51 protein-coding genes (1 of these 51 running past the window's edge) are annotated in these 57,671 nt (G+C 30.6%); 24 read left to right on the forward strand and 27 right to left on the reverse strand.

The genetic code is table 11. The features are described 5' to 3' along the window. Positions 1-167: 167 nt before the first annotated feature. The 8 genes from FHG05_RS16595 to FHG05_RS16630 all read right to left on the reverse strand — a co-directional run bounded on the left by FHG05_RS16595 (position 168) and on the right by FHG05_RS16630 (position 8,242). Positions 168-581, reverse strand: a complete 414-nt coding sequence (locus FHG05_RS16595; protein ID WP_140999231.1) for a VOC family protein — start codon at positions 579-581, stop codon at positions 168-170. A gap of 513 nt (positions 582-1,094) precedes the next feature. Further along, entirely contained in the window at positions 1,095-1,586 is a 492-nt protein-coding gene (locus FHG05_RS16600; protein WP_140999232.1) for an SRPBCC family protein, read from the reverse strand. Between the two features lie 252 nt (positions 1,587-1,838). Next, positions 1,839-3,173 carry a DUF58 domain-containing protein gene (locus tag FHG05_RS16605; protein ID WP_140999233.1) on the reverse strand — a complete coding sequence of 445 codons (1,335 nt, stop codon included), beginning with the start codon at positions 3,171-3,173 and terminating at the stop codon, positions 1,839-1,841. Positions 3,174-3,212: 39 nt separating this feature from the next. Then, positions 3,213-4,208 carry an AAA family ATPase gene (locus FHG05_RS16610; RefSeq protein WP_394344905.1) on the reverse strand — a complete coding sequence of 332 codons (996 nt, stop codon included), beginning with the start codon at positions 4,206-4,208 and terminating at the stop codon, positions 3,213-3,215. Between the two features lie 169 nt (positions 4,209-4,377). Next, the gene (locus tag FHG05_RS16615; RefSeq protein ID WP_140999234.1) at positions 4,378-5,556 is read right to left on the reverse strand and encodes a DUF4350 domain-containing protein; all 1,179 of its coding nucleotides are present in this window, start codon (positions 5,554-5,556) and stop codon (positions 4,378-4,380) included. Between the two features lie 2 nt (positions 5,557-5,558). Further along, entirely contained in the window at positions 5,559-6,344 is a 786-nt protein-coding gene (locus FHG05_RS16620) for a DUF4129 domain-containing protein (protein ID WP_140999235.1), read from the reverse strand. Continuing rightward, the gene (locus FHG05_RS16625; RefSeq protein ID WP_140999236.1) at positions 6,337-7,278 is read right to left on the reverse strand and encodes a hypothetical protein; all 942 of its coding nucleotides are present in this window, start codon (positions 7,276-7,278) and stop codon (positions 6,337-6,339) included. Before FHG05_RS16625 ends, FHG05_RS16620 begins: the two co-directional genes overlap by 8 nt. 1 nt (position 7,279) lies before the next feature. Next, on the reverse strand, positions 7,280-8,242 hold the full coding sequence (locus FHG05_RS16630) for a stage II sporulation protein M (protein ID WP_140999237.1): 963 nt from the start codon (positions 8,240-8,242) through the stop codon (positions 7,280-7,282). A 21-nt stretch (positions 8,243-8,263) separates the two neighbouring features. Between FHG05_RS16630 and FHG05_RS16635 the strand changes: the two genes are divergently transcribed. Continuing rightward, positions 8,264-9,004, forward strand: a complete 741-nt coding sequence (locus FHG05_RS16635) for an RDD family protein (protein ID WP_140999238.1) — start codon at positions 8,264-8,266, stop codon at positions 9,002-9,004. Here FHG05_RS16635 and FHG05_RS16640 read toward each other — a convergent pair whose 3' ends face one another. After that, complete coding sequence (locus FHG05_RS16640) at positions 9,005-10,798, reverse strand: T9SS type B sorting domain-containing protein (RefSeq protein ID WP_235889688.1); 1,794 nt, start codon at positions 10,796-10,798, stop codon at positions 9,005-9,007. Positions 10,799-10,913: 115 nt separating this feature from the next. On the opposite strand from FHG05_RS16640, the gene FHG05_RS16645 reads away from it, so the two are divergent. The 4 genes from FHG05_RS16645 to FHG05_RS16660 are packed head-to-tail and all read left to right on the forward strand — an operon-like array spanning position 10,914 to position 15,137. After that, on the forward strand, positions 10,914-11,861 hold the full coding sequence (locus FHG05_RS16645; protein WP_140999239.1) for a FemAB family protein: 948 nt from the start codon (positions 10,914-10,916) through the stop codon (positions 11,859-11,861). Further along, positions 11,858-12,961: a DegT/DnrJ/EryC1/StrS family aminotransferase gene (locus FHG05_RS16650; protein ID WP_140999240.1), complete on the forward strand. Its 1,104-nt coding sequence runs from the start codon at positions 11,858-11,860 to the stop codon at positions 12,959-12,961. Before FHG05_RS16645 ends, FHG05_RS16650 begins: the two co-directional genes overlap by 4 nt. Positions 12,962-12,963: 2 nt before the next feature. Continuing rightward, the gene (locus tag FHG05_RS16655; protein ID WP_140999241.1) at positions 12,964-14,412 is read left to right on the forward strand and encodes an oligosaccharide flippase family protein; all 1,449 of its coding nucleotides are present in this window, start codon (positions 12,964-12,966) and stop codon (positions 14,410-14,412) included. After that, positions 14,409-15,137 (forward strand): acyltransferase, encoded by a 729-nt coding sequence (locus FHG05_RS16660; RefSeq protein WP_140999242.1) that lies wholly within the window; start codon positions 14,409-14,411, stop codon positions 15,135-15,137. The genes FHG05_RS16655 and FHG05_RS16660 overlap by 4 nt, the downstream gene beginning before the upstream one ends. 42 nt (positions 15,138-15,179) lie before the next feature. On the opposite strand, the gene FHG05_RS16665 is transcribed toward FHG05_RS16660, so the two are convergent. Then, positions 15,180-16,055, reverse strand: a complete 876-nt coding sequence (locus FHG05_RS16665; protein WP_140999243.1) for a glycosyltransferase family 2 protein — start codon at positions 16,053-16,055, stop codon at positions 15,180-15,182. A 42-nt stretch (positions 16,056-16,097) separates the two neighbouring features. Here FHG05_RS16665 and FHG05_RS16670 point away from each other — a divergent pair, with 42 nt between their 5' ends. Continuing rightward, the gene (locus FHG05_RS16670) at positions 16,098-17,177 is read left to right on the forward strand and encodes a glycosyltransferase (RefSeq protein WP_140999244.1); all 1,080 of its coding nucleotides are present in this window, start codon (positions 16,098-16,100) and stop codon (positions 17,175-17,177) included. Then, positions 17,174-17,566: a sugar 3,4-ketoisomerase gene (locus FHG05_RS16675; RefSeq protein ID WP_140999295.1), complete on the forward strand. Its 393-nt coding sequence runs from the start codon at positions 17,174-17,176 to the stop codon at positions 17,564-17,566. Before FHG05_RS16670 ends, FHG05_RS16675 begins: the two co-directional genes overlap by 4 nt. Here FHG05_RS16675 and FHG05_RS16680 read toward each other — a convergent pair. The 3 genes from FHG05_RS16680 to FHG05_RS16690 are packed head-to-tail and all read right to left on the reverse strand — an operon-like array spanning position 17,563 to position 20,167. Then, positions 17,563-18,498, reverse strand: coding sequence for a glycosyltransferase family 2 protein (locus FHG05_RS16680; RefSeq protein WP_140999245.1), 936 nt, complete (start codon positions 18,496-18,498; stop codon positions 17,563-17,565). The genes FHG05_RS16675 and FHG05_RS16680 overlap by 4 nt on opposite strands. Before the next feature lies 1 nt (position 18,499). Next, on the reverse strand, positions 18,500-19,252 hold the full coding sequence (locus FHG05_RS16685) for a class I SAM-dependent methyltransferase (protein ID WP_157504290.1): 753 nt from the start codon (positions 19,250-19,252) through the stop codon (positions 18,500-18,502). A 24-nt stretch (positions 19,253-19,276) separates the two neighbouring features. Beyond that, complete coding sequence (locus FHG05_RS16690) at positions 19,277-20,167, reverse strand: glycosyltransferase family 2 protein (RefSeq protein WP_140999246.1); 891 nt, start codon at positions 20,165-20,167, stop codon at positions 19,277-19,279. A gap of 49 nt (positions 20,168-20,216) precedes the next feature. Here FHG05_RS16690 and FHG05_RS16695 point away from each other — a divergent pair, with 49 nt between their 5' ends. Beyond that, on the forward strand, positions 20,217-21,032 hold the full coding sequence (locus tag FHG05_RS16695) for a 2OG-Fe(II) oxygenase (RefSeq protein WP_140999247.1): 816 nt from the start codon (positions 20,217-20,219) through the stop codon (positions 21,030-21,032). Positions 21,033-21,034: 2 nt separating this feature from the next. On the opposite strand, the gene FHG05_RS16700 is transcribed toward FHG05_RS16695, so the two are convergent. After that, positions 21,035-21,718 (reverse strand): cell division ATP-binding protein FtsE, encoded by a 684-nt coding sequence (locus FHG05_RS16700; RefSeq protein ID WP_140999248.1) that lies wholly within the window; start codon positions 21,716-21,718, stop codon positions 21,035-21,037. Positions 21,719-21,908: 190 nt separating this feature from the next. On the opposite strand from FHG05_RS16700, the gene FHG05_RS16705 reads away from it, so the two are divergent. The 10 genes from FHG05_RS16705 to FHG05_RS16750 all read left to right on the forward strand — a co-directional run bounded on the left by FHG05_RS16705 (position 21,909) and on the right by FHG05_RS16750 (position 37,589). Further along, positions 21,909-24,920 (forward strand): tetratricopeptide repeat protein, encoded by a 3,012-nt coding sequence (locus FHG05_RS16705; protein ID WP_140999249.1) that lies wholly within the window; start codon positions 21,909-21,911, stop codon positions 24,918-24,920. Between the two features lie 60 nt (positions 24,921-24,980). Next, entirely contained in the window at positions 24,981-26,738 is a 1,758-nt protein-coding gene (locus tag FHG05_RS16710) for a TonB-dependent receptor (protein WP_140999250.1), read from the forward strand. 117 nt (positions 26,739-26,855) lie between these two features. Continuing rightward, positions 26,856-27,248, forward strand: a complete 393-nt coding sequence (locus tag FHG05_RS16715; RefSeq protein WP_140999251.1) for a hypothetical protein — start codon at positions 26,856-26,858, stop codon at positions 27,246-27,248. Between the two features lie 52 nt (positions 27,249-27,300). After that, the gene (locus tag FHG05_RS16720) at positions 27,301-27,750 is read left to right on the forward strand and encodes a GreA/GreB family elongation factor (RefSeq protein ID WP_140999252.1); all 450 of its coding nucleotides are present in this window, start codon (positions 27,301-27,303) and stop codon (positions 27,748-27,750) included. A 236-nt stretch (positions 27,751-27,986) separates the two neighbouring features. Beyond that, a complete protein-coding gene (asnB, locus tag FHG05_RS16725) occupies positions 27,987-29,669 on the forward strand; it encodes an asparagine synthase B (protein ID WP_140999253.1) in 1,683 nt (560 codons plus the stop codon). Positions 29,670-29,947: 278 nt separating this feature from the next. Then, a complete protein-coding gene (gene gyrB, locus FHG05_RS16730) occupies positions 29,948-31,888 on the forward strand; it encodes a DNA topoisomerase (ATP-hydrolyzing) subunit B (protein ID WP_140999254.1) in 1,941 nt (646 codons plus the stop codon). Continuing rightward, positions 31,888-32,886 (forward strand): DUF6588 family protein, encoded by a 999-nt coding sequence (locus FHG05_RS16735; RefSeq protein ID WP_140999255.1) that lies wholly within the window; start codon positions 31,888-31,890, stop codon positions 32,884-32,886. The genes gyrB and FHG05_RS16735 overlap by 1 nt, the downstream gene beginning before the upstream one ends. A gap of 25 nt (positions 32,887-32,911) precedes the next feature. Further along, entirely contained in the window at positions 32,912-33,844 is a 933-nt protein-coding gene (gene mdh, locus FHG05_RS16740; protein ID WP_140999256.1) for a malate dehydrogenase, read from the forward strand. Positions 33,845-34,023: 179 nt separating this feature from the next. Further along, the gene (secDF, locus tag FHG05_RS16745; protein WP_140999257.1) at positions 34,024-36,999 is read left to right on the forward strand and encodes a protein translocase subunit SecDF; all 2,976 of its coding nucleotides are present in this window, start codon (positions 34,024-34,026) and stop codon (positions 36,997-36,999) included. Between the two features lie 134 nt (positions 37,000-37,133). Beyond that, complete coding sequence (locus tag FHG05_RS16750) at positions 37,134-37,589, forward strand: gliding motility lipoprotein GldH family protein (protein WP_140999258.1); 456 nt, start codon at positions 37,134-37,136, stop codon at positions 37,587-37,589. Positions 37,590-37,591: 2 nt separating this feature from the next. On the opposite strand, the gene FHG05_RS16755 is transcribed toward FHG05_RS16750, so the two are convergent. The 4 genes from FHG05_RS16755 to FHG05_RS16770 all read right to left on the reverse strand — a co-directional run bounded on the left by FHG05_RS16755 (position 37,592) and on the right by FHG05_RS16770 (position 40,903). Beyond that, a complete protein-coding gene (locus tag FHG05_RS16755; protein ID WP_140999259.1) occupies positions 37,592-38,245 on the reverse strand; it encodes a response regulator transcription factor in 654 nt (217 codons plus the stop codon). After that, complete coding sequence (locus FHG05_RS16760; protein WP_140999260.1) at positions 38,214-39,020, reverse strand: sensor histidine kinase; 807 nt, start codon at positions 39,018-39,020, stop codon at positions 38,214-38,216. Before FHG05_RS16760 ends, FHG05_RS16755 begins: the two co-directional genes overlap by 32 nt. Positions 39,021-39,710: 690 nt before the next feature. Then, positions 39,711-40,235 carry a hypothetical protein gene (locus FHG05_RS16765; RefSeq protein ID WP_232338109.1) on the reverse strand — a complete coding sequence of 175 codons (525 nt, stop codon included), beginning with the start codon at positions 40,233-40,235 and terminating at the stop codon, positions 39,711-39,713. Positions 40,236-40,399: 164 nt separating this feature from the next. Then, positions 40,400-40,903, reverse strand: a complete 504-nt coding sequence (locus FHG05_RS16770) for a hypothetical protein (RefSeq protein ID WP_140999261.1) — start codon at positions 40,901-40,903, stop codon at positions 40,400-40,402. A gap of 112 nt (positions 40,904-41,015) precedes the next feature. On the opposite strand from FHG05_RS16770, the gene FHG05_RS16775 reads away from it, so the two are divergent. Both FHG05_RS16775 and ypfJ read left to right on the forward strand, forming a co-directional pair. Beyond that, complete coding sequence (locus FHG05_RS16775) at positions 41,016-41,813, forward strand: hypothetical protein (protein ID WP_140999262.1); 798 nt, start codon at positions 41,016-41,018, stop codon at positions 41,811-41,813. 34 nt (positions 41,814-41,847) lie between these two features. Then, positions 41,848-42,705 carry a KPN_02809 family neutral zinc metallopeptidase gene (ypfJ, locus tag FHG05_RS16780; protein ID WP_140999263.1) on the forward strand — a complete coding sequence of 286 codons (858 nt, stop codon included), beginning with the start codon at positions 41,848-41,850 and terminating at the stop codon, positions 42,703-42,705. Positions 42,706-42,739: 34 nt separating this feature from the next. On the opposite strand, the gene hutI is transcribed toward ypfJ, so the two are convergent. Further along, positions 42,740-43,975, reverse strand: a complete 1,236-nt coding sequence (gene hutI / locus FHG05_RS16785) for an imidazolonepropionase (protein ID WP_140999264.1) — start codon at positions 43,973-43,975, stop codon at positions 42,740-42,742. 71 nt (positions 43,976-44,046) lie between these two features. Between hutI and corA the strand changes: the two genes are divergently transcribed. Then, positions 44,047-45,120, forward strand: a complete 1,074-nt coding sequence (corA, locus tag FHG05_RS16790) for a magnesium/cobalt transporter CorA (RefSeq protein ID WP_140999265.1) — start codon at positions 44,047-44,049, stop codon at positions 45,118-45,120. On the opposite strand, the gene fumC is transcribed toward corA, so the two are convergent. Beyond that, complete coding sequence (gene fumC, locus FHG05_RS16795) at positions 45,121-46,503, reverse strand: class II fumarate hydratase (protein ID WP_140999266.1); 1,383 nt, start codon at positions 46,501-46,503, stop codon at positions 45,121-45,123. It lies immediately after the preceding gene. 128 nt (positions 46,504-46,631) lie between these two features. Between fumC and FHG05_RS18460 the strand changes: the two genes are divergently transcribed. Beyond that, positions 46,632-46,799 carry a hypothetical protein gene (locus tag FHG05_RS18460; protein ID WP_181369189.1) on the forward strand — a complete coding sequence of 56 codons (168 nt, stop codon included), beginning with the start codon at positions 46,632-46,634 and terminating at the stop codon, positions 46,797-46,799. 53 nt (positions 46,800-46,852) lie between these two features. On the opposite strand, the gene FHG05_RS16800 is transcribed toward FHG05_RS18460, so the two are convergent. Further along, positions 46,853-49,318, reverse strand: a complete 2,466-nt coding sequence (locus tag FHG05_RS16800) for an outer membrane beta-barrel family protein (RefSeq protein WP_140999267.1) — start codon at positions 49,316-49,318, stop codon at positions 46,853-46,855. A gap of 80 nt (positions 49,319-49,398) precedes the next feature. Further along, positions 49,399-49,740, reverse strand: coding sequence for an arsenate reductase (glutaredoxin) (arsC, locus tag FHG05_RS16805; RefSeq protein ID WP_140999268.1), 342 nt, complete (start codon positions 49,738-49,740; stop codon positions 49,399-49,401). A 76-nt stretch (positions 49,741-49,816) separates the two neighbouring features. Between arsC and FHG05_RS16810 the strand changes: the two genes are divergently transcribed. Both FHG05_RS16810 and FHG05_RS16815 read left to right on the forward strand, forming a co-directional pair. After that, complete coding sequence (locus tag FHG05_RS16810; protein ID WP_140999269.1) at positions 49,817-50,707, forward strand: CPBP family intramembrane glutamic endopeptidase; 891 nt, start codon at positions 49,817-49,819, stop codon at positions 50,705-50,707. A gap of 10 nt (positions 50,708-50,717) precedes the next feature. Continuing rightward, positions 50,718-51,788 (forward strand): AMP-binding protein, encoded by a 1,071-nt coding sequence (locus FHG05_RS16815; RefSeq protein ID WP_140999270.1) that lies wholly within the window; start codon positions 50,718-50,720, stop codon positions 51,786-51,788. A gap of 13 nt (positions 51,789-51,801) precedes the next feature. Here the strand turns inward: FHG05_RS16815 and FHG05_RS16820 are convergent, their stop codons facing one another. The 5 genes from FHG05_RS16820 to FHG05_RS16840 all read right to left on the reverse strand — a co-directional run. Further along, a complete protein-coding gene (locus FHG05_RS16820) occupies positions 51,802-53,430 on the reverse strand; it encodes a M1 family metallopeptidase (protein WP_140999271.1) in 1,629 nt (542 codons plus the stop codon). Positions 53,431-53,442: 12 nt separating this feature from the next. Further along, complete coding sequence (locus FHG05_RS16825) at positions 53,443-53,967, reverse strand: hypothetical protein (RefSeq protein ID WP_140999272.1); 525 nt, start codon at positions 53,965-53,967, stop codon at positions 53,443-53,445. Positions 53,968-53,970: 3 nt separating this feature from the next. Further along, positions 53,971-55,638 (reverse strand): RluA family pseudouridine synthase, encoded by a 1,668-nt coding sequence (locus tag FHG05_RS16830; RefSeq protein ID WP_140999273.1) that lies wholly within the window; start codon positions 55,636-55,638, stop codon positions 53,971-53,973. Between the two features lie 80 nt (positions 55,639-55,718). Next, entirely contained in the window at positions 55,719-56,624 is a 906-nt protein-coding gene (locus tag FHG05_RS16835) for a T9SS type A sorting domain-containing protein (protein WP_140999274.1), read from the reverse strand. Positions 56,625-56,694: 70 nt separating this feature from the next. Beyond that, positions 56,695-57,671: the 3' portion of an acyl-CoA carboxylase subunit beta gene (locus tag FHG05_RS16840; RefSeq protein WP_140999275.1), read on the reverse strand. It continues 667 nt past the right edge of the window; only the last 977 of its 1,644 coding nucleotides appear in the window; the start codon falls outside the window, past its right edge; it ends in the stop codon at positions 56,695-56,697.

Consider the following 57,671-nt stretch of genomic DNA (forward strand, 5'->3'; position numbering starts at 1 on the left):
AAGGCTTCTCGACTGCGCTCGAAGTGACAATGATTTACTTTAATGGATAGTGTTATATATTGGTTTTATTGATATTGTAAAAAAAGCTTCTCGACTGCGCTCGAAGTGACAAGTTTGCTTGTACTTGAATTGGATAAAGAGTAGTTAAAATTAGGGTTCATAAAGCTTTATTTTCCTGCAGTTTCTTTAAATTTTTCGATATCTAAATAGAGGATGCACCAACGGTGACCGTTTTCATCTTCAATATTTCTGCCTTGCATGAATGTTTCTGTAATAGCTGGGAAGATTTCTTTTCCACCTGCTTTTAACGCTTTTTCAATACTTAGATGCATCATTTCGATGGTATCAACTGGTAGGGTGAATGTAACTTGTGGAAGTGTTTTTGTATTGGAGAGTGTTTCGGTTGAATTGGAAAAAAACATTTCGTGGGTTTGTAACATGATATAGATGTGTGCTCCCCAAGTCATGCATTTTTGATTTTCAAATGTGAATAATGGGTTTGTTATACAGCCTAATTGTGTATAAAAGTGCACCGCTGCTGCTGTGTTTTTTACTGGTAAATTGATAAAGATTTGTTTCATTTTATTCCTTTTATAAAAAAATAAAGATACCGTTTCTTTGAATTATCCAACAATATGGAATGCGACAATAGGAGGAGGTGTTTGAGACAAAAGGTTTTGATGGCTTCTCGACTGCGCTCGAATTGACAATGTTGTGGTTGAAGTGTTATAATTAAAAAATATCTGTTAGATTTGATAGATCAGTTTGATTGCAATAAAGGGGTGTTTAGGTTATCGATACATTTTTATTCCATTGCATTCCATAAAAACACTCGAACTGAAGGATGGTGGATTTGTTATTGTTTTAGAATAGCTTCTCGACTGCGCTCGAAGTGACACTGGTGTGGTTGCAGTTATAGTGCTATATATTGATTTACTGATATTATTAATAAAAAAGCTTCTCGACTGCGCTCGAAGTGACAGGTCGTTTTTTTAAATAAGGCTTCTCGACTGCGCTCGAAGTGACCTAATTGAAAACCATCTGTCAAAACAAATTTTGCAGATGGTTTTGAATAGGATTGCTGCAATCTTTGCTTATTTCAAGGATTGGATTAATTGTTCTAAGTTGGCCAAACTTGCGTTGAAACCTTCTTTGAAGCCCATTTCAATCATTCGTTCCATACGTTCTAAAGATTCGTTGTAAATGGTGATTACCACTGTTGTTCTTCCCTGTTCTTCTGTAAAAGTGAAATCCCAATCGGAGCCTGTTGGAGCAGGATTTTCATCTTTATCGGCAAACGTATTGAAGAATTGAAAATTGGTTTTTGGAGTAATGGATTTGTATTGTTGAATGATCCAACCTTCTTGACCGTCTGGGCTAACCATAGCATAGAAGCGTTTGCCACCTTCGGTAAAATTCATGTATTTGGTTTTTGCTTGAAAAGGAGCTGGTGCTACCCATTGATCTAAGAGTTCGGCTTTGGTAAAAGCATCCCAAACCAAATTTAAATTTGCATCAAATTCTCTAGTGATGTAAACGGTTTGTGCTTTTTTATCTACGGTAAAATCAAATTTTAATGTACTCATTTTTTGTCTTTTAAGGATTAAAATTACTATTTTCTTATTTCAATTGATTTATTTATAAATACAAAACAAATACGAAACTATTTGGTTGCAAATATATGTGCAACTTTTTGGTTTCGCAAATATTTTTGAATATTTTTTTGGGTTAGGGTCTAATTTATAGAGAATTAAAGTTTTTCTAAATCGGATAAAATGGAGTAGTTAAAGCCTGTATAAATATAGTAATGTAAAGAGGTAGTTGCAAGAAATTATATTTTACAAAATCCCTCTTGCTTTAATTTCTAGGTATTTATTAATAGTATCTAAAGTTAGATTTTCCGGTTGGGTTAACACCGAATAAATACCATATTTTCTTAGTTCGTTTACGATAAGTCTTTTTTCGAAAGCAAACTTTTCAGCAATTACTTTGTCATAAATTTCTTGAACCGTTTCTGCTTTTTTCTCAATTAAATCATTGAGTTCGGTATTGTTAAAAAAGACAACTACAAGCAAATGATTTTTAGCAATTCCTTTTAAATAGGGTAATTGACGGTGTAAAGCGTCTAAGGTTTCAAAATTGGTATACAACATAATCAAACTGCGGTGGTTGATATGCTTTTTGATGTCGACGTAGAGTCTGCTATAATCGCTTTCGAAGAAATCGGTTTTAATGTTGTACAGACTTTCCATAATGTTTTGCATTTGGTTTTGTCTCTTTTCGGCAACTACACGATTTTCTACTTTTTTTGAAAAGGCAAACATACCCGCTTTGTCTTGCTTTTTGATAATTACATTGGATAAAACCAACGTTGCATTAATCGCATAATCTAATAAGCTTAGACCGTTAAAAGGCATTTTCATTACACGACCTTTATCGATGACCATGTATACATTTTGCGATTTTTCATCCTGAAATTGATTCACCATTAATTGGTTGCGTTTGGCAGTTGCTTTCCAGTTAATGGTACGAATATCATCCCCTTGGACATATTCTTTAATTTGCTCGAATTCCATGGTATGCCCAATACGTCTGATTTTTTTCAAACCATATTGAAACAAATGATTGGAAAAAGCCATTAAATCATACTTGCGTAATTGAATGTAAGAAGGGTAAGTAGGCACCATTTCATCTTTACTGAAGGTATATCTTTTAGCAACCAAGCCAAGTGGCGAGCTCGCATAGAAATTAACACTTCCAAAAAAGTATTCCCCACGTGCTGTAGGTCTTAAAAAATATTGGTATTCATCGTTCGATGCGGCTTTTATTTTTCGCTTAACTTCAAAATTACGTTGTTGAAACTGGGTTGGTATTTCATCAATAATTTTAGCTTGTATGGGAAATGTATATTTGTTCTTGATTTTAATTACGATGGGATTTTCATCACCATTGGATAATTTTTCAGGAGTACTTCTCGTCGCTTCAATTTTGTTACCAAAACCAAAGAGTAAGAGTATGTCAATAAGGAAGAATACCAATAAGACAAATAGTAGGTACCAACACGCATTGTACAGACTTGGAAACAAATAGGAAACAACAAATAGGGTAATGATACCCATAAGGCAATAAAAAAGGAAATTATTGAGATACAGTTGTTTTAGGAATTGTTTCATGGGAACTAGTACTGTGTTTTTCTAATTTGTGAGCCTTTATTATCTAGGAATTTCTACAGAATCGATAATTTGTTTGATGATTACCGTACTTGTAACCCCTTCCATTTCACGTTCTGGAGTAACTACTACACGGTGTTGTAACACAGGAATAGCAGCTTCTTTGATATCTTCTGGTGTTACAAAATCACGGTTTTTAAGAGCAGCAAAACCTTTTGCAGCATTTAAAATAGCTATCGAAGCTCTAGGAGAAGCCCCTAAATATAAGAATGGATTTTCTCTAGTGTTTAGGACAATTTTAGCGATATATTCGACTAAATGAGGCTCAATTAAAATTTGTTTCACTAAGCTTTGGAAGTGCAGTATATTACTCTTCTCAATCACTTTTACAATGGCTGCTAATTTATCGTTGTTTTGCAATTCGTTTTCTTTTTGAAGAATGGCAATTTCTTCTTGAAGGTTTGGATATCCAATATCTATTTTAAATAAGAAACGATCTAGTTGAGCTTCGGGTAAACGGTAAGTTCCTTCTTGTTCTATTGGGTTTTGTGTAGCAATAACTAAGAAAGGTAAGTCTAGTGAATAAGTAGTACCATCTGCAGTAATTTGACGTTCTTCCATAACTTCGAAAAGTGCAGCTTGTGTTTTTGCAGGAGCACGGTTGATTTCGTCAATAAGTACAAAGTTAGAAAATATAGGTCCTTTTTTAAATTCGAAAGTTGTTTTAGCTAAATCGAAAACAGAAGTACCAATAATATCCGATGGCATTAAATCGGGTGTAAACTGAATACGGCTAAAATCCAGACTTAAGGTTCTAGAAAGTAATTTGGCAGTTATGGTTTTGGCTACCCCAGGAACCCCTTCTAAAAGTACGTGACCATTTGAAAGTATGGCTACCAATAATTGGTCAATCATTTTAGATTGTCCCACAATAACTTTTGCAATTTCAGCTTTTACTTGATCTACGCTATGTTGTAAAGGAGTTAAATCCAAACGCGTTTTAAAATTGAGATCGTCAGTAGCTGCTTCATTAGCCATAGGATTCGTTTGTTCCATCGTATGTTCAGCAGCTTGCTCCATTTGAGATTCACTGTTGTGCTCGTTTACACTTTGGTTTTCTGGGTTTTCAAAATTATTTTCCATATGGTTTCTTTTACTTATTCTTCTTTTTTTGAACTTTAATGTAAGAATTAAAGCCATTGTTATTTTATAAATTTAGTTTTTCTAATGCTTTATTAAAAGCAATTAAATCATTTTCAGAACTGTCTAGCTGATTTCTATATTTTTTTATCAAATGAATTACAGCTTCAATTTCTGCTTTATTTTTTCCTGTTTTTTGATGCAAACGATTGACAAACGATTCATTTAAATCGAAAGTATCAATTAGGTATTCATTGCGTATTTTTTCTAAAAAGAATTTGATTTTTTTAGAGATGATGTCGTGATGATTTCCTTCTTGATAGTATAAATTTCCTATGGTTTTAGTAAAATCTACAGTCGTATTTTTTAACGGTTCTACGATAGGAATGACACGCTGTTTTCTTTTGGCATTGAAGAACATGAAAACCAGCAGACTGATAATGGCAATTTTCCAAGCATAATTTAAAGCAGGCTGATTAAAAATATACCCCATTTTATCTTTAATTTGATCTCGAGTTCCTTCTAAGTACCAAAATATTTTAGGATCTTCAATATGCGAAAGGACCTCTTCAGCATATTTATAATTGTCTTTTTTGAGCAAATAATAATTGGTAAATGCAACCGGTTGTGTGTGTAAATAAAAATAACCATTTACATGAGGAATTCGGATGAAGTTAACCAAACTGTCCTCATCTTTGGTTTTTTGATACCCTAAAATTGCTGTTCGAGTGGAATCAAAATGACTAAAATAAACATTATCTGTTCCTTTCAGATAACTATATTCTTTTCCTTTATCAGTTGATAAATACAAAGAGTCGGCATAGATATTGCTATAGGAATAATTGAAATCTAATGTATCTCTAAATTTAATAGGAAAGCTACTAGCACTTACAAAAGCAGTATTACCATGAGATACAAAGTAGAGTAGTTCTTGAGCCGATTCATCATCTAAATTAGACATTCCATCAATGTATAAAACAGTTCCTTGAGTGGTATAAGTTGTATCTTGATAAGAAAACTGATCATCTAAAAACTCATAAGGAGTTTCACCAAAACGTGTGATGCTTTGGAACTGAAACAACGTATCTATTTCTTTATTTAATACGAATAGTCCGAATGGAATTTTATCTTTAACACTAAAAGTTGGGTTCCAGTTTATGGGTTTCGGTTTGTTTGCGTCAATGGTAATTATTCCAATTAGAATAAGTACTAGAATGAAGACATATATTTTAATACTTTTCGGCATAATTACTTATTTGCAATTGCTTTTTCAAAAGCTTTTTCAGCTTTAGAAAAATCGGTTTCATTAATTTCAAATTCTCCGTACCAACTATACTCATAGATATAGGATAAATATTTGAAATTTTCTTTAAGTGTTGGAGATTGAATTTCGTATAAATAATCGGAATTGGTTTTTTCAATGTCCCACTCAATAATTTCTTTATCGGATAACGATTTTAGCAACCATAAATAATAATAACGAATGGTTAATCGATATTCCTTGTTAGCTTTTGACTGCTGAATGATTTCTTTAAAATCGATGGTATGAATGTTTTCTTCGACCATTTCAGAAACCATGATTTTCTTTTTATTTTTAGAGAAAACCCATTGTCCTTCTTTATTGATGATTAATCGAACAATTAAATAAATCACAAAACCGATAATGATAAAGGCTATGATTTTCATAAAAATCTCAAAGCCAGTGAGTGTATTATCTACGTCTCTAAAATCGAATAAGCGACTAAAAAAATCTTCAATGGCTTTCCAAAAACGATCCCAAGCCGTTTGATTTTTAGAATCGATTATAGTTTCATATTGATATTCTTTGGATTGATAACGTTCTTTAAACTTTGGGTCAAAATGTTTTGGAGTAGTTTCCCATGTATCTTCCAATATATCTTCTGTATAATATAAGGAGTCTATAGGTGTTGCTAAAACATTTTCTGTTGTCGAAAGGGTATCAGAATAGATTACCGATTGCGAATAACAGCAAAGGGAAAACAGCAGGAAGAGTATGTAACGTATTTTATTCACTGTCAGATCCAATTAAATCAATATCGCTTTTGATTGAAATATTTTCTTTTTCATCTGTAAGACTATAATAGATGATACCTTGATTTATAAAAATAAGATTTTGCAAGGTATAATTACAAATAGTCGCAATTACTAAAACAGCCGAAACAAGTATGCTCATCGTAGAAAAAGTTTCTTCCTGATTCACTTGTGGATTTACATTCGTAAAAATACCAAATATGCCTATTAAGTAAGGTACCATGGTAATTGCAGAATAAATGATATAATAGATAAGATACATAATCATTGTGGAACCTACTATAGGCCAAAATTTTGATTTCAGCAGTTCAAATCCGTTACCAACCGATTTTAAATAATCGTTTTCTGTAGAAATATAATCATAATAGCTTAATTTAATCCAGCTGAAAAGGACAGGAATTAGTATTATTAATAAAGGAATTCCAATTATAATAATACTTAATAAAATAAGAAGTGTTACTGTTATGGCTATTATCGGAAGAAAAACTAAAATAGAAGCTAGAAAAAACAATATTGTCTTCCCTAATTTTTCTTTCATAATTTGAAAAATATGTTGTGTAGTAATGTCACTTTTAGTACTAACTAATTTTAAATAGCTAATAGGAAAAGAATAGCTCACAAAACTGATAAAAAGGATTGCAAAAAAAGAAATTATTCCTAAAAAAATAAACAAAGGAATATTACTCATTAAATCATTTAAAAGTTGGTTTTCACCAAATTTTTGAGTATTAACAGATGAAAAAAGAGCGTCCATATAAACTTTCATAGCAAAATAGATGCATACTACTAAAATGAGTAACAACGGACCGTTGATAATAAAATAATTTTTAAAATAGTTTTTTCCTTCTATTTTTAAGAAAGCAAAAGTGTCGCTTATGAATTCGCTAAAACCTCTTTTTTTGTATAATTGAAACATATTATTTTTTAACTTTTTTATGTACGATAAAAGGATAAATTAAATAGTAAAAACTAATTAATCCTAAAGTGGTAAGAATAATTCCAACACTTAAAAAATGAGGCATATCTATGGAATAACGAGTGATAAAACCCTCTAAAAAACCAGCCATAATCGTAAATGGCATAGTACTTAAAAATATTTTAAAGGTATTTTTAAACCCAATTTTAAAAGAATTAAAACGAGAAAAGGTCTTTGGAAATAAGATGCTAGCACCTAATGCAAAACCAGCACCTGCTTCTATAATCATTGCAAAAATCTCCATAGAACCATGAATCCAGATTCCTCTAACGCTTTCCCAAAATACATTTTCATTATAAAACATAGTTTGAAAAGCGCCAAGCATAATACAATTTTGTATCAAAATATAAAAAGTTCCTATACCTATAAAAATTCCTGAAAAATAAGATAGAGCGCCTACTTTTAAATTGTTCCAAGTAATACCAATATAACTACCCCAATTACTACCACTTTTATAAACGGCTACAGGATTTCCATCTTTGATGTTCTCTAACGACATATTCACATAATCGTCTGTTAAAACAAGTCGCGCAAAAGTGTCATCTTGTAACGTTGAAATTACTCCAATAGAAGTTAAAATAGTAAAAAAGATAAAAGCATATAAAATATACCTTCTGTACTCATAAACGACAAGCGGAACTTCTGTTTTAAAAAAATATAAGAAACGATTACTATCTTCTCTTTTTGTTTTATAAATTTTTTGGTAGGTTTGCGAAGCTAAATAATTTAGATAAACCACAGTCTTACTTTTAGAATAGTAAGTTTGAGCATAAGCCAAATCATTCACCAAATGAATGTATAAATTGGCCAATTCATCTGGATTTTTTTTAGTTTTACCAAAAATAGCTTGTTCAAATTCAAGCCATTTTTCTTTATTTTGCTTAATAAATGCTACTTCTCTCATGAGGTGCTAAAATAAAAAAATATGTCACAATTAACTATAACTACGACACAAAATGTTTCAATAAATTTTACAGCAGCTTCTGTTGGGGAACGTATTTTGAGTCAAATACTTGATATTTTGGTTATTATAGCCTATTCTTTGGTAATATCTTACATTGTAAATAAATCAGGGTTAGAAAGTTATATTGTTTCAATGGATTATTGGTCGGGAATGGCTGTTTATATTATTTTATATTTACCCGTTTTCTTTTACTCTCTTATTCAGGAAAGTATTTGGGAGGGAAGAACTATTGGTAAACGTATCATGAAATTAAAAGTGATAAAAATTGACGGCTATCAAGCGGGTTTTGGAGATTACCTTATTCGTTGGTTGTTCCGTTTAGTAGAAGTTTTGCCTCCTTTATCTGTAGTGGGATTAATAGCCATTATTTTTAATGATAGAAATCAGAGAATAGGAGATATGGGAGCGGGTACATCGGTTATTTCGTTAAAGAATAATATTAATATTAATCATACTATTTTACAAGAAGTAAATGAAGATTATGTGCCTACCTATCCATTAGTAATAAAATTATCTGATAATGATATAAGAATTATTAAAGAAACATTTGAAATTGCCGTTCGAAATAGAGATTATGGCACTTTAATAAAGTTAAGAGAAAAAGTAATTGCTGTTACAGGAATTAAAAATCAATCAGGGAATGATCAAGATTTTATTAGAACGCTTTTAAAAGATTATAATTTCTATACCCAAAACATGTAACTATTTGCTTAGGTATAAGTAACCATTTAATGGTTCTGGATAACTTGGGTCATTTAGATATAAAATGTAATAATAAGTACCATCAGGAGCCATTTTTGTACCAATGCCTTCTTCTACATAACCATTCCAATCGGGTTTGTTACGATTTCCTGTCCAAAGCAATTTTCCCCATCGATTGTAAATTTCGAGTTTGAAATGAATGAATATATCTCGAAGCCCCTCAATAAAAAATGTGTCGTTAAACGAGTCATTGTTGGGAGAAACGGCATTGTAAATGATAGGAGGACAGTTTTCAACTTGAAGTAAAAAAGAAGTTACACTTATACAATTATTTTCGTTTTCAATCCGAATAAAAATTTCTTTTGGTGTGGTTAGTGCTTCATAAGTAGTAGTATTCAAAATTGGGTTAAGATTATGTATTGCATCATCGTACGTTTCATGAAAACTAATGAGATGAGAAGCATTGGTTTTGACCAAATCCTCATAACTAGAAAAATCAAAAATACCTCTTGTTAATCCTAAATTACACGTAATTACAGGTGGCAAAGTATTAAAATTAGGAGATTCAAATAAGGTAATAGTAGTATTGTAATCATTATTGGTTTCCACTAATTCTGTTACAACACCTGTTCCATTTCCTTGATCATCTGCAACCGCTGTCAAAGTAAAATTGGTAGCAACTGTATTCGGAATTGTAAGGGTTATACTTCCAGATTCATTTCCACCAATAGGAATTGGATTTTGAGTTTGTGAGGAACCTACTAAAATTCCATTTGCATAAAAAGCAATAGGGGTGTTGTCTGCTAAAATTTCAGTACTATTAAGATTGTATACCGTAAAACTCACAGGAATGTCACGATTATTACAGGTTAATTGGTAATCGTCAATAGTTATAGTAGCATCAGGTAACTGACTGTTTAATTTGGTAACAACGGTGTTAATCATTATAAAGTCTTGGAAGGAAGACAAAGTAATATTGGCACTAGTATTTCCTATTTGAATGTAGTCTTCAATCTCATAAATATCCAAATCCACATTGTATAAATCAGTCGATCCAGTTATAGAATTGGTTCCATTAAAAACATTATCAATAGGATTAGAAGCATTACTAATGATTGTTCCATTAATAGCAAATGTTTCAGTAGGTAAGGAAGCGTCACCTTCCCAAGCGATAAAACCGGCCGTTGCATTGTTATTGTCAATTACATATAAATTTGTTAAATCAATACTCAAATTATCAGGAACTCCTTGTAAGCCGTCGTACACATTAATTTGATTCAAAGGAAGACTGCTGTTTTCATAAACGATTAAGATAGCCCAACCGGCAAAATTGGTTTTTCTTTGAAAATGGTCCAATTCAAATGCAGAAATATCCAAATTCGATACGGTATAATCTCCATTTCCTGTGGTTTGAATAAAAGAAGTAATATCCTTAAAAGCACTAAAATAATTGAGCGTTAAATCAGGAAAAACATTTGTATGAGAAAAGGTACGATCTGGATTTATAGGAATTCCATTCAGATCCACATCAAAATCACCATCGCCACTTCCTGCCCAATACAAAAAAGCTTTAATTACGGTGTCTGTTGGATTTAAATTCAAAGAGGCTGTGGATGATGTGCCCGTAACCAAAACCGAGGAAGGATTGTTTTCTGCAACATTCATAGTGTTACCAATAAACGTAAAATCATACCTTCCGTTAATTTGCGTATAAAGAGTAATATCTTGCCCAAGCATAGCGATTGGGAAAAGGAGTACTAACAGATAAAAAGGAAGGTAATTTTTAGGACGCACTCGATTCTATTTATACATAAATTATCTTCTAAGGTACTAATTAATTTAATAAAATGTTTCCTTTTCAACTTACATGAATTAAAAAATTAGTAATTTTCGGCTTTAATCCTGACTTTTGAAAAAATATCAAGTAAAAAAATATACGACTGACTATTATTTCCAATGGAATGCATTTGTATCTCAGGCTAAAAATGCTACCTTTTTATTTCATAGAGATTTTATGGAATATCATAAGGATCGTTTTGAAGATTTTTCTTTACTCGTTTTTGATGAGAAAGAGAATCTAAAAGCAATACTTCCAGCAAATAAAGTACAGCATACTCTTTATTCTCACCAAGGATTAACTTATGGTGGTTTATTGTTGCCAATGCAAGCAAAATACGAAGAGGTAAAATGCTTTTTCGAAACTGTTTTGGAGTATTTAAAAGATCAGCAAATAAAAGAATTTATTTACAAACCCATACTCGATTTTTATACTGCATTACCTTCAGAAGAATATTTGTTTGTTCTTAAAGAAAAAGAAGCGGTTTTAAAAAAGAGGGAATTCAACTTATGTATTCCTTTAAAGAGAGATTTTGTTATTTCTAAAAGTAAGTATAAACATTATAAACGAAATGGGAAGTTGGCTTTTCAAATTAAAAAGGAATCTAATTTTTCTCAATTTTGGAATGAGGTTTTAATTCCTAGATTACAAACAAAATACAATGCCAAACCAGTGCACAGTTTGGAAGAAATCACAACATTAAGTCAAAAATTTCCTGAAAACATAGTGCAGTATACTATCTATTATGAAGATGAAATTGTAGCAGGAATGACACTCTTTAAATCAAAATATGTAATTAAATCCCAATATGGTGCTACTACTGATTTAGGAGAAAAAATAAGAGCGTTAGATTATTTGTATTTTCATTTAATTGAACGTTACAAAGAGGATTATGAATTCTTTGATATGGGCACTTGTACAGAAGACAATGAAAAAGGTTACAATTCGGGTTTATTAACTCAAAAAGAAGAACTAGGTTGCAGTTTGTATAATCAAGACACCTATTGTATTTCGTTATGATAAAATTTTTAGACTTACATGCGATAAATAAACCTTATGAAGCAGCTTTTCTTAACAAAACGAAAGCAATGCTAGATGGAGGTTGGTATGTATTAGGAGAAGAAGTAAAATCGTTTGAAGCTACTTTTGCTAAGTATTGCAACACCAAATATTGTATTGGAGTGGGTAACGGTTTAGATGCGTTAGTCCTTATTTTTAAAGCATATATTCAATTGGGTAAATTGCAAAAAGGAGATGAGGTTTTGGTTCCATCAAATACCTATATTGCAAGTATTTTAGCAATTTTACAAGCCGATTTAGTTCCTGTATTAGTTGAACCCAAAGTTGAAACTTATGCTATAAACCCTAGCTTAATTCCAGAAAAGATTACTTCTAAAACGAAAGCCATTTTAGCAGTTCATTTATACGGTCAGTTAGCTGAAATGGATGCCATTCAAGCTATTGCGGAACATAATCAGTTATTAGTTATTGAAGATGCTGCTCAAGCTCATGGTGCTGTTTCAGGAATATTAAGTAAGAAAGCTGGAAATTTAGGTCATGCTGCTGGTTTTAGTTTTTATCCTGGTAAAAATTTAGGAGCCTTAGGAGATGCAGGTGCTATAACTACAAATGATAAAGCTTTGGCTGAGGTACTTTTTTCGATGCGTAATTATGGTTCGAAAGTCAAATATGAGAATGAAATTCTGGGAACTAATTCAAGATTAGATGAATTACAAGCTGCTTTTTTGAATGTGAAATTACCTGATTTAGAGATAGAAAATGAAAAAAGAAGACAAATAGCCCAGCGTTATTTAAGAGAAATAAAAAATGAAAAAATACAACTTCCTTTTTGGGATGGAAGTAAGAATCATGTTTTTCATTTGTTTGTGATTCAAACCAAAAACAGAAAAGAATTGGTTACCTATTTAAAAGAAAAAGGGATAGAAACTATGATTCATTATCCGATTGCACCTCATAAGCAAGAAGCATTGCACCAATGGAATCAGTTGTCATTTCCTGTAACTGAAAAAATTCATGAGGAGGTATTGAGTATTCCTTTAAATGGTATTTTAGAAGAAGAAGAAATTCAAAAAATAATTAAAGTTTTAAATGAATATTAAAAGTGAGTGAAGAAAAGAGCACATATAAAAGAATTCTATTGGCAACTTCTGTTTTTGGAAGTATGCAATTTATAAATCTTTTCTTTTCATTTGTTAAACATAAACTGTTGTCAATTTTCATTGGAGCTGAAGGGTATGGTATTTTTGGAATGTTAAATTCTATTGTTGATTTAATTAAGTCCATTTCTGGTTTGTCTATAGATAATAGTGCCGTTAAAGCAATTGCAAGTCAGGAAAATAGCGATTTTAATGCACAAGTAGTTTTAAAATTATCGCTTTTAACAGGTCTTTTAGGATGTTTTGTGACTGTTTTATTTTCTCCAATCATAAGCAAATACTTATATTTTACGTATGACTACTGGTATCTTATTGTCTTTTTAGGGTTAGCCGTTTTTTTTAAGCAAATTGCAAGCGCTTTTATTGCTATTTTACAAGGCAGAAGTCTCTTTAAGAAATTAGCCAAATCCAATTTATTATCTAACGGTTTAGGGTTGCTTTTTACCATTCCTTTTTTTTATTTTTTCAAAAAAGATTTTATCATTCCAGCTATAATAATCACAGCTTTAGTCAATATGATAGTAGGTTGGTTTTTTGTGAAAAAAATCAAGGTTATGAATGCTCTTTTAACATTTAAAGAAGCCGTATCACAAGGAAAAGAAATTATTTATTTTGGTAGTTTATTAATGATTATGTCTTTTTTACCTTTGTTGGTCAATTATACATTACAAATCCTAATAAACAAACAAGATGGTATTGAAAATGTTGGGCTTTTTAATGTGGCAAATATTATTTTAAATACCTATGTAGGTTTTCTTTTTAACGCCATGTCTTTGGAATATTATCCACGATTAGTAAGTTTAGAAAAGAATAATAGCAAAGTTGCTATTACAGTGAAACAACAAGCCATTGTAACCACTCTATTAATAGTTCCTGTAGTTATTTTTTTTATTGGTTTTGGTGAATTTATTATCCAATTTTTGTTTTCAAAAGAGTTTCTAGAGGTAAATCAATTATTACAATGGGCAGTTATAGGCATGTTTTTTAAAGCGATTTCTTTTTCCATTGGATATTTATTTATTGCAAAAGCCGATTCTAAAGTTTTTATGAAAACTTCATTAGGTTTTAATGTTTTATATTTTTTAATGTTATACTTTGGTTATCAATTAGGAGCATTTAAAGGTATGGGAATAGCTATTGCAGTTTACTTTTTTCTTCATTTAACAGGTGTTTATCTTATTGCTAAAAAAAGATATCAAATGACTTTTTTTGAAAAAAAGGATATCGTTTTATTTGTGTCCCAATTTCTCACTTTACTTGTTGCGCTTTATATTATGCGCTTGTCACCTCAAATTCATTTATATTTGATTACTATTTTATTAATTTTAAGTAGTAGTTATACCTTTTATGAAATTAATAAATTAGTGGTTTTAAAAGATTTGTTTAAGAAATGAAAATTGTATCAAAAATAAAAAGAGTCTTACAAGTAAATTGGATCAAATCGGTTTATTTTAACTTTAAAAAATTTCCTTTTGCTATTGCTAAAAAGATGCCTGTTTTATTTTATGGTAGCGTAAAATTTCAAAATATATCAGGAAAAATATGTATTAATGCTCCCATACAAACCGGAATGATTGGTTTTGGAAAACCCTATGAAATGAATACTCTTTCAAGTGGCATTGCAGAAATAATGCTAGCAGGAACCCTTATATTTGAAGGACATGTTCAATTTGGGAAAGATTATTTTGTATATGTAACAAAAGAAGCAGTTTTACAAATGGGAGACATGTCATCCCTTGCTTCCAAAGGGAAAATCATTTGTACCCAAGAAATTGTTTTTGGAAATTATGCTAGATTAGGATCTGAATGTCAGGTTATTGATACCAATTTTCATGAAATGATGAATACAGTAACCCAACAAAAATTCCCTTTGAAAGCACCTATTAGAATCGGAAATTATAATTTTATAAGTAATAGAGTTACGTTTTTATCCAAATCGATTACTCCGGATTATTGTACTGTAGCGTCAAATAGTTTGTGTAATAAAGATTATACTTCTTTCGGAAATGCAATTTTAATTGGTGGTGTTCCAGCTCAATTAGTAAAAGAAAACATTACAAGAGATTGGGAAGGTGAAAAAGATAATTTGGATCGTTATTTAAAGAATAGTTTTATGTGATTTTTAGTTCATAAAAACTCAAATTCAGATGAATATTTTAATTTATAAGGACTTAAAAAATACTTTTATGTAAAAAAAGATATATTTAAAAATATAAGGATAATTTCTAGAATGTATATTTATCATAAATTGATATTTAATTCTACTAAGTAAAGCTTTATGCTCTTCTTTATTCTTATTTAAATAATATGCTTTTAGCAATATAACGTAGGAAGAATGATGTAATTTTTTTGTTTTTGGATTAATTCTTTTGTAAAAATAAGAACCTAATGAATTATTCAATTCTCTTTTTTTTACTAGAACTTTTGGAATATATTCAAAGTCATATTTTCTAGATATCTTAACCCATAAATCTAAATCTTCGTATGATAAATTTTCGTCATAGCCACCTTCTTTTTCTAAAATTTCTTTTTTAATCATTGATGAAACCGAACAAATTTTAGTGGATTTACTAATAACCATTTTGTAAATATCGCCACTTTCTGGATGATCAGAATCAGTATAATAATGACTTATAAATTGATTGTTTTCATCTATTAATTCTAAATTTCCATAAACAACAGCAAGATTTGCGAAACGAGTATTTTGAAAAGTTTTTATTTGTTCTTCAATGCAATTAGGTTGTAAAACATCATCAGCAGCTAAATCGATAATGTATGCTCCATTTACTTTTTTTAGGGTGTTGTTAAAGGTTTTTGTATTACCTAAATTTGTACTATTAGGGAAAAATGGAACCGTTGGATTTTTTTTAATCCAATTTTCAATTACCTCTTTAGAAGTATCAGTACTGCAATCATCTGCTATTACTAATTGAATATTAGGATAAGATTGTTGTAAAACTGAATTTAAAGCTTCTTCAATATAAGGAGCATGATTGTAAGAAATACATATTACACTTACTAAAGGTAAATTTTGCATATCAAATTTAAAAGAGTATTTTCGGCTAAATTAATAAAATAGATGGATTCTAATACAAGAGATAGAAAAAGAATAGCACTTATTGGTTATAAATTCTGTTATGGAGGTTTGGAGAAAGTAATGAGTGATCTTTCTATTTTATTTGATCGGAATGGTTATGAAGTTGTAACTATAGTTTTAGATAAAGAAGTTTGTTATCCAAATGGAGGACAATTAATTGCTTTAGGTAATGAAAATAAGATTTTAAAATATCTAAAATTAAATACTATTTTAAAGAAAAGTAAATTTGATTACATTATTGACTTTAGATATCGTTTAAACCCAATTATGGAACTAATATTCTTAATGGTTTTTTATTCTAAGACTAAAGTTATTTATACTATTCATAGCGCAAATATTAAGTCATATTTTACAAAATATAATTTTATAGCCAAACTACTTTTAAAAAAAGTGTACCGATTTGTAAGTGTTTCTCACGCTATTCAAGAAAAATTAAAAAAGAGCTATAAAACCATTCCTATTGAAGTAATTCCTAATACATTTGATAGAAATAAAATAAATTATTCTTTATTAGAAAAAAAAGATAATCTTCCAAAATTTAAGTACATAGTTGCTATGGGTAGATTAGCAAAAGAAAAACAATTTGATAAATTAATCGAAATGTATGCGAAATCATCTTTGCCTATAAGTAATATACATTTATTAATTTTAGGAAAGGGTGAACAAGAGTCTTTGTTAAAAGAAAAATGTAATTTTTTAGGACTGAATGATAAGATTCATTTGTATGGTTTTCAAGATAATCCGTATGTTTACTTAGAAAAAGCAATGTTCTTAGTTTTATGTAGTGCCTATGAAGGATTTGGAATGGTTCTTTTAGAGGCTTTAGCTGTCCAAACACCAGTGGTTTCTTTCGATTGCGAAACGGGACCTTCAGAAATTATTGTTCACGAAAAAAATGGATTACTAATTGAAAATCAAAATTTTTATGAGCTTAAAAATAAAGTGGAATGGTTAGCTCAAAATCCAGATATTATGGAGCTATATAGCAAAAATTGCTTAGAAAGTATTTCGAAGTTTGAAGATAAAATCATAGTAGAGAAATGGAATTCAATTTTAGAATGAATAAAATAAAAATTATTAAAATACCGAAGATAGAAGACCATAGAGGAAATTTATCTGTGATTGAGAAAGATGTTCTTCCTTTTGAAATACAAAGAGTATATTATTTATATGATGTGCCAGCAGGTGCAGAACGAGGAGGTCATTCTCATAAAAAAACAAAGGAATTTTTAATAGCATTATCAGGAAGTTTTGATGTGATAGTAACAGATGGAACTTTAAAAGAAACAGTTACCTTAAATAAGCCTTATGAAGGACTTTTAATTGAAAATGGCGTTTGGAGAGAATTGAATAATTTTTCGTCAGGATCAGTTTGTTTAGTAATAGCATCTGATGTTTTTGAAGAAGAGGATTACATTAGAGATTTTAATGAATTTATAAAATCAATTTAATCATAAATTGTAAAATCAACTCCTTTATTTCTTAGCCAATGTTTCAATTTTAATAATTTTTGCAATATAGGACTAGGGAGTAAAAATAAAGCTTTGGTTTTTAAAGGAATATTGTAGCTTTTAACGTCTTGTAAATAAAATTGAACCAATTTATTTTCATTGGCAATTTTATAATGAATAGCATAAAAAATTCGATGTAAATCGAGAAATTTTTTTAAATCTTTATTCTTTAGTTCTTCCTTTTTAAATTGATTGAAATTCATTAGCTTCATTTGTCTAATATCTTTTTTTGAAAGGCTATTAGGTACATAATAATTATAGATAGCTGTAGTTTTATCATGCAAAGCGACAGGATATTCAATCGCTATTTTTGTCCATAATTCTAAATCTTGACCGTTTGTTATTTCTTCTGAAAAGCAACCCATTTCCAAAAGTATTTTTTTAGGAATAATTTGATTTAGGGTAATATTAATTTTAAAAGGATAATTAGAACGAAAATAATTTGGAATAACCCCATAAAAATCGTCCGAAACACCTTTGAAGTGAGGTTTTGTGAAATTTTCTTTTGAGTTTTGAATTTTATATCTTGAACAATAAGAACCACAATTTGGAAAACGCAAATATAATTTAACTAATTCTTCTAAGTGATTTGGATACCAATAATCATCAGCGTCTAAAAAAGCAATCAGCTTTCCATTTGATTTTTCAATGCCTAAATTTCTCGCTGCAGCAGCCCCTTTATTAAGTTGATTAAAAAGAATAATTCGATTATCAGAAAAGCGGGTTACTATTTTTTCACTAGTATCTGTTGAACCATCATTTACGACAATAATCTCATAATCTGTAAAGCTTTGATGTAATACAGAATTCAATGTGTCTTTTATGATTGAATCTTTATTATATAAAGGGATTATAACAGAAATTAACGGCATATTATTCTTTTTTAGCAATAATTAGTTGTTCATTATCTGAAAACCCAAAATAGTCCTCTTTCTGAAATTGTAAAATTTCAATTTTGAACCCTACATTTTGTAATCGATCTTTTAATCCATTTATAGAATAGATTCTTACATGGTCTTCTTGTCCAAAATGCTTCAATCGTTCTGCTTCTGTAGTTATGCTGTAATCTTCATAAATTTCTCCTTCTTTAAAAGGTGTTTGTATGAGTAGGGTTCCATTTGGTTTTAAAACACGATACAATTCAGACATTGCTTTTTTATCATCTATAATATGTTCCAAAATATGATAACAAATGATTAAATCAAAAGAATTGTCTTCTTTATCAATTGAAGTAATGTCATATTTTGCATCAGCTATAAAATTACCCGATAAATCCGTAGCTGTATAATGAATGTTTTTTTGTTTTTTCCAATTTCGATAAAGAGATCTTGAGGGAGAAAAATCTAAAACGAAAGGGCTGTTTTTTAAATATTTTGTTGTAATAATGTTCCAAAGCCTACGATCTCTTGATAAACTTCCACAATTGGGACACAAATAATCCTTATTCTCGAGTAGTACCCATTCTTTAGACTGGAAGCCACAAATGACACATTCATGTTTACTACCTTGTTTGTTTATCGTATAACATTTTCTCAGAAAGGGTTCCATTTTAAAAAGCATCTTTTTGGTAATGAAAAGACTAACGGTCTTTTTTAAAAATGAATAGATACTACTTTTTTGATACATTTCTACAACTTTAAAATATGTGTATTATTTTCCTATCTTTAAAGTGCTAATGTAACCAATTCTATACAGGTTAAATAAAAAAAGAGAGGGATTCTTACTTAAAATTTGTTTTTTTAATAAACTTTTAGAAAGAATAAAAAAAAGCTGTACCAGATAAATTAATTTAGTTTTTTTTAAAAACACATATAGCTTTACTATAGAAATAAAATTGGAATCTAATTTTTTATTGTAATAAAGAAGTAAGGCACTTTTTAAACTTTCTTCAACTTTTTTTAAATAACAAGCATTATTGTCGATGTCTTCATGAAGTATTGGGTTGTCAATATGGTTTATTTTTACATTAAGTTTACTTAATTCATATGAAAACTGAGTGTCATCATGACCGTACAGTTTTATTTCTTTATCAAATTCTACCCGATCAAAAATAGACTTTTTAATGAGTGTATTATTGAAAAGCAAAGATTTGAAAGGAGTAAGTTTTCTTTTTGAAACTATTTTATCTTCAATATATTTGCCATATTTCCAGCGTAATTTTTGTTGTTTTGATGGACATTTTTCCGGATGTTGTCTTCCTCCATAAATAACATCAAATCCAATACAATTCTCAAGATAGTTTTGGATGTAATTCGACTGAATAATTTTGGAATCACCATCAATAAATAGAAGCCATTTAAATTTAGCCTTTTTAGCAAGAAGATTTCTATTTTGCCTGTGCGCTACATTATTTTCTAAAGAAATGAAAAAACAATTATCAAGTAAATTGATTTCTTCATTTATTTTATTTAAAGGTGATTTTGAAGCATCATCTTGACAAATGATTTCATATACTATTCCATTTAGCATACACTGCTTTTGTAATTCTTTGACTAAAGGTAAAGCATTATAATTATAAATAGGTATTAAAATGGATAACATAGTTATTTTTTACTAAAAATTGTTAAATTTGTTTTAATAACAACGGTATATGAAAAGAAATGATATTGCTGAAATAATATTTGCAAATATATTTAAAAATAAAGATTCCTTACAAAAACAGTATAGTAATTCCCAAAATGAAATTGGATATTTTTTTATAGATGCATTACTTCCTGATGAAATTGTAACACAATTAAATACTTGTTTTCCAAAGACCGAGGAGATGGTTTTAAAGAAGAGTTTGAGAGAGAATAAATATATTGGAGTTCAAATGAATAAGTATGCACCAATACTTGAAGAAGTGTTATTTGCATTTCAAGATGAAAAAGTTGTGAGTATAATTGAAGAAATCGTAGGTTTAAAAGAAATATATCCTGACGATAAATTATACGCTGGAGGAATTTCATTAATGAAAAAAAATCAATTTCTAAATCCACATTTAGATAATTCTCATGATAAAGAAAGGGAAAGATGGAGAGTGTTTAATTTACTTTATTATATTTCAGCTGATTGGGAATTTGAAAATGGTGGGAACTTAGAACTTTGGCCAAATGGATTAGAAGCAAAACCAATTACAATCGAAAGCAAATGCAATCGTTTGGTAGTTATGGCTACACATAATAATTCACTTCATTCCGTATCTCCAGTTGTAAAAGAGGTAGAAAGAAAATGTATTTCTAATTATTACTTCTCTGATAAACCATTGAAAGAAAATGACTTTTTTCATGTAACTTCTTTTAGAGGAAGACCAGAAAATAAGATAATAGATGTTTTACTTCAGGCAGATAGTTTCTTAAGAATGAATATTAGAAAAATTTTCAAAAAAGGAATCAAAGAAAATCCGCATTATTATAAAAAAGAATAAAATTAAACGGTTCTTTGTACTACTTCAAAAATTTGTCCACCTTCAAATTTTAGAGTTTTGGATGGAAATTTTAATAATAAGGCATAATCATGTGTCGCCATAATTATCGTTTTTCCAGCACCGTTAATTTTTCTCAAAACATCCATTACTTCGGCACTAGTTTGAGGGTCTAAGTTTCCAGTAGGTTCGTCTGCTAAAATTAATTCCGGATTGTTTAATAAAGCTCTCGCAATAGCAATTCTTTGCTGTTCTCCTCCAGATAACTGATGTGGCATTTTAGATTGGTAATTTTTCATGCCTACTTTATCCAAAACTTCGTCAATTTTAACATTCATCTCTTCTGCAATTGTCCAACCAGTTGCTCTTAAAACAAATAATAAATTTTCTTTTACATTACGATCAGGCAATAATTTAAAATCTTGGAAAACAACACCTAATTTCCTTCTTAAATAAGGAATATCTTGTTCTTTTAAATCTCTTAAATTGTAATCTACAATAGTTCCTTCACCCATAGTTAAAGGTAAATCTGCATAAAGCGTTTTTAGAAAACTACTTTTTCCCGATCCCGTTTTACCAATTAAATAAATAAATTCTCCATTTTTTACTTCTAAGTTAACATTCGTTAAAACAGGGTTTTTTTCTTGAAAAACTGAAATATCTTTTAAGGAAAGAATGCTTTGCGACATAGGTTTATAACAATTTAATGTTGTAAAAGTAAGAACTTACAACTCGCTTTCAAAATTTATCGTCAATTAAGTGAAAAATTAGGTTTTCTTTCACATTTTGTTTATAAAATAGTTACAATAATATGTTAATGTCTTTCGTTAATACTTTCAGATAATACTATCTTTGAAATCTATGAAAAAAAACATTGAAATGATAAAAATCTTAAAATTTTCTTTCTTTCTAATTTTTGCGACCTCTACAATTTGGGCGCAACAATCATCCATCTACACACACGATTTAAAAGAATTTGATAAAGCGGTGGCATTGTATAAAGACAAACAGTACCAATCGGCTCAAATAATGTTTGATAATGTTAAAAACAATGTTGCAAACGATGAAATAAAGGCAGATTGCGCTTACTATATTGCCAATTGTGCTATTCGATTAAATCAAATGGGCGCAGATGATTTAATTGAACAATTCGTTGAAGATTATCCTACAAGTACCAAACAAAATCAAGCCTATATTGAAGTAGCACACTATTATTTTGATCAAGGGAGTTATGCTAAATCGTTAGAATGGTTTGATAAAGCAAATGAAAATTCGATGTCTTATGAAGACTTAGAAAAATATAATTTTCAAAAGGGATATGTTTATTTTACGGTGAAAAATACTTCAGAAGCTACGAAATATTTTAATAAAGTAATCAACTCGAAAACCTATGGTAGCCAGGCCAAATACTATTTAGGTTACATGTCTTATGAAACAGACGATTATGAAAATGCAACACAGTATTTTGACCAAGTACAAGATAAAGAAAAGTACAAGGAAAAAATGGGCTATTTTCAAGCGGACATGAACTTTAAATTAGGGAAATTTCAAGAAGCCATTAACTTAGGTTTGGAACAATTGCCAAAATCAAATGCTATTGAAAAAAGTGAATTGTCTAAAATCATAGGAGAGAGTTATTTTAACTTAAAACAATATGATAAAGCGCTTCCTTATTTATTAGATTACAGAGGCAAAAAAGGAAAGTGGAATAATACCGATTATTATCAGTTGGGTTATGCATACTACCAACAAAAAGATTACGAAAATGCAATTGCTCAGTTTAATAAAATTATCAATGGAAATGATTTCGTGGCTCAAAATGCGTATTATCATTTAGCAGAAAGTTATTTAAAAACAGATAAAAAACAACAAGCATTAAATGCCTTTAAAACAGCTTCAGAAATGGATTTTGATCTTAAAATTCAAGAAGATGCTTTTTTAAATTATGCTAAATTAAGTTATGAAATTGGTAATCCGTATCAATCGGTTCCAGAAGTTTTGAATGCGTATTTAAACAAATATCCAGATACGTCTTACAAACAAGAAATCAATAACTTATTAATCAGTTCTTATATTACTTCAAAAAATTACAAAGAAGCTTTAAGTCTATTAGAAAAAAATAAAACGCCTGAAAATAGATTAGCTTACCAAAAAGTATTATTTTATAGAGGTTTGGAGTTGTATACAGATAGTAATTACCAACAAGCATTCGACTTGTTTAAAAAATCTATATCAGAAAATAAAGATGCTAAGTTTACCGCTCGTGCAACTTTTTGGAAAGCAGAAACCGAATACAATTTGGAACAATATAATGAAGCGATGTTAAGCTTTAAACAGTTTATTAATAACAATCAAGCCACTTCAACTCCTGAAATAACCAATGTAAATTACAATTTGGCATATGCTTATTTTAAATTAAAAGAATATGAGAATGCTATTACTTACTTTACGAATTTTATTGGTGAAGTAAAAAATGATAATGTAAGAAAATCAGATGCTTACTTAAGATTAGGAGATTGTAATTTTATTTCGACAAAATATTGGCCAGCCATGGAAGCCTACAATAAAGCGATTGAAATGAAAAGTGTGAATTCTGATTATGCGGCTTTTCAAAAAGGTATTAGCTATGGCTTTGTTGGGAAAAATGATAAAAAAATTGACGATTTAGAGAAATTTGTAAAAACCTATCCCAATTCACAATATGCAGATGATGCTTTGTATGAATTAGGAAACACTTATGTAAATATAGAAAATGAATCTAAAGCTATTGCGACTTATGACAAATTGATTGCGAACTATAAATCGAGTTCCTATGTCGCTAAATCTATTTTAAAACAAGGTTTAATTTATTACAACAACAACAAAAGTGAACCAGCTTTAGTAAAATTCAAAAAAGTAGCAGCTGAATTCCCAAATTCCCCTGAATCCTTACAAGCAGTTACTACAGCACGTTTAATCTATATCGATAATGGTAGAGTAGATGAATACTCACAATGGGTAAAAACGTTAGATTTTGTTGAAGTTTCAGATGCGGATTTAGATAACGCAACCTATGAATCTGCTGAAAAGCAATACTTAACGAACAATTCAAAACAAGCTATTTCAGGTTTTAGTAATTATGTGGCTAAATTCCCAAATGGATTACATGCTTTAAAAGCCAATTTCTATTTGGCACAATTATACTACGCGGATGGATTAGAAAACAATACTATAAAACATTATGAGTATGTAATCAATCAGCCGAGAAATGAATTTACGGAACAAGCTTTAGCACGTTTATGTCAGGTGCATTTAAAAGCGGCAAATTATGACAAGGCTATTCCTGTTTTAAAACGTTTAGAATCAGAAGCAGATTTTCCTCAGAATATTACCTATGCGCAATCGAATTTGATGAAGTCGTATTATGAGAAAGAGAACTATAATCAAGCAGTGGTTTATGCTGAAAAAGTATTAGCAAATGATAAGATTGATAATCGAATTAAAAGTGATGCGCAAATTATCGTTGCACGTGCTGCCATAAAAACAAACGATGAAGCAAAAGCAAAACAAGCCTATGCCGATTTATTAAAAATTGCCAAAGGTGAACTTGCAGCAGAAGCTTTATACTATGATGCTTACTTTAAAAATAAAGAAGGTAAGTTTGAAGCGTCTAATACAATCGTTCAAAAAATTGCAAAAGATTATTCGGGTTATAAATATTACGGAGCGAAAGGTTTAATAATTATGGCTAAGAATTTCTACGGTTTAAAAGATAGTTTTCAAGCAACCTATATTTTAGATAGTGTTATTAAAAACTTTACTGATTATCCAGATGTTATTGAAGAAGCTAAAAAAGAATTAGCGATCATCAAAGCTGAAGAATCAAAAACCAATTCATCAATATCAAATTAATCGTTTCTACTATTGTTTTATTTTGGGTAACCAAAGTCAGACAATTAAAAAATATAAAATATGAGCAAAATCAAAATATATTTTTCAACAACTATAGCTTTGTTCCTAACGTATGCTTCGTTTTCTCAAGTAAAAGACGAAAATATAGGTTCGGAAGTAGTGAATATTGTAAAAGCCTATACACCTACAATTTCTGATGCCTTTAAGGTAAAAGAAACTCCTGTTTTGGAAGATGAAGATAATATGCAAAAAGAAGAAATTAAATACAATATTTTTTCTTTTCCAGTAGCATCCACTTTTACACCTGCTAAAGGGAAAGCAGCAGCTGTTGACAAATCGGAAAGAGAAAAAATTTATAGAAATTATGCTACTTTAGGTTTTGGTAATTATGCTACGGCTAATGCAGAATTATTTATTACAGAAAACTTTGGAAGAAATAGTTATGTGGGCGGAATGTTACGTCATTTGTCATCTCAAGGAGGTATTAAAGATGTTGTTTTAGATGATAAATATTATAATACGAGTTTAGATGTAACCTACGGTACTCGGGAGAGAGACATGAGTTGGAACGTAGATTTAGGCCTGAAAAACCAAATTTACAATTGGTACGGTTTACCTACGGAAAACATTGTTTTTACCGACGATCAAATTAGAGCAATCGATTCGCAGCAATCCTACAATACAATCGCTCTAGGAGGAAAATTAACGATGGATAAAAGCTTTTTAAATGAAGCGAGTTTACAATTCAAACGTTTTTCTGATGCTTTTGGTTCGGGTGAGAATCGCTTTTTGGTAAAGCCAAATTTTGATATCGATGTGATGGAGCAAAAAATTAAAGCCAATTTTATCGTAGATTATGTAGGTGGTACTTTTGAAAAGGATTTTCAAGGTGCTGACGAAATCAAATACAGTCATGTTATTTTTGGAACAAAACCAAGTATTTTATATCAGCAAGATGATTTATCGGTTAATTTAGGAGTCGGTGTTTTTTATACCACTGGAAAAATTAATGGGGAAAGCGATGGAAAAATATTTGTCTATCCAAATGTAAAAGCTTCTTATCGAATTGTAGGTGACATTTTAGTGGGTTATGCTGGTGCTGAAGGTGGTTTAAACCAAAATTCCTATGCTGAATTTGTGGACCAAAATCCATTTGTGTCACCAACACTATTAGTTGGACCAACCGATAATAAATACGATATTTATGTTGGTTTAAAAGGTAAATTAGCCAATGCAGTCGCTTTTAATGTGAGAGGAAGTATTAAAAATGAAGATTACAAACCTTTATTTGTAAGTAATACTTATGTTTTTGGTAACACAAATACAGAAGGGTATACCAATGGAAATTCTTTTGAAGTAGTGTATGATAATGTAAAAACAGCTAGTATTTTTGGAGAAATTAAAGCTGATTTTTCAAAACATGTAAGTTTCGGAATCAACGGAACCTATAATAATTACACCACAGATAACCAAACAGAAGCTTGGAACTTACCACAGTTGAATATTGGAACAACCTTAGATTTTGATATTACAGACAAATGGTATGTGGGTGCCAATATTTTCTTTGTAGGGGAACGAAAAGACCGCGTTTCTGTGCAAGATATAAGTGCTGTTTTTCCTCCTAATTTCCAATTGCAAGAAGTAACATTAGATAGTTATTTCGATTTGAACGCGCATATTGGTTATAAGTATAACGAACGATTAACAGCCTTTTTAAGAGGAAATAATTTAGCAAACCAACAATACAATCGTTGGGCAAACTATCCTGTACAAGGAGTTCAAGTAGTGTTAGGCGCAAATTATAAATTCGATTTTTAAAGTCATTGCGAGGAACGAAGCAATCTATATAATTCGTTATTCCAATTCTGAAACTTCTGGATTTGTATAACGAATTTTGATTTTAACAAAAGGATTCCTAAGTTTTAAATACTTTTTATGAAAAAGATTATTTACATATTATTTCTATTGTCTATCAGTTTTGTTTTTTCTCAAAATGAAAATTTTAATAAAAGTGATTCTATTGTTTGGAGAAAAGTTACTTGCGAAAATGGAACTGAACAAGCAAAAAATGATTTTAAAAATGGGATATACAATTGTTTTTCATATGGTTTAATTTTTGAAAGTAATCCTGAATTAAGCTTCTATATCAGAGGCTATATTAAGAACAAATACGGAATTCATACTAAAAATGTAAGTTGTGTAATTACTGAATTTTCTCAATGTTATTCAAAAACTATGAATGATTTAATTTTGAATAAGTTTGGAAAAGATATTTTTGAAAAATCTAAAAAAGAAGCTGAAGATTTATATTATAAGGATAAAAAATAATCCTTGCTTCTTTAGAGTCTTTTTTTTGAACTTTACGGTAATTATTCTAATTATGACATTAAAAGAAAAAGTTTATCAATACTATCACAGTTTAGTATTAGAAAAAATAAAAACCTTGCAAGATACAATTGCAGATTTAACTTTAGATGCACAAAACGATGCCAAAGGTTCTGCAGGAGATAAACACGAAACGGCTTTGTCAATGATGCATTTGGAGCAAGAAAAATTAAATCAGAAAGTAAAAGAAGCTTTAGAACAAAAAGCCATTTTAGATAGTATTGATATTTTCAAAAAGAATGTAGTTGTTAGTTTAGGAAGTTTGGTTTATACTAATTCACTAATTTTCTTTATCAGTCAAGCGCTACCAAAAATAAAAGTAGAAGAAAAAGATATAATTGCTTTATCACCTCAATCGCCTTTAGGAAGACAATTAATAGGTAAGAAAGTAAATGAAGCAATCCAATTTAATACTACGACTTACAAAATCTTACAGATAGAATAAACTGAAACCACTTGATAGAGTGGTTTTTTTATAAATTGTAATCTACTGCAATAAAAAACACCTATTTTACTTCATTTTTGCAACTAAATAAATAATTTTAGTTATAAATTATAGTTATTAATCTATTTATGGTTTATTTTTTATAGTTAATATATCAAATTTGCTTCATCAATGAAATAATAATCACGTTTAAGAGTACACTTTTAAACATATCAACTTTATAAAATAGAAATAAAATGTGCGGAATTGTATGTGCTTTCGATTTAAAACAAAAAGCTGAGGTATTAAGACCTCAAGTTTTAGAAATGTCAAAAATTATTCGTCATAGAGGTCCAGATTGGAGTGGAATATATAGTAATGATAAAGCTATTTTAGCGCATGAGCGTTTGGCTATTGTTGATCCAGCTTCAGGAAAACAACCTTTATTTACAAAAGATAAAAGTTTAGTTTTAGCGGCAAATGGAGAAATCTACAATCATAGAGAATTACGCAAGCAATTTGAAGGTAAATATGAATTCTTAACAGAAAGCGATTGTGAAGTAATTTTAGCTTTATACAAAGAAAAAGGAGTGCATTTTGTAGATGAAATGAATGGGATTTTTGGATTTGCTATCTATGATGTGGAAAAAGATGAGTATTTCATTGCTCGTGATCACATGGGAATTATTCCTTTATATATTGGTTGGGACCAAAACGGAACATTTTATGTAGCTTCAGAGTTAAAAGCTTTAGAAGGATGTTGTACTAAAATTGAATTATTTCCTCCAGGACATTATATGTCTAGTAAAGATGGAGAATTTGTAAAATGGTACCATAGAGAATGGACAGAATATGAAGCTGTAAAAGAGAATGAAACGAGCATTGAGGCTATAAAAACAGCTTTAGAAGCTGCAGTAAAAAGACAATTAATGAGTGATGTACCTTATGGGGTTTTACTTTCTGGTGGTTTAGATTCTTCTATAACTTCTGCTATTGCTAAAAAGTATGCTCAAAAAAGAATTGAATCAGAAGATAAAGCAGATGCATGGTATCCACAATTGCATTCTTTTGCGGTGGGTTTAGAAGGTTCACCAGATTTAAAAGCGGCTCAAAAAGTAGCCGATCATTTAGGAACCATTCATCATGAAATTAAATTTACGATCCAAGAAGGTTTAGATGCTATACGAGATGTTATTTATAATATTGAAACTTATGATGTAACTACTATTAGGGCTTCAACTCCAATGTATTTAATGGCACGTGTGATTAAATCAATGGGTATTAAAATGGTTTTATCAGGTGAAGGTTCTGACGAGTTGTTTGGTGGTTATTTGTATTTTCATAAAGCACCTAATGCAAGAGAATTTCATGAAGAAACGGTTCGTAAATTGAGTAAATTACATATGTATGACTGTTTACGTGCCAACAAAAGTCTAGCAGCATGGGGAATTGAAGGACGTGTTCCTTTTTTAGATAAAGAATTTATGGACGTAGCCATGCGAATTAATCCACAAGATAAAATGATTAATGGAGAACGTATGGAAAAATGGGTGCTGAGAAAAGCATTTGAAGACATGCTACCAGAAAGCGTAGCTTGGAGACAAAAAGAACAGTTTAGTGATGGAGTTGGATATAGTTGGATTGATACTTTAAAAGAGTTGGTTGCCAAAGAAATTACAGACGAGCAATTGGCAAATGCGAAATATAAGTTCCCTATTCAAACACCAACTTCGAAAGAGGAATATTATTATCGCTCTATATTTACAGAGCATTTTCCAAGTGATGCAGCAGCATTAAGCGTACCTCAAGAAGCAAGTGTTGCGTGTAGTACTAAAATAGCTTTAGAATGGGACGAGGCTTTTAAAAACTTAAATGATCCATCAGGAAGAGCGGTAGCAAATGTACATGACGATGCCTATGTAAAAATGGTAAAAGTATAAAAGAACTTTTTCTAACAAAATGAGAAAGAATAAATTGAAATAATTTTTATTTTTTGAGAACAGAGATATTATTTAAATATCTTGGTTATGGTTTGTTTTTAAAACGTCGACGGTATTCGTTGACGTTTTTTTGTTTTTAATCGCTTAAAATGGCCTTAAAATGAAAATTTTCAACATTTGTTAATAACTTCTAGGGAAAAACAATTCTTTACCAGTTAATTTTTTTTGATTATGGTTATATTTGTCTGTTAAATATAATGAGTTTTAAGAATTAAAATATGAGTGAAGAAATCAAGAAGAACAATTATTCAGCCGACAGTATTCAGGCTTTAGAAGGAATGGAGCATGTGAGGATGCGTCCTTCCATGTATATTGGTGATACTGGTGTTAGAGGATTGCATCATTTAGTATATGAAGTAGTTGATAACTCGATTGATGAAGCATTAGCTGGACATTGTGATACGATATCTGTTTCTATTAATGAGGATAATTCTATATCGGTTGAAGATAATGGTCGTGGTATTCCTGTAGATATCCATAAAAAGGAAGGAATATCTGCCTTAGAGGTGGTAATGACAAAGATTGGTGCAGGTGGAAAATTTGATAAAGATTCTTATAAAGTATCAGGAGGACTTCACGGAGTTGGGGTTTCTTGTGTAAACGCCTTATCCGATCATTTAAAAGCTACTGTTTTTAGAGAAGGGAAAATTTGGGAACAAGAATATGAAAAAGGAAAATCATTATACCCTGTTAAGCAAATTGGAACTACAGATAAAAGAGGTACAATGGTTACTTTTAAACCAGATGGTACTATTTTTACACAAACTTTAGAATATTCGTACGATACTCTAGCAGCTCGTATGCGTGAATTATCTTTCTTAAATAAGGGGATTACTATTACGTTAACCGATAAAAGACATGTAGATAAAGACGGTAATTTTATTTCTGAAGTTTTTCATTCTAAAGAAGGTCTTAAAGAGTTTGTTAAATTCTTAGATGGAAATCGTGTGCCAATTATTGGACATGTTATTTCAATGGAAAATGAAAAAGGAGAAATTCCAGTTGAAGTAGCTTTAATTTACAATGATAGTTATTCGGAGAATATATTTTCTTACGTAAATAATATCAATACCCACGAAGGAGGAACGCATTTGCAAGGTTTCCGTATGGGATTAACGAGAACATTGAAGAAATATGCAGATTCTTCTGGTTTATTAGATAAATTGAAATTTGAAATTTCTGGAGATGACTTCCGTGAAGGATTAACTGCGATTATATCTGTAAAAGTAGCTGAGCCTCAATTTGAAGGTCAAACCAAAACAAAATTAGGAAATAGAGAAGTAGTTTCCCCAGTTTCGCAAGCAGTTGCAGAAATGTTAGAAAACTACTTAGAAGAAAATCCTAATGACGCTAAAATCATTGTACAAAAAGTAATTCTTGCTGCTCAAGCACGTCATGCTGCTAAAAAAGCAAGAGAAATGGTACAACGCAAAACTGTAATGGGTGGTGGCGGATTACCAGGTAAATTATCGGATTGTTCAGAACAAGATCCAGCAAAATGTGAAATTTTCCTCGTAGAGGGAGATTCGGCAGGTGGTACAGCTAAGCAAGGTAGAGATAGAATGTTTCAAGCTATTTTGCCATTAAGAGGTAAAATTCTTAATGTTGAAAAAGCGATGCAGCATAAAGTATTTGAAAACGAAGAGATTCGAAATATTTTTACAGCTTTAGGAGTAACAGTTGGAACTGAGGAAGATAGTAAAGCTTTAAATTTATCAAAATTACGTTATCATAAAGTAGTGATTATGTGTGATGCCGATGTCGATGGATCACATATTTCTACACTAATCTTAACTTTCTTCTTTAGATTCATGAAAGAACTTATTGAAGGTGGACACGTTTATATTGCAGCACCTCCTTTGTATTTGGTGAAGAAAGGAAATAAAAAAGAGTACGCATGGAATGACGATCAACGAGATCGAATAGCGCAACAAATGGGTGGTGGAGTTAATATTCAACGTTATAAAGGTCTTGGAGAGATGAATGCGGAACAGTTGTGGGATACCACTTTAAATCCAGATTTTAGAACCTTACGTCAAGTAACAATAGATAGCTTATCTGAAGCCGATAGAGTATTTTCAATGTTAATGGGAGACGAAGTACCTCCTAGAAGAGAATTCATTGAGAAGAATGCGGTGTATGCAAAAATTGATGTATAATGAAAAACACTATTGTATGTTTGATTATATCTCTATTTTGTACTAAAATAGCAGCTCAGACATCTAGTGATTTACAACAAATAGGGTATCTGTTAACAGATGCCCTTTTCTATTCTGAAAAATACATTATTCCTATAACTGATGCTGCAGTTTATCAGTCCTCTTCAGGTTGGATATTGTCGGCTAAAAAGAAAGAAAAATGGGATTTTAATATTGGTATTCATTCCAATATTTTTTTTGTACCTAAAAAGGATAGGGATTTTCAAATCAAAAATTCTGATTTTCAGTTTTTTCAAATTGAAGGCGCTACAACTGCAACAGTTCCTACAGCTTTAGGTAATAATGACAAACAATATCTTGTTGGGGAATTAGGCGGTGAGGAGGTACGTTTTACAACTCCTGGTGGCGTAAATCAAGAAACTATAATTTATCCTTATTTTCAAGCTAGTCTTGCACTTCCTTATGGATTTGAGTTACTAGGTCGTTATTCTTTGAAAACACAATTAAAAAAAGGAAATTATCAAGTATATGGAGCTGGACTAAAATATGCTATTAGTCAGCATTTTAAAAATTGGGAAACTAAAAATATACATCTAGCTGTAGCTGGAATTTATTCCAATGCCGATGTTAGTTTTGATTTTTTAGATGTTAATACAGCTTATGGAAATTTAGGTATTAATAGAATGAATGGAATTGTGGACACTTGGCATTTTAATTTCTTGTTTTCCAAAGCATTTGATAAATTTGATTTAAATGCTAGCGGAATTTTAAATTATAGCACCTTTTTATATAAAGTGAATGGACCCAAAGGGAGTATTGAAAATGTTATTGCGGTTCAAGAGACTATTAATACGTTATTAACTCGAATCGAAAAAGACAAAATTAATGCTATAATGGAAATTTCGGGAGTATATTATATCCATAAATTAGCATTGCAAAGTTCATTTGCTTTTGGTAAATTTGCGAATCTCAATATAGGAGTACAATATCAATTTTAACTTATAAATAATCAAAAACAATAAAATGAAAGTAACAATAGTAGGAGCAGGTAACGTAGGAGCAACATGTGCCGATGTTATTTCGTACAGAGGAATAGCTAGTGAAGTAGTATTATTAGATATCAAAGAAGGTTTTGCTGAAGGTAAAGCTATGGATATCATGCAATGTGCTACAACAACAGTTTTCAATACAAAAGTATCGGGTAGCACAAATGATTATTCAAAAACTGCTGGAAGTGATGTAGTAGTAATTACATCTGGAATCCCAAGAAAACCTGGAATGACTCGTGAAGAATTAATAGGTATTAATGCAGGTATCGTAAAATCAGTTGCTGATAATGTCTTAACACATTCTCCTAATGCTATTATTGTTGTGGTTTCCAACCCGATGGATACTATGACGTACTTGACTTTAAAAGCTACAGGTTTACCAAAAAACAGAGTAATTGGAATGGGAGGTGCTTTAGATAGCTCTCGTTTTAAATATTTTTTATCACAAGCTTTACAAAAACCCGGAAACGACATTCAAGGTATGGTAATTGGTGGTCATGGAGACACAACTATGATTCCATTAACAAGATTGGCTTCTTATAATGGTTCGCCAGTTTCTAATTTCTTATCTCAAGATGAATTAGATAAAGTAGCTGCATCCACTATGGTAGGTGGTGCTACTTTAACAGGTTTATTAGGAACATCTGCTTGGTATGCGCCAGGTGCATCTGTAGCTTATTTAGTGGATAGTATCTTAAACGACCAAAAGAGAATGATTCCATGTTCTGTTTTATTAGAAGGAGAATATGGCCAAAATGATATCTGTATTGGAGTGCCTTGTATCATCGGTAAAAACGGTATAGAAGAAATAGTAGATGTTCAATTAAATGATGCTGAAAAAGCATTGTTTGCAAAAAGTGCAGATGCTGTTAGAAATATGAATGCAGATTTAAAATCAGTATTGTAATCTTTTCAGTATCAGAATATAAAACTGTCATTTGTATTTGACAGTTTTTTTATATTTAGTTATCAACAGGAAAATATTAATAAAAACCAATTTTATTAAGAAATAAAATTGGTTAATCCTATTGTAAATTATATATTTGTCCGTTTTTATAAAAAAAAGAATAATTAATTTTAGTAGTAATGCAGAATAAAGGACTAATTAAATTTTTCGCAATTATCTTTGCTGTGGTATGTATTTATCAATTATCATTTACATTCGTAGCAAATGGAATTGAGGAAGATGCAAAGACTTTTGCAAGTAAGTTTCCAAAAGAAATTCAAACTCAAAAAGAAGTATCTTATCTAGATTCTTTAGCGAAAAGTAAAGAAAAAGTATTTCTTTGGAATACGTATGATGAAGTAAGAAATAATCAAATTAACAAAGGTCTTGACCTTGAAGGAGGACTTAACGTAATTCTTCAAATATCTGTAAAAGATATTTTATTTGGTTTAGCAAACGAAACAACCAATAAAGACTTTTTAAAAGTTTTAGAGGAAGCGAAAAGAAATCAAAGAGGAAATCAAGATTATATCGATGCTTTTTTTGAAGCTGCAAACAAAGCGAATCTTAAATTAGCTAGTGTTGATATTTTTGGAAATAGAAATTTAGATGAAGTAATTAAATTTGATATGACGAATGCTCAAGTGGAGCCAATCATCAAACAAAAAGTTACTGAATCTGTAGAAAGTGCTTTCGGAGTATTAAGAAAGCGTATCGATCAATTTGGGGTAACGCAACCAAATATTCAAATGTTAGGAAATTCTGGTAGAATTTTAGTAGAATTACCAGGTGCTAAAGATGTAGATCGTATTAAAAATTTATTACAAGGTACTGCTAAATTAGAATTTTGGGAAACTTATAAAATAGATGAGGTTTTCAATTATTTCGTTTCTGCTAATGAAATTTTGAAAAAAACAGAAGTAGCTACTAAAGAAGTAAATGAAGTTGTACAAGATTCTACTCAAAAAGATTCTACGGCTACTGATTTAGATGCTTTATTAACAGATAAAGAAGACTCTACTAAAGTACAAGTAAATCCTTTATTTGATAAATTACAAGTTACACAACAAGAAGGTTTTTCAATCTTAGGTTATGCTAAAGTTTCTGATACAGCTACTATTGGAGGATACTTAAGAAGAAAAGATGTAAAGAGGACTTTACCAAACGCAATTTCAAATGTGAAATTTGTTTGGGGTAAAGAAAACGAAAAAACACCTGGAATTGTTGAGTTATATGCTTTAAAAAGAAACGGTAAAGACGGTAAGGCTCCTATCAGTGGAGGTGTAATCGTCGATGCTACTGATACTTTTGATCAATTAGGAAAACCAGCTGTTTCGATGCAAATGGATGGAGCAGGTTCTAGAGATTGGGAAAAATTAACGGGTAAAGTTTCACAACAAGGTAATGCTATTGCAATTGTTTTAGATAATATCGTTTATTCAGCACCTGGTGTAAGTAAAGGAGCTATTACTGGTGGACGTTCTGAAATTTCTGGAAGTTTTACAGTAACAGAAACAAAAGACTTAGCAAACGTATTGCGTGCGGGTAAATTACCTGCTAAAGCAGACATTGTTCAATCGGAAGTAGTTGGACCATCTTTAGGTAAAGAGGCAGTAGACAACGGTTTCTTATCTTTTATTATTGGTTTTACTTTAGTATTATTATGGATGGTAGTTTACTATGGTAAAGCTGGTTTCTATGCGAATTTAGCTTTATTGGTGAATATCTTATTTATTTTTGGTGCTTTAGCAAGTTTTGGTGCGGTATTAACCTTACCAGGTATTGCTGGTATCGTTTTAACAATTGGTATGGCAGTTGATGCTAACGTAATTATCTATGAAAGAGCTAAAGAAGAATTAGATTCTGGAAAAACTGTTGAAGAAGCAGTTAACTATTCTTATACATGGAAAGGAGCAATGTCATCTATTGTGGATGCAAACGTTACTACTTTCATTACGGCATTAATATTATTCATTTTAGGTACAGGTCCTATTAAAGGTTTTGCAACTACGTTGTTAATTGGTATTTTAACATCACTTGTTACAGCTGTATTTATTACTAGAATTTTCTTAGACTGGAGTTTATCAAGAAATGAGAAAATTGCTTTCTCTACTTCTGTGACTAAAAATTGGTTTAAAAACTTAAATTTTGACTTCTTAGGAAAACGTAAAATTGCTTATATCGTTTCAACAATATTAATTGTTTTAAGTTTATTTTCATTAGTTACTAAAGGTTTAAATTATGGAGTAGACTTCGTTGGAGGTAGAACGTATCAAGTGCGTTTTGAAAAACCAGTTTCAGCTCCAGAAGTAACTAAAGATTTAGTAGCTGTTTTTGAAAGTGCTGAAGCTAAAATTTATGGTAACGACAATCAGTTAAAAATTACTACAAAATATAAAGTTGACGAAGAAGGTGAAGGAGTTGACAAAGAAGTAAATAATATGCTCTTCAAAGGATTGAAAAAATACCTTCCTGCTGATTTAACCTATGATAAATTCGTAAACCTTTATGAAGGGAAACAAGTAGGTATCATGTCATCTTCTAAAGTTTCTGGTACAATTTCTAAAGATATTAAAACGAACTCTTTATGGGCGGTTTTAGGATCTCTATTAGTAGTTTTCTTATACTTGATGGTTTCATTTAGAAAATGGCAGTTTGGTTTAGGAGCGGTAGTAGCTGTTGCTCATGACGTAATTATCGTTTTAGGAATATTCTCATTCTTCTACACAATTTTACCATTCAATATGGAAATTGATCAAGCTTTTATCGCGGCTATTCTAACAGTAATTGGTTACTCGTTGAATGATACGGTAATTGTATTTGACCGTGTAAGAGAGTATTTAGATTATAATTCTTCTTCTGATTTTAAAGCTTTAGTAAATAAAGCATTGAACTCCACATTAAGTAGAACAATTAATACTTCTGCTACTACTTTAGTAGTATTGGTTGCCATCTTTATTTTTGGTGGGGAAACAATTAGAGGTTTCGTATTTGCAATTTTAGTTGGTATTTTAGTGGGAACTTATTCTTCGTTATTTGTGGCTACACCAGTAATGAATGATACTATGAGTAAGAAAGAAGCTAAGAAAATGGCTGAATTTAAAAAAGAAGCATAATATTATTTACTATTTATATTTTAAAAGACCTGTTTATCAGGTCTTTTTTTATATTTATAGAATTGTAGCGCTTCTGTAGTGTAAACCTATATGGCTTATCTACTATTGAAATTAGTTGTATTAAAATTTATATTATGAAGATAAAAATAAGCTTACTATTCCTTGTGTTATTCCTACTTCAATCTTGTAATGAGAGCGCTATTTATAGAAATTTTGACTCTAATTTTGATAACAATAGATGGCCTTCTAATGATAGTAGGACATTCTCATTTACTTTAGAAAAAGAAGAAAATGCAAATTTAGTATTACATTTTGGTCATATTTATGATTTTCAGTTTGAAAGTATTCCTTTAGAAGTCAATATGACTTATCCAGATGGGAATAAAGAAACTATTTCTTTGGATTTAAAAGTGAAAAATGAAAAAGGTGAAGATATGGCAGATTGTTCAGGGGACGTTTGTGATTTATATTATAACCTTAAAAGCAATTTTCATTTTCAAAAAGGTAATTATAAAGTGGTTATAACCAATAAATTTAATTCGGCTTATTTGCCAAATGTATTAGGTGTAGGTGTGCAAATTATAAAGTAATTTTAATCAATACAAACGATTTTATTTTTAATAGCATAAAGTACAAGGCCAATTCTTGTTTTTATTTCTAATTTGCAGAATAAATTTTCGCGATACCCGTCAATGGTTTTGGGACTCAAACACATTTCGTCTGCAATTTCTTTATAAGTCTTTTCTGTACAGGCATGTTTGATGAAAAGGATTTCTTTATCTTTTAATTCGTGTTTTTGATTGTTATTATCCAAACGATTCACCAAAAGACCCGAGACTAATTCAGTAAAGAAAAAGCCTTTATCTGCAACTGTTTTTAATGCTTCTTCGAAAATTTGTGGAGAAGTATCTTTTAATAAATAACCTTTGGCTCCATGTTTGATCATTTTAATAATGGTTTCTTCATCATCATTAACAGAGAGTGCTATAACTTTGAGTTCTTCTCTATTGTTTTTAATCCATTCCATGGTTTTTAAACCGTCTAGCACTGGCATGTTTACATCCAGTAAAACCAATTCAATTTCGTCTGTGTTGATTTTATTTGCTTGAACACTATCGATAAAATCCTTGCCGTTTTCATAATTATCAACGACTAAAAAATCATTAAAGCTATTAATAAGATACTTTAATGATTGAGAAAATAATAAATGATCATCAATTATTATTACTTTTTTCTTTGTTTTCATCTTGTTTGTTTATGTTGTATTCTAGGAATATTTCTGTTCCATTTTCATTGGAGTCTAAAGACAATTTTGCGCCAATCAATTTTGCCCTGTATTTAATATTGTTTAGTCCTAAGCCTTTGTGCATTATTTTTGAATCAAAACCAATCCCAAAGTCTTTCAATTGAATTGTAAGAATTTCATCATTACAATTAATGTTCATTTCTATTTTTTTACTAGAGGAATGTTTTAAGCTGTTGTGTATAGATTCTTGAAAAATGCGATACAAAATGAGTTCGTGTTCCACATTAATTTTTGGGAAATTACAAGCAACATTCAGTTTACATTCAATATTTTTTAATTTTTCAATCCTTTTGAAATCATTTTCAATAGATTCAATAAAGTTAGTATTTATTAGATTATCTTTATTAATTATTCGGGATAAAATTCGTATTTCATCTAAAGATTTTGCCATAACAGACTTCACTTCGTTTAAATCTGCAGATGAAACAGCTTCATCTTTTTGAGCATACATGTTGAGTTGCATGATCGCTACTGAAATAATTTGACCAATATTATCATGTAATTCTTTACTAATTTCCGTTAAAGTTTGGTCTTTAATTTCAACTCTTGTTTTGATTAATTCCGATTGAAAATGAATCTCAGACTCCATTTTATCTATCAAAAACTGAGTCTTTTTCTTTTGAAAGAAGAAAAATAAAACGAATAAAATTACAAGTAAAGTTAAAAATACAATACTTAATGATATGACTAATAATTGTATTTCTTCTCTGTCCATAAAAATCCGATTATAAAACAAGTATTCATTACTAAGTTAAGCATAATTATAATAATCCAATAAACAGTTTTGCCATAACTTTCTAATGACCACCATCTTAATGTCAACATAAAGGGTGTAAATGGAATATGAAATAATAGAGCACCTAACACAAACCAAAAAAATATAGATTTTTTATAGTTTATAACATTGCTAGAGTTGAATAATTCTATAAGATATGTTGTTGATAAAATAAAAAAAAATAGAACACTTAATGTGTATACATAAGTGTTAATTTCTACGCCTATTTTATTGAAGTCTTTTATAATAAAGAAAATATTTGCTGTAAAATATATACAAATTAAGGAAATAGAAAGAATTTTATTAATATATTTTATCATTAAGTTGGCTAAAATGAAATAATATATTAAAAATAATAATAATGTATAAAGATCATAAATAAAATAATTTGATAGATTGGTCCATTTCCTAAAATAGATTGCTACTACTTCGGTAATTACAGATATAATTATTGATGCCAAAAATAACTTCGATTTATAATTGGGTAATTTATTATAATTTAATAACCCAATTAAAGCGGTTATTAATGAAAGTATACCAGGAATATTTTCTAACATTATTTATATAAAATTTAAAAACAAATAGAATTAGAATAAATTTTCTAATTCTATTTGCTCTTTTTTCAATTTATTAGTTTGATTCTGAAGGATAAACCATTCTTGGAGGGGGTCCCATGTTTCCGTAATTCATAGGTTCTATTTCCTCTATATCGGGGTTTTCCTCAAGCGTTTGTATGGTCATGGCTGGCAAACTTAAGAAACTACCTTTTTGTACATCCGTTCTTTTACCAGTTGGAGTTAAAAAGATGGTGGTCATGTTTGCCTTTTCATTGTACTCTCTCGTATTTGGATATGCTCCTAAATAAAAGCGAATACCGTCTACATTGTATCCTTTTGCTTTGCCTTGTTTTTTAATGTAATAAATATAATTTTCTAATTCGTCTAACGAATACCAAATTGCATTTGCATCCTCTTTGTTTATACTTTGTGAAATTAGACGGTGTCTCGTATTGTTATAATTGCGGTTTAGTTCTTTTGCGACATCATTCGAGATAAGCTGTGTAGGCTCCTCATGTTTTACCTCCACTTCAGTACACGACTGAAATAAGAATAATGCAAACAAACAAGTTAATAGAAGATAGTTACATTTTTTCATAATGGTTTATTTATTTAAGTTTATGGGGCAAATGTATTTGTATTGAGAAAATCGTACAAGGGGAAAATCCCCCTTTTTAATAAGTTTAGGTATAAAAAAATGCTTACTAAAATCAAATCGATTTTAATAAGCATTTAAATTATAATTATTTTTTACAATTATAATTAATTTTGGTTACCATATTCCATTTTTGGAGGATGCCCCATTCCTCCAAAATTCATTGGACTTATTTCTGTAGCATCAGAGCTATCAAGCGAATTTCTAGACTCAGTTGTTTGATTGATTTTAGTTGGAGTCAAAAATATAGTTGTTTTTCCAGCTTTTTCAGATGACTCATAATTATTTGGATATACTCCATAATAAAATCTAATTCCATCTATTTCTAAATTTTTTTCTTCTCCTTCTTTTTTAACATAAGCAATATAGTTTTCTAATTCTTCAATTGAAAACCAAACAGCATTTGCATCATCTGAACCATCTCTTAATTGAATGTTACTCATTCTCTCAGTAATATAATTATCATTTAATGATTTTGCAAAGTCATTAGAAATTAATTGTTTTGGCTTACTGAAATTTGATGATTCATTATTTGTTACTTCATCATTTTTTTCACATGAAGTTAAGATTAATGCTATAGCAAGCAAAATCGGTCTAAAATTTTTTTTCATTATGTTTATAAATTTGTATTATTTGGCGCGAAATTAGAATAATTATATTTACTAAAAATTTTTTTTAAACATTTGTAATAAAATACGTTATTTTTACAAAAATATATATAGTATGGACTTTAATATTAGAGAAAAAATTAGAAACGGCTATTCTTTAGATTTGGGAAAATTAATTGAAGATTGCTTTGAAATTTATAAAAAAACGTATCTTATAGCAGGATTAGGTTTTTTAATCGTTGCAATATCCGCATTTGTTTTATATGCTTTTTTAGGGGCTACGCTCATAGGAGTTTCTAGTTTATCTGATTGGGCCATCCAAATGGAATCCATGCAACATGAAGTGGGTTTTATTATTGGAAATTTTGTGATTACGATTCTTTTTTCAACTTTAATAGCTCCTTTGAATGCAGGTTTTCTTAAATTATGCCTTTTGGCCAAACGAAATCAAGAGCTAAATTTAGGAGTAATCTTTGAATATTATAAAAGTAAATATCTAAAAGATATCTTGATAGGGGCTGTAATTATTGCATTAACATCAATGGTAATTAGTACTGTATTTCAATTTATTCCTCTATCTATAGCTGGTTTTTTTATAAAATTAATTGGTGTTTTAATTCAAATTTTAATTGGGGTATTTACCATACTATTTGTTCCATTAGTTATTTTTGCGAATGAGAATTACAGCGAAGCACTTCAAAATAGTATCAGATTAGTTGCTAAAAAACCATTTCATATTATTTTAGCTTTGTTAGTTGCAACAATTGGTGCTTTTTTAGGAATTATTGGATTGTGTATTGGTGTATTTTTTACGTTTCCGATTTATACTGCAATGGTTTTTTCGATATATGATAATATTGTAGGTGTTGAAGCGTACAATGTTTTAGATGAAATTGGTCAAATAGAAGAATAAATTTTTTAACTTTAGGCGAATAAAACATAACAACATGAAATGGCAAGGTAGAAGACAAAGTGATAACGTAGAAGACAGAAGAGGTATGTCTTCTGGAGGCAAAGTAGTTGCTGGAGGAGGAATATTAGGAATTATTATTCTTTTGATACAGGTTTTTGGTGGCGATACAGGTCAAACCCTTGCACCTGTTTTAGAGCAAATGAACCAATCTGGATCTTCGCAAGAAACGGTACAACGCGAATTAACTCCAGAAGAAGAAGCGCTTGGACAATTTACTGCAACGGTATTGGCAGATACCGAAGATATTTGGACTCAAGTTTTCAATGACAATCAACTAGGATATTACGAAAAACCTAAAATGGTTTTATTTACCGATGCTGTACAAACGGCTTGTGGTAGTGCGACAGCTGCTTCAGGACCATTTTATTGTCCAGCGGATAAAAAAGTGTATATGGATTTGCGCTTTTTTGAAGAATTAAGAACTCGTTTTGGTGCTAAAGGTGGAGATTTCGCGATAGCTTATGTTATTGCTCATGAAGTAGGGCATCATGTACAAACGCTTCTTGGTACTTCTCAAAAAGTACGACAAGCACAACAAGGAAAAAGTAGAGCAGATGCGAACAAATTATCGGTGTGTTTAGAGTTACAAGCTGATTTTTATGCAGGACTTTGGGCACATTATAATAAAAAATACTTAGAAGCTGGTGATATTGAAGAAGCATTAAGCGCTGCTCATGCTGTAGGTGATGATGCTATTCAGAGTAAAATGCAAGGTCAAGTAGTGCCCGATTCTTTTACACATGGAACTTCGGAACAGCGTATGAAATGGTTTATGAAAGGATACAATTCTGGTGATATAAGGCAACATGATACTTTTGCTGAAGAACTATAAAAAAATCCCAAGTGAAAACTTGGGATTTTTTTATTTAAATAAACGCTCCATTAATCATTACTTTTTCAATTAAGTTATTCCCAAATTCATACGGTAATTGATAATAGGAGGTTAGTGGTTTTGTTAGGATAAGATTCGCTTTTTTCCCTCTTGTGATACTTCCATGAGTAGCACTAATACCCATGGCATAAGCACCATTAATAGTAGCTGCATTGATAGCTTCTTCTGGTGTCATTTTCATTTTTATGCAAGCAGTTGCCACCACAAAATTCATGTTTCCTGAAGGAGTAGTACCCGGATTGTAATCTGTAGCCAATGCTAAAGGTAATCCAGCAGCCATCATTTTTCGAGCAGGTGTATAAGGAATACTAATAAAATAGGAGCAACTGGGTAACGCTACAGGTATGGTTTTGCTGTTTTGGAGAGCTTCAATGTCAGCTTCTGTTACAATCTCTAAATGATCAACAGATAAAGCTTCATAATCTACACAAGCTTGTATACCATTTATTGCAGTAAATTGGTTGACATGTATTTTTGCAGGTAATCCATATTTTTTACCGGCTTCCATAATTCTAATGGTTTCTTCAACTGAAAAATAACCCGTTTCTAAAAACGCATCAATATAATCGGCTAAGTTTTCTTCAGCAATCTTGGGTAACATTTCGTTGATAATTAGATCCAAATAGCCTGCATGATTTTCTTTATATTCTATTGGAAAAGCATGTGCTCCTAAAAAAGTGGCTTTGATGGGAATAGTATAGTTTTCTTTTAATCTTTTGATAACGCGAAGCATTTTTAGTTCGCCCTCTACGGTTAAACCATAACCCGATTTTATTTCAACTGCTCCAGTTCCCAATTGCATGATTTCATCCAAACGTTTTTTAGAGGCTTCATAAATGATATCTTCAGAAGTTTCATTCAATTTTTTTGCTGAATTTAAAATGCCACCACCACGATTCGCAATTTCTTCATACGATAAGCCATTAATTCGATCTACAAATTCCTGAATTCGATTGCCAGCATAAACAATATGCGTATGACTATCTACCCAAGTTGGTAGGATTACTTTTCCCGTAGCATCAATAACAGTTCCATATTCTAATTTCGGACAATTTTCCATAGAACCAAAATCTTCAATTACACCTTCATGAATCAATAAAAAAGCATTGTTTATAATTGGTAAAACCGACATGTCTTTACCAGAAACTTTCTCAATAGCTTCATTTCTTACTTGGACTAATTCTTTAATATTGATAAAAAGGGTGCGCATATTATATTTTTTTCGTAAAAATAAGTACGTTTTTTTAAAAACTACTACCTTTAGCTTTAAAACTGATTATTTTGAGAAAGATTAGCTATAAAAAAGGGAGAAAAGTAAGTGTTTCCAACTTCGAATATACAGGTGTTTATACCGATAAAGGTTCTGATATGCAATTGTTTGTGTATAACGAAGATAAGGTTGTTGAAGAGCAGCATGTTGCTGTGAAAAAATTTATGACCACCAAAGACCTTGCTTTAAATAACTGGCTTAATATTCATGGTTTAAATGATGTTGAAGTGATTAAGTCTTTAGCAGAAGCCTTAGAATTGAATACTATTATCGTTTCAGATATTTTAAATATTTCTAGAGGTACACGTTTGGATGAATTAGATGATACCTTGTTTTTCAGTATTAAATCAATTTTGCCTAATGATAGTGATGATAAGACCATTTTAATTGAACAAATTAGTTTTTTATTGCAGGATAATTTGATTGTTTCTTTCCAAGAAAAAAGGGGTGATTTTTTTACTCATATTCGAGAACGATTAAGAGAAAATACAGGAATCGTCCGTAAAAAAGGGGTGGATTATTTATTGTATTTAATGCTCGATTCTATTATTGAAAATTTTTACATTACTATTGAAAACAAAGAGAATGATATTGAAGGTCTTTTATTAGCATCAAAAACTGCGGATAGTCCTATTATTATGCAAGATATTGAAAACTTAAGAGAGATTTTTCATATTTTGAAAAGAGCTATTGTGCCTTTGCGTGATGCGCTTTTTACCATTAAAACCATTAAAGAAGACGATGATTTTAATTGTATAGAAACTTCTAATTATATCTTTTTTGGAAGGTTGCACCAAAAGGCATTGGAACTTTTAGAACAAATTGATTATGATATGAAAAATTTGGACAGTGCTAGTAATTTTTTCTACACGGCTCAAAATCATAAAATGAATGAAGTTATGAAGACATTGACTGTTATTTCTTCTGTGTTTTTACCATTAACATTTATTGTAGGTTTATATGGAATGAACTTTAAATACATTCCAGAGCTGAATTATAAATATGGGTATTTTATTACTTTAGGAGTGATGTTTATTTTAGTATTACTGATGTTGTACTATTTTAAAAAGAAAAGATGGTTTTAACTAAACCATCTCTTTTGGATTGACCCATTGATCAAAATCTTCTGCAGAAACATAGCCTAAACGTACAGCTTCTTCTTTTAAAGTGGTGCCGTTTTTATGTGCGGTTTGAGCAATTTCTGCAGCTTTATAATAGCCGATTTTTGTATTTAATGCGGTAACTAACATGAGTGAATTGCTTACTAATTCTTCAATACGTTTGTTATTCGGCTCAATACCTTCAGCACAATTTTTGTTGAACGACTGCATAGCATCTCCTAATAACATAGCCGATTGAATAAAGTTTGAAATCAGCATGGGTTTAAAAACGTTCAATTCATAATGTCCTTGTGTAGCACCAATCGTAACGGCCACATCATTTCCCATAACTTGAGCACAAACCATAGTAACTGCTTCACATTGCGTTGGATTGACTTTTCCAGGCATAATAGAGGAACCTGGTTCATTTTCAGGTAATAGTATTTCACCAATCCCTGAACGTGGACCAGAAGCCATCATTCGAATGTCATTTGCAATTTTGTTTAAACTAACTGCAAGCTGTTTTAAAGCAGCGTGACTTTGTACAATGGCATTGTGAGCGGAAAGTGCTTCGAACTTATTGGGAGCAGTCACAAATGGATGTCCCGTAAATTTAGATATATATTGCGCTACTAATGTATCGTATCCCTTTGGTGTATTCAATCCTGTGCCAACAGCTGTTCCACCTAAAGCTAATTCTGAAAGGTAGGATAGAGAAGCTTCTAAATTGCGCAAAGCATATTCTAAAAGTTGGGTATAGCCTGAAAACTCTTGACCTAATGTAAGTGGTGTTGCATCCATTAAATGAGTGCGACCAATTTTAACAATAGCTTCAAATTGTTTGGACTTATCTTCAAATGTCTTTTTTAATTCTTTTAAAGCAGGTATGGTATTTTCAACAAGTATTTTATAAGCTGCAATGTGCATTGCAGTAGGAAAAGTGTCATTTGAAGATTGGGATTTGTTCACATCATCATTTGCTTTTAAAACTGGTTCATCTGTCCATGTTTTTCCAACTAATTGTTGTGCTCGGTTAGCAATTACTTCATTAACATTCATGTTACTTTGTGTACCTGAACCCGTTTGCCAAATTACCAAAGGAAAATGTTCGTTGAGATGACCTTGTACGATTTCATCACAAACTTGACTAATTAAATCTCTTTTTTCAGTTGAAAGCACACCTAAGTCGGTATTGGTATAAGCTGCCGCTTTTTTAAGATAGGCAAATGCTTTAATAATTTCCAAAGGCATGGAAGCTTCTGGACCAATTTTAAAATTAGTTTTGGATCGTTGTGTTTGAGCGCCCCATAACTTTTCTTCTGGTACTTGAACTTCGCCTAGTGTATCTTTTTCAATTCTATATTTCATACTCTTTTTCTAGTTGTTTTTATAAAATTACAATTTATGCATTGGCTATCGAAATAAAAACTGTTATTATATTGCTAAAAAAAATAATTCCTATTATCTTTGGCAAGAATTCATAAATTCCGGAAAACATGTTTGAATTTGATCAGTACTTAGGTTTTTTACTTTTCTTAACCATTTTAACAATAGGTTTTTGGTTAATGATATTTTTAGCTTCATTTGTACCTTATTGGTTAGGTGGCGCAATTTTTGAATTAATCAAAGAAAAAAGAGCTAAAAAACAAACAGAACAAGAATAATTAAGATTGTTCAAAAATAAAAAAAGGACTGCTTTTGCAGTCCTTTTTTTATGTTATCCCATGAATTCATCACCACCACCATCATCTGATCTTTTTTGGTTTTCACGGTCATTTTTCTTTTTATTGAATCTATATGTAAATGAAAGATTAATTTGTCTTTGTCTCCATTGAAATTCAGAAGAACTAATTACTGTAGGTAAATTAACCTCTGAACGTCTTTTTCTTGAGTTAAGTAAATCACTAACGTTTAATGCAATTGTACCTTTGTCTTTTAATACATCTTTACTAAATGCTAAATTAATACTCGTCATAGATAAGGTTTTACCTTGTGCATTCGTTTGAGGTGCCATGTAAAAAGCATTGGCTTGCCAATCGATATTATAAGGTAAATTAATTTTCGAAGAGATTCTACTGAACCAACTAGTAGCTGTATTATCAAAGTTTTGTACCACTAGTTCATCTGAAGAATTAATATAACTATAATCTCCTTTCGTTTCATTTCTGAATAGATTGAAGTTGGCATTTAATTTCCACCATTTGTATGGGGAATAATTTAGATTAAATTCAAAACCAGCTCTAATTTCTGTAGCTAAATTGATAGGTGTCGATTCAATAACAGGAACTCCTTCTACAAATAAACCAGATTCTCTTCTGATAAATTGAAAAGAATCATCTGTTAAATTAACATAAGCTGAAGTATTAAATGTTACTTTTTTCCATCTTTTTAAATACCCTAAATCAAAGGCATTTGTGTAAGCAGGATTTAAATCAGGATTACCTCTAAAAATATTAATTCTACTAGAATAGCTTGAAAATGGATTTAAGAAGCGACCTCTAGGTCTATTAATTCTTTTGCTATAACTTAAACTAATGTTGCTACTTTCTGAAAATTCATAATTTACAGTAGCAGTAGGGAAGAAGTTATTGTATTTTTTAGTATTATAATCATTAGAAGAAATAGAATTTACTTCAATATTACTGTCTTCAAAACGAACCCCTAAGAAATAGGAGAATTTATCGATTTTAGACCCATATTGCATGTAAAATGCATTTACATATTCTTTATATTCTAATAAATTGGAGTAGATATCATTGCGAACCCAATTTCCTGAAACATCCAAAGAATCAATTTCAAAATCAGTTATGTTTTTTTGAAAGTTACCTCTGTAACCTGCTTCAAATCGTGCATCTTTTCCAATAGGCAATACATAATCTGTTTGAAAAAGATTACGTTGTTGATTTTCAGGATTTAAGGTTCTTTCGGTAAGTACATTTGGATCACCGATAATTTGATCATAAATAGTAGAATTATCTCTTTCTCTGTTTTGAGAAAAAGCCATATCTACCGTTAATTTATGATCTTCTTTTTTAAAGTTTTTGGTAAAGTTGGTAGCGTATTCAAAAGTAAAATCCTTACTGTTTTGATTGTTCAAACGATTTCTAGTGAATGTGGGGTTTCTATTGGCATCATAATTATAGAAAAACACATTATCTGGATTTTCTCCTCTACCATTTTGAATGGTTAAAGAATTTGTCCAAGAGGTTGATTTATCTAAAAACAATTCAATACCAAAATTGGAATTATAACCTTTATTTAAACGCTCATTCGTTCTTCTTTCTTCAAGAAAAATACTATTAGGGTTTGCCGTTGCTGAAGTATAATAAGAATCGGTAGAAGAGTTTCCTAAACTGGTTCTGTAATTGTAACCAATGTTAGAAAATAAATTGAATTTTTCACTTCTAAAATTAATGCTAGAGTTTAATCCGTAAGTTTCTGGATCACCAATAGTTCCTACAAAAGAGCCGTTTAAACCTTGAGCTTTACCTTTACGAAGTACAATATTAATAATTCCACCACCACCTTCAGCATCATAACGAGCGGATGGATTTGTAATCACTTCTACTTTTTCAACAGCATCAGCGGGAAGCATTTTCAAAGCATCTGCAATATTAATACCTGCTAAACCAGAAGGTTTACCATCAATTAAAATACGTACATTTTCATTTCCTCTAAGTGCAACCGTACCTTCAGGATCAACAGTTACAGAAGGCACATTATCTAAGACATCACTTACAGTCCCACCTTTAACCATCATATCTTTTCCTACATTATAGACTTTTTTATCTAATTTAATTTCTACTGTAGAACGTTCTGCGATTACTTCTACAGCGGCTAATTGTGCAATATCAGCTTCTAAATAAATCTTTCCAAAATCTGTATTGGTATTGTAGGTCTTATTTTTAAATTCGATTGTTTTAAAGGAGATATATTCGAAACGAACATTATAAGTTCCTGAAGGAACTTCGAATTTAAAATTACCTTCCATATCGGTTACGCCACCGTTTAATTTCTCAGGATTTTTAGCATCTTGAAATACAACAGTAGCATATTCTAAAGGTAAAGTGGTTCCTTTTTCAAAGATTTTTCCACTAATTGTAATTTTTTTTAAATCTGGTTTTTGGGCAAAAGCCAGTGTTGTCAATAGGAATAGGGCGAAAATTTGTAGTCTTTTAAGCATGATTAATTTAATATTTCCATATAAGACAGCAAATTTAGACTTAGGTTTAAGCTACATTTCCCAATTGTTTGTTAAATATTTCATAGGATTTTGTTAACAAGTTCTTTAGGCCTCGCAATAATTGCTTTATTTCCATTTACAACAATAGGTCTTTCAATTAATTTTGGATGTAATAACATAGCTTCAATAATATCTTTATCAGTCAAGTCTTTTCCTTTATAATCTTCAATCCAAATTTTTTCTTTCGTACGAACCAATTCTATCGGTGGAATGCCTAATTTTTCAATAACACTAGTCAATTCTTCTTTAGTAAAAGGGTCTTCTAAATATTTTCGAATTACAAAGGGTTTGTCAAATTGTTTAACAAGAGCTAAACCTTCTCTTGATTTAGTGCATCTTGGATTGTGATAAATAGTAATCATTGTTTTTTAATTTTATACAAAGAAAATGATATTATAGTTTGTAACAAAATATGTAACTTTAACCCTAAAAGAAATTATGTATCTAGAACAAGTTAAAAAATTCACTTCTAATCCTATTTTATATTTTGTTTTACCTGTAGCTTTTTTGCTATTGATGATTGTTAATTATGTTTTTAGTATGGGTGTTGATTCCAATGCAGTAATTGATCAATTAATTCAGCAAGTAGGAGTAAACGGTGCTTTTGTATTAATGATTGCTCCTTTGTCAATTGGACTTTTTTTAGTATGGTTTTGGGTAAAGGTTATTCAACGTCAATCGATTACAAGCTTAACAACGTCTAGAAAAAAAGTAGATTTTAAACGTATTTTCTTTTCATTTTTTCTTTGGGCAAGCATCACTATTGTCATGACTTATATTGCCTATGCAATAGAGCCAGAAAATTTTGTAGTAAACTTTAAACCTAAAAAGTTTTTATTATTTCTTGGTTTGGCAATCATTTTAATTCCGTTGCAAACTAGTTTTGAAGAATATCTATTTAGAGGTAATTTAATGCAAGGTTTAGCATTGGTTACTAAAAGCAGATTGCTTTCTTTTTTACTTCCTGCTATTTTATTTGGTTTAATGCACATGGCTAATCCTGAAGTTGTAAAAATTGGCCCTATTATTATGATGTATTATATAGGAACAGGTTTGTTTTTAGGCATTCTTACTATCATGGATGAAGGTTTGGAACTCGCTTTAGGTTTTCATGCAGCTAATAATTTGATAGGCGCTTTATTAGTAACGGCAGACTGGACTGCTTTTCAAACGCATTCTATTTTAAAAGATGTTTCAGAGCCATCAGGTTCTTTTGAGATAATTCTCCCTATCTTTGTAATATTCCCCATTCTACTCTTTATTTTTTCTAAAATCTACAAATGGAAAAACTGGAAACAAAAGTTAACAGGAACGATAGATTTAAATTAAATATAATAGTATGGAACACACTTTAGTTTTAGACCAATTGACTCATAAAAATGTTCATAATCAATTCAAATTAAATGGTTATCATTTGAATTATGACGATATGTGTCGTGTAGCGTATAGTTTTATTAAAGAAGGGGACGAATATGAAAAACATATTGGTAGCTTTTTATTAGAGTGGTTGGATGATGATTTGTATATTGAAGTAGAAACTTCTGGTACTACTGGTATACCAAAAGTAATCCGATTGGAAAAGAGAGCTATGATACAATCTGCATTGGCTACAGGAGATTTTTTTGGATTGGAGCCAGGAAATAAAGCATTGTTGTGTTTGTCGGCCAAATATATTGCGGGCAAAATGATGTTGGTTCGAGCACTTATTTTAGGTTTATCTCTCGATATTACTACAGTTGATGGAAATCCGTTAGCGTATAATGAAGAAAAATATGACTTTGCAGCCATGGTTCCTTTGCAAGTTGAAAATTCGTTAGATAAATTAAAACAAATTAAAAAGATAATTATTGGTGGTGCTCCTGTTTCTAAATCATTGGTAGAAAAGCTTAATAAGAAAAAGATAAATGCTTTTGAGACCTATGGTATGACCGAAACTATAACGCATGTGGCTGCTAAAAAAGTAGGTGAAAAAGCTTTTAAAACTTTACCTAATATTATCATTTCAAAAGATGAGCGTGATTGTTTAGTTATTGAAGCACCTAAAATTATTTCCGAAAAAATTGTTACCAATGATATAGTGGAAATCCTATCAGAAAATGAATTTATCTGGTTAGGACGTTTTGATAGTGTTATTAACAGTGGCGGTGTTAAATTATTTCCCGAACAAATTGAAATTAAATTGCAAGATGTAATTTCGGAACGTTATTTTATTGCCAGCTTACCAGATGAAAAATTAGGTCAAAAAGTAATTTTAGTTCTTGAAGGAGTAACAAAAGAAGTACCTCTCTCTGTTTTTGAAGCCTTGGATAAGTTTGAAAAACCAAAAGAAATTTATTTTGTTTCCCAATTTGTAGTAACCAAAACGGGTAAGCTCAACCGATTACAAACATTGGAGCTAATAAAACAATAATTTTTAAATTAGATTATAAATTAGTGGTAATAAAAAAATGATTGGTAAGTACTTTAATGTCTTTAGTGTCTTTTACCAATGTTGTTGCCTTCTGCCATTCATTGGTTGCATTTAAACGCACTTTTTTATCACCGATTACACCGATTACAACATCGATTGGCATCGTAAAATTAGGCACTTCTGTAACCCATCTGTATTGGAAGCTTTTTTTGTGTTTTTTAATTTCTAGTCTTGGAATAGTGGTGTACTTTAAATATTGATGAAACACAGCCGTTAAATCAAGTCCAGTTTCTTTGTTGAAAAAATCGATAACCGTTTGTGTGTCTATAATTTTCTTTTTAAAAGTGTTGGAATATTTTAATAGAATTGACCACCATTTACTATCGTCATTAACCACATGTCGTATGGTGTTTAATAGTAACGCACCTTTGTAATACATATCACTACTCCCTTCGTTATTAACTCCAAATTGACCAATAATAGGTTTGTCATTTTGTACATTTTTAGATTGACCGTTGATGTATCTCATAGCGGCATCATAGCCTTTTTGGCACTCAATAAAAACTGTTTCACTATAGGTTGTAAAACCTTCATGAATCCACATATCGGCAATATCTTTACTAGTAACACTATTTCCAAACCATTCATGTCCGGTTTCATGAATAATAATAAAATCAAAATTCATACCTTCACCTGTCCCAGATAAATCCATACCTAAATAGCCTTTTTTGTATTTATTACCATAAGCGACAGCACTTTGGTGTTCCATACCTAAATAAGGAGTTTCTACTAATTTATAACCGTCTTCCCAAAAGGGATATTGTCCAAATTTTTCCTGAAAACAAGCCATCATTGGTTTTACATCTGCATCAAAATGAGCGATAGCCTTGTCTTTATTTTCTCTTAAAACATAGTAGTCTAAGTCTAAATTTTCTATTTCATCATGAATGTGAATGTAATCGGCAATATTAACGGTAATGGTGTAGTTGTTGATTGGGTTTTTAACTTCCCAATCCCAGCGTGTATAAGCTTCTCCTACCGCTTCTTTTTTGATAAAACGACCATTAGATACATTCATTAAACCATTAGGAACCGCTACTTTAATAGAAGCACCATGATCGGGTTCGTCGGTTTGAGAGTCTTTTACAGGATACCATAAACTAGCGCCAGTGCCTTGAACAGCAACAGCAATAAACGGTTTACCATTACTGTCTTTTTTAAATACAAATCCGCCATCCCAAGGTGCATTTTTTGCAATTTTAGGATTTCCAGAATAGTAAAAACGTACTTTTTCGGTGGTATTTTTTGCTAATTCATTTGGAAAACTTACAAAAACGGCATCATAATCTCTTTTGTAGGTTAGTTTTGTAGTATTCCATACAATCGAATCCACTTTCATATTATCAAACAAATCCAACTGTATTTTTTTTGTAGGTTCCACTACCTTAAAAGTAATGTCGTTATAGCCAACAATACTTTTTTCGTCTGGGTCAATTTTAATATTCAAATCATAGCGTTGCACATCAAAGCAATTTCTTTCAAAACGGAGCCCTCCATGCAAAGAGTCTCTACGAGTAAAGTTTTGTGCTGTAGTGTTTTGGTACACCAATATAAATAAGCTTATGATAAGTAGTTTTTTCATTTTTATAAAATATTAATAATATCTTTCTTTAAGAATTACTTCAGAATTTTTTGCCAATTCAATTTCTTTCATCTTAGCATTTAGAAGATTTGGATTTGTATTTCCATCAAAATAGAATTTATCTTGATAATTTACATAGAGTTGGTGTGTATAATTTTTGTTTAAAATCTTCCATTGATTTTTTTGTTTTTCACTTAATTCAATAACATTTAAGACCTTAACAGTTTTTATAGTTTTTATTTTATTTTTTCGATCTAAAAGTAGTTGGATTACTTTGTAGTAACCTAAGAATGATAATATAACCAAAACATATATTGCAATAACTACAAAGACAGCAAATTTACCATGTAATTGATATAATGTACTATATTCTCCCATTCTCCTTGCGGTTCTGCTAAGAAATCCAATAGGAATAATAAATGTTCCTAGAGTTATAAAAATTAAAAAATATCCAAAATATTTACTCGCATGAAGTGCGATTTTTAATTCCAAATCTATTATCGAAAGATCAACTGTGTCAAATTTTTTTTCATTCATTGTTTAAAAATTAGCAGGCTTAAAAACGGTAACGTTTTGTTTTGTTATGGGGTGATTAAAAGTAATTTCTTCTGCATGTAAATATAACCTTTTTTCCTTTATGCCATATAAGTCGTCTCCTATGATTGGGCAATTTAAACCTGAAATATGCGAAGCATGAACTCGTAATTGATGGGTACGTCCTGAAATAGGGAAGAAGTGGATGCGCGTTTTTCCTTCTTTTCGTTCGATCACTTTGTATTTGGTTTGTGCGGGTTTTCCATACTCATAACACACCAATTGATTGGGTCTGTTGTCTAAATCTACGCGTAGCGGCAAATCAATATAGCCTTCATCGGAAGCTACCATACCATCCAAAAGTGCGACATATCTTTTTTGAACCGTACGTTTGATAAATTGCGATTGTAATTCTTTATAGATGGCTTCTGATTTCGCAATTAAAAGCAATCCAGAGGTAGACATATCTAAACGATGTACAATTAAAGGGCCACTAGCTTCTGGATATAACTCTTTTACTCTTTGGAACACCGAATCTTTTACATTTTTGCCAGGAACTGAAAGAAACTCAGCAGGTTTATTGATTACGGCAAGATATTCATCTTCAAAAACAATTTCTATCTCTTTTCCTTCCGCAGGATTTTCTAAAAAGGGGTTGTCATCCATAATAACACCTTCAAGCATGTGTTCCAATATGGGTTCGCATTTGCTTCTACAAGCAGGATAAAATTGTTGGTGTTTTCGTACTTCCGATTTTGGAGATTGGCCCCACCAAAATTCAGCCATAGCAATAGGTGTTAAATCATTTTCAAAAGCATATTGCAATAATTTTGGAGCTGCACATTCACCAGAACCTGCTGGCGGATTATTATCGAATATTGCACCAATACTTTTCAGTTTCTTGTTTTGATTTAGAAAGGCATATTGCTTAAATAATTGCTGTTGTAATTCACCCGATTTTTGTTTACGAAGTTCTTTCAATTCCGTAATTTTATCTGAAAAAACTTGCATTTCCTTTTTAGCATTTTCTAACTGATAATTCCAGTATTTGGTCATTTTTTTGAGCAGAATACTTTCTTTTTTACTTTCTTCAGAGAGTTCGTACTCAAATGCTTCAATTTCAGTTGGACTAGCATTTGTAGGGAAATTTTGTCTCTTTACATCTCTAGCAATTTTTAATTGTTTGATTCTTTCTTTTTGATTTTGAAGATCCTCAGTTGCTTTTTTTTGGGTCGTAGCCCAATGCTCCTTAGTTAAAAGATAGTTATTGTCTTTTTTTAAACTTTCAATTTCTTGATTGATAGCATTTAAAACCTCTTCTTCTTTTTTGAAAAAACCATCTTGTTGTAACATATCAAAAACAGGAGGAACAAAATAGTTGAGATGATTGTTTTCGGCTAGTTTTCCAGAAAAAGCCCATAAATAACCTAAATTTTCTTCTTTATCTTGACAAACTAAAACCCCAAACATTTTTCCAATCACTAAACCTGTTTGGTTTTCTTGTAATCCAAAATTATGTTCAAAATCAGTTTGAGAAGTTAAGTATTTTTGTAGCTCTTTCGCGGCTAGAATACTCAATTCATGCGGTTCATAATAAAAAGGAAAGGTAAATTTATCTGGTAAAGGAATATCAGATATATCGGTTTTAAAGGGTTGAAAGTATGTCTTTAACATGGCGCAAATGTAAAGACTAAATTTTTATATATCAAAGTCTTTATTATTTATTGAATTAATAAAGACTTTGATATATAAAATTATTGTTTGATAATTTTATGAGTTGTTTTAGAGTTATCCGATTGGATGGTAACAAAATACATTCCTTTAGGTTTGTCAGATAAATCAATAGTATTTGAATTGCCTGATATAATTGTGTTTCCTAATATGTCGTAAACGCTATATTCTATGATAGAATCAGAATCAATATTTAAAATTCCACTTGTCGGATTTGGAAATAATCTTGAAGTTTTAGCATTGGTTTCAAAATCGTTTGAACTTAACGTTGTAATTCCTTTTAATGTTACGTTGTCAATAAGCCATGTGTCTGAGGAACTACTAGATCGAGCTGTTATTCTAATTTTTAATTGACTAATTGTTCCTGGAAATGTAATTCCGTTGGTACTATATCCTTCAGTTGTAGCTAAGCCAGTGTCAGTAGGGTAGAATTCGGCTTCAGTTTCTGGAAGATAATCTACTATTCCTACTCCTGTTGCAGAATATTCCCAAAATGAATTATTATTTGTAGCACCACGAATTCTTAGTCGTTGGATATAAGTTTGACCATTATCGGTACTGTATTCTACTTGAATATAATCTAAATTATCTGGTCCTCCTGTTGTTCCCAATAAATTCATAGCAGCTAATTTAAATTCGAATAAAAAGCTATCGTAACCACTTGGAAGAGTAATATTTTCGAATTCCAGAGTTAGACCAGCACTAACCGCAGTTGTTTCCCAAGCTCTGGAATTATTGATTCCAATTGGACTATTTGCTGGTGCAGCAGAAGAACTTGATGTACCACTATTGTACACAACAGGGCCAGTAAAATTCCAAGTAGGTGAAGAAGGAGCAGTTTCAAAATCTTGAATAGCTATTACATCATAACTTTGGCTAAAGCAAAATAAATTGGTAAACAAGAAAAACAAAAAGTATTTTTTTTTCATAAGGTTATTTTTAGTTATCAATAAAAATTTTTCTACAAAATATATTCAATTACATTTTTATTAAATATAATTAAACCTGAATCACTCCTAAATTAAATGGTTTTTCAATAGGAGCGTGGTTGGCAGCTTCAATACCCATTGAAATCCAGGTACGAGTATCTAAAGGATCAATAATTGCATCGGTCCATAAACGCGCGGCTGCATAATAAGGCGATACTTGAGCATCGTAACGCGCTTTTATTTTATCAAATAATTCCTGTTCCACTTTTTCATCTACAATTTTGCCTTGTTTTTTAAGCGAAGCCGCTTCAATTTGCATCAAAACTTTGGCCGCTTGGGCACCACCCATTACCGCTAATTCTGCACTTGGCCATGCAAAAATTAAACGTGGATCATAGGCTTTTCCACACATGGCATAATTACCAGCACCATATGAATTACCAACTATCACTGTAAATTTGGGTACCACCGAATTCGAAACTGCATTTACCATTTTGGCACCATCTTTAATAATACCTCCATGTTCTGATTTACTACCCACCATAAAACCCGTTACATCTTGTAAAAAGACTAATGGAATTTTCTTTTGATTGCAATTGGCAATAAAACGAGTGGCTTTATCTGCAGAATCGGAATAGATTACACCACCAAACTGCATTTCGCTAGGTTTCGTTTTAGCACCTGTTGTTTTTACTATTTTACGTTGGTTGGCCACAATTCCTACTGCCCAACCATCGATACGAGCATATCCGGTAATGATGGTTTGGCCGTAACCGGCTTTATATTCGTCAAACTCAGAATTATCCACTAATCGACTGATGATTTCCATCATGTCGTATTGTTCGTTACGTGCTTTTGGTAAAATACCATATATTTCTTTTGGATCAAGAGCTGGTTTTTCAGGTTTTACCCGATTGTATCCAGCTTTTTCAAAATCGCCCATTTTGCCTACCACACTTTTAATGCGGTCTAAAGCAGCTGCATCATCTTTGGCTTTAAAATCGGTTACTCCCGAAATTTCACAGTGTGTTGTGGCACCACCTAAAG

The organism is Flavobacterium profundi (assembly GCF_006491645.1).
Classification (GTDB): domain Bacteria; phylum Bacteroidota; class Bacteroidia; order Flavobacteriales; family Flavobacteriaceae; genus Flavobacterium; species Flavobacterium profundi.

Bases quoted from the DNA above. Each gene is read 5' to 3' on its own strand.
- FHG05_RS16675 (WP_140999295.1), top strand. From the start codon at position 17,174: ATGAATAAAATAAAAATTATTAAAATACCGAAGATAGAAGACCATAGA.
- FHG05_RS16735 (WP_140999255.1), top strand. From the start codon at position 31,888: ATGAAAAACACTATTGTATGTTTGATTATATCTCTATTTTGTACTAAA.
- FHG05_RS16760 (WP_140999260.1), bottom strand. From the start codon at position 39,020: ATGGACAGAGAAGAAATACAATTATTAGTCATATCATTAAGTATTGTA.
- FHG05_RS16695 (WP_140999247.1), top strand. From the start codon at position 20,217: ATGAAAAGAAATGATATTGCTGAAATAATATTTGCAAATATATTTAAA.
- FHG05_RS16830 (WP_140999273.1), bottom strand. From the start codon at position 55,638: ATGTTAAAGACATACTTTCAACCCTTTAAAACCGATATATCTGATATT.
- FHG05_RS16600 (WP_140999232.1), bottom strand. From the start codon at position 1,586: ATGAGTACATTAAAATTTGATTTTACCGTAGATAAAAAAGCACAAACC.
- gyrB (WP_140999254.1), top strand. From the start codon at position 29,948: ATGAGTGAAGAAATCAAGAAGAACAATTATTCAGCCGACAGTATTCAG.
- FHG05_RS16680 (WP_140999245.1), bottom strand. From the start codon at position 18,498: ATGCCGTTAATTTCTGTTATAATCCCTTTATATAATAAAGATTCAATC.
- FHG05_RS16610 (WP_394344905.1), bottom strand. From the start codon at position 4,208: ATGGCTAATGAAGCAGCTACTGACGATCTCAATTTTAAAACGCGTTTG.
- FHG05_RS16800 (WP_140999267.1), bottom strand. From the start codon at position 49,318: ATGCTTAAAAGACTACAAATTTTCGCCCTATTCCTATTGACAACACTG.
- mdh (WP_140999256.1), top strand. From the start codon at position 32,912: ATGAAAGTAACAATAGTAGGAGCAGGTAACGTAGGAGCAACATGTGCC.
- FHG05_RS16700 (WP_140999248.1), bottom strand. From the start codon at position 21,718: ATGTCGCAAAGCATTCTTTCCTTAAAAGATATTTCAGTTTTTCAAGAA.
- FHG05_RS16820 (WP_140999271.1), bottom strand. From the start codon at position 53,430: ATGAAAAAACTACTTATCATAAGCTTATTTATATTGGTGTACCAAAAC.
- FHG05_RS16605 (WP_140999233.1), bottom strand. From the start codon at position 3,173: ATGAAACAATTCCTAAAACAACTGTATCTCAATAATTTCCTTTTTTAT.
- FHG05_RS16835 (WP_140999274.1), bottom strand. From the start codon at position 56,624: ATGAAAAAAAAATACTTTTTGTTTTTCTTGTTTACCAATTTATTTTGC.
- FHG05_RS16630 (WP_140999237.1), bottom strand. From the start codon at position 8,242: ATGAGAGAAGTAGCATTTATTAAGCAAAATAAAGAAAAATGGCTTGAA.
- FHG05_RS16685 (WP_157504290.1), bottom strand. From the start codon at position 19,252: ATGTATCAAAAAAGTAGTATCTATTCATTTTTAAAAAAGACCGTTAGT.
- FHG05_RS16775 (WP_140999262.1), top strand. From the start codon at position 41,016: ATGGACTTTAATATTAGAGAAAAAATTAGAAACGGCTATTCTTTAGAT.
- FHG05_RS16670 (WP_140999244.1), top strand. From the start codon at position 16,098: ATGGATTCTAATACAAGAGATAGAAAAAGAATAGCACTTATTGGTTAT.
- fumC (WP_140999266.1), bottom strand. From the start codon at position 46,503: ATGAAATATAGAATTGAAAAAGATACACTAGGCGAAGTTCAAGTACCA.
- FHG05_RS16720 (WP_140999252.1), top strand. From the start codon at position 27,301: ATGACATTAAAAGAAAAAGTTTATCAATACTATCACAGTTTAGTATTA.
- FHG05_RS16635 (WP_140999238.1), top strand. From the start codon at position 8,264: ATGTCACAATTAACTATAACTACGACACAAAATGTTTCAATAAATTTT.
- FHG05_RS16750 (WP_140999258.1), top strand. From the start codon at position 37,134: ATGAAGATAAAAATAAGCTTACTATTCCTTGTGTTATTCCTACTTCAA.
- FHG05_RS16770 (WP_140999261.1), bottom strand. From the start codon at position 40,903: ATGAAAAAAAATTTTAGACCGATTTTGCTTGCTATAGCATTAATCTTA.
- FHG05_RS16765 (WP_232338109.1), bottom strand. From the start codon at position 40,235: ATGAAAAAATGTAACTATCTTCTATTAACTTGTTTGTTTGCATTATTC.
- FHG05_RS18460 (WP_181369189.1), top strand. From the start codon at position 46,632: ATGTTTGAATTTGATCAGTACTTAGGTTTTTTACTTTTCTTAACCATT.
- FHG05_RS16705 (WP_140999249.1), top strand. From the start codon at position 21,909: ATGATAAAAATCTTAAAATTTTCTTTCTTTCTAATTTTTGCGACCTCT.
- FHG05_RS16715 (WP_140999251.1), top strand. From the start codon at position 26,856: ATGAAAAAGATTATTTACATATTATTTCTATTGTCTATCAGTTTTGTT.
- FHG05_RS16625 (WP_140999236.1), bottom strand. From the start codon at position 7,278: ATGTTTCAATTATACAAAAAAAGAGGTTTTAGCGAATTCATAAGCGAC.
- FHG05_RS16660 (WP_140999242.1), top strand. From the start codon at position 14,409: ATGAAAATTGTATCAAAAATAAAAAGAGTCTTACAAGTAAATTGGATC.
- asnB (WP_140999253.1), top strand. From the start codon at position 27,987: ATGTGCGGAATTGTATGTGCTTTCGATTTAAAACAAAAAGCTGAGGTA.
- FHG05_RS16815 (WP_140999270.1), top strand. From the start codon at position 50,718: ATGGAACACACTTTAGTTTTAGACCAATTGACTCATAAAAATGTTCAT.
- ypfJ (WP_140999263.1), top strand. From the start codon at position 41,848: ATGAAATGGCAAGGTAGAAGACAAAGTGATAACGTAGAAGACAGAAGA.
- FHG05_RS16810 (WP_140999269.1), top strand. From the start codon at position 49,817: ATGTATCTAGAACAAGTTAAAAAATTCACTTCTAATCCTATTTTATAT.
- hutI (WP_140999264.1), bottom strand. From the start codon at position 43,975: ATGCGCACCCTTTTTATCAATATTAAAGAATTAGTCCAAGTAAGAAAT.
- FHG05_RS16710 (WP_140999250.1), top strand. From the start codon at position 24,981: ATGAGCAAAATCAAAATATATTTTTCAACAACTATAGCTTTGTTCCTA.
- FHG05_RS16665 (WP_140999243.1), bottom strand. From the start codon at position 16,055: ATGCAAAATTTACCTTTAGTAAGTGTAATATGTATTTCTTACAATCAT.
- FHG05_RS16615 (WP_140999234.1), bottom strand. From the start codon at position 5,556: ATGCCGAAAAGTATTAAAATATATGTCTTCATTCTAGTACTTATTCTA.
- FHG05_RS16825 (WP_140999272.1), bottom strand. From the start codon at position 53,967: ATGAATGAAAAAAAATTTGACACAGTTGATCTTTCGATAATAGATTTG.
- arsC (WP_140999268.1), bottom strand. From the start codon at position 49,740: ATGATTACTATTTATCACAATCCAAGATGCACTAAATCAAGAGAAGGT.
- FHG05_RS16755 (WP_140999259.1), bottom strand. From the start codon at position 38,245: ATGAAAACAAAGAAAAAAGTAATAATAATTGATGATCATTTATTATTT.
- FHG05_RS16690 (WP_140999246.1), bottom strand. From the start codon at position 20,167: ATGTTATCCATTTTAATACCTATTTATAATTATAATGCTTTACCTTTA.
- FHG05_RS16650 (WP_140999240.1), top strand. From the start codon at position 11,858: ATGATAAAATTTTTAGACTTACATGCGATAAATAAACCTTATGAAGCA.
- FHG05_RS16595 (WP_140999231.1), bottom strand. From the start codon at position 581: ATGAAACAAATCTTTATCAATTTACCAGTAAAAAACACAGCAGCAGCG.
- secDF (WP_140999257.1), top strand. From the start codon at position 34,024: ATGCAGAATAAAGGACTAATTAAATTTTTCGCAATTATCTTTGCTGTG.